This window comes from Pseudarthrobacter sp. MDT1-56 (assembly GCF_059383555.1).
Window position 1 is genome coordinate 110,980 of record NZ_JBWZCK010000001.1, and the last position, 55,989, is coordinate 166,968.

At 67.5% G+C, this 55,989-nt stretch carries 57 protein-coding genes and 2 pseudogenes (2 of these 59 cut by a window edge); 37 read left to right on the forward strand and 22 right to left on the reverse strand.

Features of this window, described 5'->3' with window-relative positions; all coding sequences use genetic code 11:
* Positions 1–110 carry the end of a DUF7059 domain-containing protein gene (locus tag AC50YC_RS00530; RefSeq protein ID WP_494951703.1) on the forward strand. It extends 1,633 nt beyond the left edge of the window, so 110 of the gene's 1,743 nt are visible here — the last part of the coding sequence; its start codon lies beyond the left edge, outside the window; the stop codon is at positions 108–110.
* Positions 111–158: 48 nt separating this feature from the next.
* Here AC50YC_RS00530 and AC50YC_RS00535 read toward each other — a convergent pair.
* A pseudogene (locus tag AC50YC_RS00535) lies at positions 159–1,427 on the reverse strand (MFS transporter); the annotation flags it as partial.
* A 79-nt stretch (positions 1,428–1,506) separates the two neighbouring features.
* Here AC50YC_RS00535 and AC50YC_RS00540 point away from each other — a divergent pair.
* The 9 genes and pseudogenes from AC50YC_RS00540 to AC50YC_RS00580 all read left to right on the forward strand — a co-directional run bounded on the left by AC50YC_RS00540 (position 1,507) and on the right by AC50YC_RS00580 (position 12,035).
* Positions 1,507–2,175, forward strand: a complete 669-nt coding sequence (locus tag AC50YC_RS00540; protein ID WP_494951704.1) for an ArsR/SmtB family transcription factor — start codon at positions 1,507–1,509, stop codon at positions 2,173–2,175.
* A 181-nt stretch (positions 2,176–2,356) separates the two neighbouring features.
* Positions 2,357–5,095: a type I DNA topoisomerase gene (topA, locus tag AC50YC_RS00545; RefSeq protein WP_494951705.1), complete on the forward strand. Its 2,739-nt coding sequence runs from the start codon at positions 2,357–2,359 to the stop codon at positions 5,093–5,095.
* A gap of 197 nt (positions 5,096–5,292) precedes the next feature.
* The gene (locus AC50YC_RS00550; protein WP_494951706.1) at positions 5,293–5,742 is read left to right on the forward strand and encodes an SseB family protein; all 450 of its coding nucleotides are present in this window, start codon (positions 5,293–5,295) and stop codon (positions 5,740–5,742) included.
* 64 nt (positions 5,743–5,806) lie between these two features.
* On the forward strand, positions 5,807–6,850 hold the full coding sequence (locus AC50YC_RS00555) for a Ppx/GppA phosphatase family protein (protein ID WP_494951707.1): 1,044 nt from the start codon (positions 5,807–5,809) through the stop codon (positions 6,848–6,850).
* A 117-nt stretch (positions 6,851–6,967) separates the two neighbouring features.
* Positions 6,968–7,309: a YciI family protein gene (locus tag AC50YC_RS00560; protein ID WP_494951708.1), complete on the forward strand. Its 342-nt coding sequence runs from the start codon at positions 6,968–6,970 to the stop codon at positions 7,307–7,309.
* Between the two features lie 11 nt (positions 7,310–7,320).
* Positions 7,321–8,677: pseudogene (locus AC50YC_RS00565) on the forward strand (RNA polymerase sigma factor).
* Positions 8,678–8,934: 257 nt separating this feature from the next.
* Entirely contained in the window at positions 8,935–9,768 is an 834-nt protein-coding gene (gene proC / locus AC50YC_RS00570) for a pyrroline-5-carboxylate reductase (RefSeq protein ID WP_494951709.1), read from the forward strand.
* 51 nt (positions 9,769–9,819) lie between these two features.
* Positions 9,820–10,404, forward strand: coding sequence for an HhH-GPD-type base excision DNA repair protein (locus AC50YC_RS00575; protein ID WP_494951710.1), 585 nt, complete (start codon positions 9,820–9,822; stop codon positions 10,402–10,404).
* Positions 10,405–10,484: 80 nt separating this feature from the next.
* Complete coding sequence (locus tag AC50YC_RS00580; protein WP_494951711.1) at positions 10,485–12,035, forward strand: FAD-dependent oxidoreductase; 1,551 nt, start codon at positions 10,485–10,487, stop codon at positions 12,033–12,035.
* A gap of 66 nt (positions 12,036–12,101) precedes the next feature.
* Here the strand turns inward: AC50YC_RS00580 and AC50YC_RS00585 are convergent, their stop codons facing one another.
* Both AC50YC_RS00585 and AC50YC_RS00590 read right to left on the reverse strand, forming a co-directional pair.
* Entirely contained in the window at positions 12,102–12,740 is a 639-nt protein-coding gene (locus tag AC50YC_RS00585; protein ID WP_494952159.1) for a potassium channel family protein, read from the reverse strand.
* Positions 12,741–12,780: 40 nt separating this feature from the next.
* Positions 12,781–14,211, reverse strand: a complete 1,431-nt coding sequence (locus AC50YC_RS00590; RefSeq protein WP_494951712.1) for a TrkH family potassium uptake protein — start codon at positions 14,209–14,211, stop codon at positions 12,781–12,783.
* Positions 14,212–14,314: 103 nt separating this feature from the next.
* Here AC50YC_RS00590 and AC50YC_RS00595 point away from each other — a divergent pair, with 103 nt between their 5' ends.
* A complete protein-coding gene (locus tag AC50YC_RS00595; RefSeq protein ID WP_494951713.1) occupies positions 14,315–15,538 on the forward strand; it encodes an acetoin utilization protein AcuC in 1,224 nt (407 codons plus the stop codon).
* A 19-nt stretch (positions 15,539–15,557) separates the two neighbouring features.
* Here the strand turns inward: AC50YC_RS00595 and AC50YC_RS00600 are convergent, their stop codons facing one another.
* Positions 15,558–16,070, reverse strand: a complete 513-nt coding sequence (locus AC50YC_RS00600; protein ID WP_494951714.1) for a hypothetical protein — start codon at positions 16,068–16,070, stop codon at positions 15,558–15,560.
* 162 nt (positions 16,071–16,232) lie between these two features.
* On the opposite strand from AC50YC_RS00600, the gene AC50YC_RS00605 reads away from it, so the two are divergent.
* Together AC50YC_RS00605 and gdhA are read left to right on the forward strand one after the other, a co-directional pair.
* Entirely contained in the window at positions 16,233–16,832 is a 600-nt protein-coding gene (locus tag AC50YC_RS00605; protein WP_494951715.1) for an ArsR/SmtB family transcription factor, read from the forward strand.
* A 147-nt stretch (positions 16,833–16,979) separates the two neighbouring features.
* On the forward strand, positions 16,980–18,317 hold the full coding sequence (gene gdhA, locus AC50YC_RS00610; RefSeq protein WP_494951716.1) for an NADP-specific glutamate dehydrogenase: 1,338 nt from the start codon (positions 16,980–16,982) through the stop codon (positions 18,315–18,317).
* An 82-nt stretch (positions 18,318–18,399) separates the two neighbouring features.
* Here the strand turns inward: gdhA and AC50YC_RS00615 are convergent, their stop codons facing one another.
* Positions 18,400–19,728, reverse strand: coding sequence for an alpha-hydroxy acid oxidase (locus AC50YC_RS00615; RefSeq protein ID WP_494951717.1), 1,329 nt, complete (start codon positions 19,726–19,728; stop codon positions 18,400–18,402).
* A 121-nt stretch (positions 19,729–19,849) separates the two neighbouring features.
* Here AC50YC_RS00615 and AC50YC_RS00620 point away from each other — a divergent pair, with 121 nt between their 5' ends.
* The 4 genes from AC50YC_RS00620 to AC50YC_RS00635 all read left to right on the forward strand — a co-directional run bounded on the left by AC50YC_RS00620 (position 19,850) and on the right by AC50YC_RS00635 (position 22,660).
* The gene (locus AC50YC_RS00620; RefSeq protein ID WP_494951718.1) at positions 19,850–20,539 is read left to right on the forward strand and encodes a FadR/GntR family transcriptional regulator; all 690 of its coding nucleotides are present in this window, start codon (positions 19,850–19,852) and stop codon (positions 20,537–20,539) included.
* Positions 20,540–20,820: 281 nt separating this feature from the next.
* Positions 20,821–21,933 carry a 3-deoxy-7-phosphoheptulonate synthase gene (locus tag AC50YC_RS00625; protein ID WP_494951719.1) on the forward strand — a complete coding sequence of 371 codons (1,113 nt, stop codon included), beginning with the start codon at positions 20,821–20,823 and terminating at the stop codon, positions 21,931–21,933.
* Between the two features lie 214 nt (positions 21,934–22,147).
* Positions 22,148–22,360 (forward strand): helix-turn-helix domain-containing protein, encoded by a 213-nt coding sequence (locus tag AC50YC_RS00630; protein ID WP_354173032.1) that lies wholly within the window; start codon positions 22,148–22,150, stop codon positions 22,358–22,360.
* A 201-nt stretch (positions 22,361–22,561) separates the two neighbouring features.
* Complete coding sequence (locus tag AC50YC_RS00635; RefSeq protein ID WP_003792170.1) at positions 22,562–22,660, forward strand: 30S ribosomal protein bS22; 99 nt, start codon at positions 22,562–22,564, stop codon at positions 22,658–22,660.
* Between the two features lie 188 nt (positions 22,661–22,848).
* Here AC50YC_RS00635 and AC50YC_RS00640 read toward each other — a convergent pair whose 3' ends face one another.
* Positions 22,849–23,667, reverse strand: coding sequence for an HAD family hydrolase (locus AC50YC_RS00640; protein ID WP_494951720.1), 819 nt, complete (start codon positions 23,665–23,667; stop codon positions 22,849–22,851).
* Between the two features lie 112 nt (positions 23,668–23,779).
* On the opposite strand from AC50YC_RS00640, the gene AC50YC_RS00645 reads away from it, so the two are divergent.
* Both AC50YC_RS00645 and AC50YC_RS00650 read left to right on the forward strand, forming a co-directional pair.
* Positions 23,780–24,040, forward strand: a complete 261-nt coding sequence (locus tag AC50YC_RS00645; RefSeq protein WP_494951721.1) for a glutaredoxin family protein — start codon at positions 23,780–23,782, stop codon at positions 24,038–24,040.
* Between the two features lie 90 nt (positions 24,041–24,130).
* Entirely contained in the window at positions 24,131–24,826 is a 696-nt protein-coding gene (locus AC50YC_RS00650; protein WP_494951722.1) for a redox-sensing transcriptional repressor Rex, read from the forward strand.
* Positions 24,827–24,879: 53 nt separating this feature from the next.
* On the opposite strand, the gene AC50YC_RS00655 is transcribed toward AC50YC_RS00650, so the two are convergent.
* The 3 genes from AC50YC_RS00655 to AC50YC_RS00665 all read right to left on the reverse strand — a co-directional run bounded on the left by AC50YC_RS00655 (position 24,880) and on the right by AC50YC_RS00665 (position 27,294).
* On the reverse strand, positions 24,880–25,641 hold the full coding sequence (locus AC50YC_RS00655) for a hypothetical protein (protein ID WP_494951723.1): 762 nt from the start codon (positions 25,639–25,641) through the stop codon (positions 24,880–24,882).
* A gap of 214 nt (positions 25,642–25,855) precedes the next feature.
* Positions 25,856–26,482, reverse strand: coding sequence for a hypothetical protein (locus AC50YC_RS00660; RefSeq protein ID WP_494951724.1), 627 nt, complete (start codon positions 26,480–26,482; stop codon positions 25,856–25,858).
* A 263-nt stretch (positions 26,483–26,745) separates the two neighbouring features.
* A complete protein-coding gene (locus AC50YC_RS00665; RefSeq protein WP_494951725.1) occupies positions 26,746–27,294 on the reverse strand; it encodes a YceI family protein in 549 nt (182 codons plus the stop codon).
* A 211-nt stretch (positions 27,295–27,505) separates the two neighbouring features.
* On the opposite strand from AC50YC_RS00665, the gene AC50YC_RS00670 reads away from it, so the two are divergent.
* The 5 genes from AC50YC_RS00670 to ccsB are packed head-to-tail and all read left to right on the forward strand — an operon-like array spanning position 27,506 to position 32,511.
* Entirely contained in the window at positions 27,506–28,171 is a 666-nt protein-coding gene (locus AC50YC_RS00670; RefSeq protein WP_494951726.1) for a histidine phosphatase family protein, read from the forward strand.
* 2 nt (positions 28,172–28,173) lie between these two features.
* On the forward strand, positions 28,174–28,794 hold the full coding sequence (locus AC50YC_RS00675; protein ID WP_494951727.1) for a TlpA family protein disulfide reductase: 621 nt from the start codon (positions 28,174–28,176) through the stop codon (positions 28,792–28,794).
* Positions 28,795–28,811: 17 nt separating this feature from the next.
* Entirely contained in the window at positions 28,812–29,567 is a 756-nt protein-coding gene (locus AC50YC_RS00680; RefSeq protein ID WP_354173023.1) for a cytochrome c biogenesis CcdA family protein, read from the forward strand.
* Positions 29,567–31,399, forward strand: a complete 1,833-nt coding sequence (gene resB / locus AC50YC_RS00685) for a cytochrome c biogenesis protein ResB (protein ID WP_494951728.1) — start codon at positions 29,567–29,569, stop codon at positions 31,397–31,399. The genes AC50YC_RS00680 and resB overlap by 1 nt, the downstream gene beginning before the upstream one ends.
* Positions 31,399–32,511, forward strand: a complete 1,113-nt coding sequence (gene ccsB, locus AC50YC_RS00690; protein WP_494951729.1) for a c-type cytochrome biogenesis protein CcsB — start codon at positions 31,399–31,401, stop codon at positions 32,509–32,511. The genes resB and ccsB overlap by 1 nt, the downstream gene beginning before the upstream one ends.
* Positions 32,512–32,926: 415 nt before the next feature.
* Here ccsB and AC50YC_RS00695 read toward each other — a convergent pair whose 3' ends face one another.
* Positions 32,927–33,907, reverse strand: coding sequence for a hypothetical protein (locus AC50YC_RS00695; protein WP_494951730.1), 981 nt, complete (start codon positions 33,905–33,907; stop codon positions 32,927–32,929).
* 111 nt (positions 33,908–34,018) lie between these two features.
* Complete coding sequence (locus AC50YC_RS00700; RefSeq protein WP_494951731.1) at positions 34,019–34,444, reverse strand: PLD nuclease N-terminal domain-containing protein; 426 nt, start codon at positions 34,442–34,444, stop codon at positions 34,019–34,021.
* Positions 34,445–34,637: 193 nt separating this feature from the next.
* Between AC50YC_RS00700 and AC50YC_RS00705 the strand changes: the two genes are divergently transcribed.
* Complete coding sequence (locus AC50YC_RS00705; RefSeq protein ID WP_494951732.1) at positions 34,638–34,946, forward strand: DUF4229 domain-containing protein; 309 nt, start codon at positions 34,638–34,640, stop codon at positions 34,944–34,946.
* 26 nt (positions 34,947–34,972) lie between these two features.
* Here the strand turns inward: AC50YC_RS00705 and AC50YC_RS00710 are convergent, their stop codons facing one another.
* The 7 genes from AC50YC_RS00710 to AC50YC_RS00740 form a co-directional block, all read right to left on the reverse strand.
* The gene (locus AC50YC_RS00710; protein WP_494951733.1) at positions 34,973–35,596 is read right to left on the reverse strand and encodes a dihydrofolate reductase family protein; all 624 of its coding nucleotides are present in this window, start codon (positions 35,594–35,596) and stop codon (positions 34,973–34,975) included.
* A gap of 99 nt (positions 35,597–35,695) precedes the next feature.
* On the reverse strand, positions 35,696–36,577 hold the full coding sequence (locus AC50YC_RS00715) for a 1,4-dihydroxy-2-naphthoate polyprenyltransferase (protein WP_494951734.1): 882 nt from the start codon (positions 36,575–36,577) through the stop codon (positions 35,696–35,698).
* 48 nt (positions 36,578–36,625) lie between these two features.
* A complete protein-coding gene (locus tag AC50YC_RS00720; RefSeq protein ID WP_494951735.1) occupies positions 36,626–37,795 on the reverse strand; it encodes an AMP-binding protein in 1,170 nt (389 codons plus the stop codon).
* 9 nt (positions 37,796–37,804) lie between these two features.
* The gene (locus AC50YC_RS00725; RefSeq protein ID WP_494951736.1) at positions 37,805–38,758 is read right to left on the reverse strand and encodes a 1,4-dihydroxy-2-naphthoyl-CoA synthase; all 954 of its coding nucleotides are present in this window, start codon (positions 38,756–38,758) and stop codon (positions 37,805–37,807) included.
* A gap of 21 nt (positions 38,759–38,779) precedes the next feature.
* A complete protein-coding gene (locus tag AC50YC_RS00730; RefSeq protein ID WP_494951737.1) occupies positions 38,780–39,220 on the reverse strand; it encodes a VOC family protein in 441 nt (146 codons plus the stop codon).
* Positions 39,221–39,266: 46 nt separating this feature from the next.
* Positions 39,267–40,529: a S1C family serine protease gene (locus AC50YC_RS00735; protein ID WP_494951738.1), complete on the reverse strand. Its 1,263-nt coding sequence runs from the start codon at positions 40,527–40,529 to the stop codon at positions 39,267–39,269.
* 120 nt (positions 40,530–40,649) lie between these two features.
* On the reverse strand, positions 40,650–41,411 hold the full coding sequence (locus AC50YC_RS00740; RefSeq protein ID WP_494951739.1) for a CPBP family intramembrane glutamic endopeptidase: 762 nt from the start codon (positions 41,409–41,411) through the stop codon (positions 40,650–40,652).
* Positions 41,412–41,463: 52 nt separating this feature from the next.
* Between AC50YC_RS00740 and AC50YC_RS00745 the strand changes: the two genes are divergently transcribed.
* From AC50YC_RS00745 to AC50YC_RS00765, 5 genes are all read left to right on the forward strand, one after another.
* Positions 41,464–42,438 (forward strand): metal ABC transporter substrate-binding protein, encoded by a 975-nt coding sequence (locus tag AC50YC_RS00745; protein ID WP_494951740.1) that lies wholly within the window; start codon positions 41,464–41,466, stop codon positions 42,436–42,438.
* Positions 42,435–43,244, forward strand: a complete 810-nt coding sequence (locus tag AC50YC_RS00750) for a metal ABC transporter ATP-binding protein (RefSeq protein WP_494951741.1) — start codon at positions 42,435–42,437, stop codon at positions 43,242–43,244. Before AC50YC_RS00745 ends, AC50YC_RS00750 begins: the two co-directional genes overlap by 4 nt.
* 3 nt (positions 43,245–43,247) lie before the next feature.
* Positions 43,248–44,123, forward strand: coding sequence for a metal ABC transporter permease (locus tag AC50YC_RS00755; protein WP_494951742.1), 876 nt, complete (start codon positions 43,248–43,250; stop codon positions 44,121–44,123).
* A gap of 119 nt (positions 44,124–44,242) precedes the next feature.
* The gene (locus AC50YC_RS00760; RefSeq protein ID WP_494951743.1) at positions 44,243–45,952 is read left to right on the forward strand and encodes an ABC-F family ATP-binding cassette domain-containing protein; all 1,710 of its coding nucleotides are present in this window, start codon (positions 44,243–44,245) and stop codon (positions 45,950–45,952) included.
* A 321-nt stretch (positions 45,953–46,273) separates the two neighbouring features.
* Entirely contained in the window at positions 46,274–47,734 is a 1,461-nt protein-coding gene (locus AC50YC_RS00765) for an amino acid permease (RefSeq protein WP_494951744.1), read from the forward strand.
* Positions 47,735–48,410: 676 nt separating this feature from the next.
* Here the strand turns inward: AC50YC_RS00765 and AC50YC_RS00770 are convergent.
* A complete protein-coding gene (locus tag AC50YC_RS00770) occupies positions 48,411–48,587 on the reverse strand; it encodes a CsbD family protein (RefSeq protein ID WP_224047463.1) in 177 nt (58 codons plus the stop codon).
* A gap of 166 nt (positions 48,588–48,753) precedes the next feature.
* Between AC50YC_RS00770 and AC50YC_RS00775 the strand changes: the two genes are divergently transcribed.
* The 5 genes from AC50YC_RS00775 (at position 48,754) to AC50YC_RS00795 (ending at position 52,979) form a co-directional block, all read left to right on the forward strand.
* On the forward strand, positions 48,754–49,212 hold the full coding sequence (locus AC50YC_RS00775; protein ID WP_354173005.1) for an SRPBCC family protein: 459 nt from the start codon (positions 48,754–48,756) through the stop codon (positions 49,210–49,212).
* Positions 49,212–49,889, forward strand: coding sequence for a pentapeptide repeat-containing protein (locus AC50YC_RS00780; protein WP_494951745.1), 678 nt, complete (start codon positions 49,212–49,214; stop codon positions 49,887–49,889). The genes AC50YC_RS00775 and AC50YC_RS00780 overlap by 1 nt, the downstream gene beginning before the upstream one ends.
* A gap of 167 nt (positions 49,890–50,056) precedes the next feature.
* Positions 50,057–51,286: a thiolase family protein gene (locus AC50YC_RS00785; RefSeq protein WP_494951746.1), complete on the forward strand. Its 1,230-nt coding sequence runs from the start codon at positions 50,057–50,059 to the stop codon at positions 51,284–51,286.
* Complete coding sequence (locus AC50YC_RS00790) at positions 51,286–52,104, forward strand: enoyl-CoA hydratase/isomerase family protein (RefSeq protein WP_494951747.1); 819 nt, start codon at positions 51,286–51,288, stop codon at positions 52,102–52,104. The genes AC50YC_RS00785 and AC50YC_RS00790 overlap by 1 nt, the downstream gene beginning before the upstream one ends.
* Before the next feature lie 2 nt (positions 52,105–52,106).
* Positions 52,107–52,979 (forward strand): 3-hydroxyacyl-CoA dehydrogenase family protein, encoded by an 873-nt coding sequence (locus tag AC50YC_RS00795; RefSeq protein WP_494951748.1) that lies wholly within the window; start codon positions 52,107–52,109, stop codon positions 52,977–52,979.
* Positions 52,980–52,990: 11 nt separating this feature from the next.
* Here the strand turns inward: AC50YC_RS00795 and AC50YC_RS00800 are convergent, their stop codons facing one another.
* A complete protein-coding gene (locus AC50YC_RS00800) occupies positions 52,991–53,224 on the reverse strand; it encodes a DUF6480 family protein (protein WP_494951749.1) in 234 nt (77 codons plus the stop codon).
* A gap of 26 nt (positions 53,225–53,250) precedes the next feature.
* Positions 53,251–53,691 carry an SRPBCC family protein gene (locus tag AC50YC_RS00805; protein ID WP_494951750.1) on the reverse strand — a complete coding sequence of 147 codons (441 nt, stop codon included), beginning with the start codon at positions 53,689–53,691 and terminating at the stop codon, positions 53,251–53,253.
* A gap of 91 nt (positions 53,692–53,782) precedes the next feature.
* On the opposite strand from AC50YC_RS00805, the gene AC50YC_RS00810 reads away from it, so the two are divergent.
* Entirely contained in the window at positions 53,783–54,406 is a 624-nt protein-coding gene (locus AC50YC_RS00810; protein ID WP_494951751.1) for a GNAT family N-acetyltransferase, read from the forward strand.
* Positions 54,407–54,451: 45 nt separating this feature from the next.
* On the opposite strand, the gene AC50YC_RS00815 is transcribed toward AC50YC_RS00810, so the two are convergent.
* Entirely contained in the window at positions 54,452–55,288 is an 837-nt protein-coding gene (locus AC50YC_RS00815; protein ID WP_494951752.1) for an SGNH/GDSL hydrolase family protein, read from the reverse strand.
* A 276-nt stretch (positions 55,289–55,564) separates the two neighbouring features.
* On the opposite strand from AC50YC_RS00815, the gene AC50YC_RS00820 reads away from it, so the two are divergent.
* On the forward strand, positions 55,565–55,989 hold the 5' portion of the coding sequence (locus AC50YC_RS00820) for a tyrosine-protein phosphatase (protein ID WP_494952160.1). 256 nt of this gene lie beyond the right edge of the window; the window shows 425 of its 681 coding nt (coding positions 1–425); it begins with the start codon at positions 55,565–55,567; its stop codon lies beyond the right edge, outside the window.

The window sequence follows — 55,989 nt, forward strand, 5'->3', positions numbered from 1 at the left end:
TTGAGGCCCTGCTGGGCGGGGGCGAGGACTGGGACGGGGAGACCTTCCGCACCGGCCTGCTCACCGAGGTGGGGAACCTGGTCCGAGACGGCTTCCTGCTGCCCGCCTGACGCGGCGGCTGCGCCTGACGCTGAGCCCAACGCGGCGGCTGCGCCTGACGCTGCGCCCTCGCTGCCGTAGCGCGGCAGGACGTACGCCGTGACGGCCAGGGCCGCCAGGACCCCGCCCACCCCGGCGACCAGGAAGCTCACCCGAATAGGGAGCAGGGCGCCGAGCAGCCCGCCCAGCGCGAGCGCTCCGATGGACACGGCCCGGGTCATGCCACCGATGATCGCCATGGCCTGGCCGCGGCCGCTTTCCGGGATCCGCATGATCGCAATCGCCCCGAAGCACGCGTTCAGCACCCCGCAGGCGGCCCCCATGGCGGTGTAGGCCACGAACAACAGTTCCATGCTCGGCACCAGGGACATGATCCCCAGGAAGGCCGAGGTCAGGGCCATCGAGAGCAGCAGCGCGCGCAGCCGGGTCGGCGGGGTCTTGATCCGGCTGGCCACCCCCGCCCCGGACGCCATCCCGAGGCCGAACGAGGCGGCCAGCAGCCCGTACTGCGTCTCGGTGGCACCGAGCTCGTCGCGGACCAGGAAGACCTCCAGGACGTTGGTGGCCTCGCCGACGGTGATGAAGAACAGCGCGCCCAGGACCAGGGCCCAGACCAGGCCGTCGCGCCGGATCAGGCGCAGCCCGTCCAGCAGGGCCGGATTCTCCTTGCCGACCCGCTCGGCGGCCGTGCCGCGGCGGGTCCGGATCAACATGGCGGCCACGCCCATCGCCAGGTAGCAGCCGCTGGCCACGGCGAACACCAGGCCGGATCCGCCCCAGCCGCTGAGCAGTCCTCCGGCTGCCGGTCCCACCATGCCGGCGATCATGATGGTCGCCTGCATGGTGCCCAGCGCGCGCGGGGTCCGTTCCTCGCCCACGATCCGGGGCAGCAGAGCCTGCCAGGTCGGTCCGGCCACCGCCTGCGCGGTGTCCAGGAGGAACGTCATGGCGAACAGCACCGGAAGGTGGTTGTCCAGGTACTGCATGCCCAGTCCCATGCCGGCGACCGCCGCGGCACTGACCACGGAGGACGCCGTCGCCAGCGTCCTGGAATCACGGGTATCGGCCAGCCGGCCCGCCCACGGCGCCAGCAGTAACAGGGGGAGTGCCGAGCAGAGCAGGTAGGCCGCCACGAGCCAGGGTCCGGCAATTGCCGTCTGGCCGGCGGCGGCGAGGTTTTGCAGGTGTAGCATGACGCTGATGATGACGGCGCCCATGCCGGCCGTGGCGATGAAGCGGGCGCTGCTGGCGAGGACGAAGTCGCGATTGCGCCAGAGGGGCTGCGCGGCCCCGGAGTCGCCCGGCTGGTTATGAAATACCCGTTTCATAATGGGCAAGCTACTCTGCAGCAGAAGTCAGTGTCAAGCATTTCTTTCATAGTTTGGCGGCGCTCGGTAGACTGATGGTGTGAATGCAGAAACCCCAATGGCGGAGTCACCGGTTCCCCCGGCCACAAAACGCCGGCATCGCCCGGAAAAGAAAGTGGAGATCACCGACCCGAAAGCGATCCGCGCGCTGGCCCATGCCGCCCGGCTGGAAGTCATCTCCGAACTGTATTCAACCCAGGTGAGCCGGACGGCCACCGAACTCGCCACACAGACCGGCCTCACCCCGAGCGCCATGAGTTACCACCTGCGCGCGCTGCAGAAGTGGGGCATCGTGGTGCCGGCGCCCACCGCCGGAGATGCCAGGGAGCGCCGCTGGAAAGCCGCGGGCACCGATTTCACCATCAACTCGGGCGGCGGGGTGGCGAGCCCCGAATTCGCTGTGCTGGACCTTGAGCTGGATGCTTACCGACGGCGCGTCAGCGCCTACGCCAGGACCCGGGACGAGCAGCGCCAGCGCGGCGAGGCCGTGGACGGGCCCTCCTCCGTGGTGCTGGCCAGCAACCTGCTCTATCTCACTCCGGGCCAGCGGGCCGAGCTGAACAACCGGCTCTTCGAGCTGCTGCGGGACTACGAACTGGAGGATCCGGACCAGGTCCCCGAAGGAGCCGAGCGCATGGCGACCCTGTGGTCGATGATCCCGGACGACCGCGGAAAGCCTCCCGCGACCCCCTCCGGCAGCCCCGCCTGACAGCACCGGGGGCCGCCTTGGCCGACCCCGGCGGGGGCTTGCTCCAGGGGGGTTCGGAACGTCCGGAAGTCATGCCCGGGAGCCCTCCGTTTCGGGCTGGATGCGCGGGAATCCGCAAAATATGGTGAACTAGGCGGGTATGGGCGCATCTGCCCGAGCAACCTTTTTCTGTAGGAGCACCGTGCCAAGCAAGGCCAAAACCGGTAAGAAACTCGTGATTGTGGAGTCTCCCGCCAAGAGCAAGACCATCGCCAAGTACCTCGGCGAGGGCTTCATCGTTGAGGCCTCCATTGGTCACATCCGCGACCTCCCGCAGCCTTCCGAACTGCCGGTGGAGCTGAAGAAGACCTCGGTGGGCAAGTTCGCCGTCGACGTTGATAACGACTTCAAGCCGTACTACGTGGTGTCCCCGGACAAGAAGAAAAAGGTCGCCGAACTTAAGGCCCAGCTCAAAGACGCTGACGCTCTTTATCTCGCAACCGATGGGGACCGCGAGGGCGAAGCCATCGCGTGGCACCTGCTGGAAGTGCTCAAGCCCAAGGTGCCGGTCTACCGGATGACCTTCGGTGAAATCACCAAGGAAGCCATCCAGCGCGCCATGGGCAACCTGCGCGACGTCGACCAGGACCTCGTGGACGCGCAGGAAACCCGCCGTGTGCTGGACCGCCTCTACGGCTACGAGATCTCCCCCGTGCTGTGGCGCAAGGTGGCCCGCGGCCTCTCCGCCGGCCGTGTGCAGTCCGTGGTGACCCGCATGGTCGTGGACCGCGAGCGTGAGCGGATGGCCTTCACGGCGGCCTCCTACTGGGACCTGACCGGCCAGTTCGGCGCCGGGTCCGGCTCGTTCAAGGCCAAGCTGGCCATGGTCGACGGCGCCAAGGTCGCCAGCGGCCGCGACTTCAACGACAACGGCGAGCTCACCTCCCGCAACGCCGTGCACCTCAATGAGGACCTCGCCACCTCCCTCGCCGCCGGCCTGCAGGACGCCGATTTCCGCGTCCGCTCCGTCGACACCAAGCCGTACACCCGCCGCCCGGCCGCGCCGTTCACCACCTCGACACTGCAGCAGGAGGCCGGCCGCAAGCTGCGCTTCTCCTCCAAAAGCACCATGCAGGTCGCCCAGCGGCTGTACGAAAACGGCTACATCACCTATATGCGTACGGACTCCTCCGCGCTGAGCAACGAGGCCGTCACGGCCGCCCGGCGCCAGGCCTCCGAGCTCTACGGCCCGGAATACGTCCCCGCATCCCCGCGCGTCTACAGCGGCAAGGCAGCGAATGCGCAGGAGGCCCACGAGGCCATCCGCCCCGCCGGTGACTCGTTCCGCACCCCGGCCCAGGTGGCCAAGCAGCTTTCCGGCGACGAATTCCGGCTCTACGAGCTGATCTGGAAGCGCACCGTCGCCTCGCAGATGGCCGACGCCAAGGGCTCCACCGCCACGATCCGCCTCGGCGCGGTCACTGTAGGTGCCCCGGGCGAACGCCGCGACGCCGAGTTCTCGGCCTCCGGCACGGTCATCACCTTCCCCGGCTTCCTTGCCGCCTACGAAGAAGGCAAGGACGAAAGCCGCGGCGACGACGAGTCCGAGGAAGCCCGCCGGCTGCCCAACGTGGCCAAGGACGACGCGCTCACCGCCTCGGAGATTGTCGCCGTCGGGCACGAGACCTCCCCGCCGCCGCGCTACACGGAAGCGTCGCTGACCGCCGAGCTGGAAAAGAAGGGCATCGGCCGCCCGTCGACTTACGCCTCCACCATCTCCACCATCCAGGACCGCGGCTACGTCCGGAAACAGGGCTCCGCGCTGGTGCCGAGCTGGATCGCGTTCTCCGTGATCCGCCTGCTCGAACAGCACTTCCACGACTACGTGGACTACGAGTTCACGGCGGACATGGAAGCGGACCTCGACAAGATCGCCAACGGCCAGGCCGAGGGACCCGCCTGGCTCAAGCACTTCTACTTCGGCGAGGATTCCAATCCCGGCCTGCTGAGCATCGTCAACAACCTCGGCGAGATCGATGCCCGCGAAATCAACTCCATTCCGATCACCGAGGGCATCACGCTGCGGGTCGGGAAGTTCGGCCCGTACCTGGAAAGCTCCGTCCCCACGGTCGATCCGAAGACCGGCGAAGTGGTGGAGGCCGCCCGCGCCAACGTCCCCGAGGACCTGGCCCCGGATGAGCTCACCGCGGCCAAAGCGGTCGAGCTGATGGAAACCGCGGCCCCCGAGGAGCGGGTGCTCGGCGCGGACCCGCACACCGGGCACACCGTCGTCGCCAAGAACGGCCGCTACGGCGCCTACGTCACCGAGGTCATCCCGGAGATGACCGAGGAACAGCTCGCCAACCAGCCGGTGGAGTACTACAAGAACGGCAAGCCCAAGCCGCCGAAGAAGCCGGTGAAGGCCAAGCCCCGCACCGGGTCGCTGTTCGCCTCGATGAGCGTGGACACCATCTCCCTGGACGAGGCCCTGCAGCTGATGAGTCTGCCCCGGGTGCTCGGACAGGACGCCGAAGGCAACCCGATCACGGTGCAGAACGGCCGCTTCGGCCCGTACCTGAAGAAGGGCACGGACTCCCGGTCAATCGGCTCGGAAGAGGAAATCTTCACGATCACGCTGGAGCAGGCCCTGGAGATCTACTCCCAGCCCAAGCAGCGCGGCGCCCGCGCCGCCGTCCCGCCGCTCGCCGAGTTCGGCCCGGATCCGGTCTCGGAGAAGAACATCGTCGTGAAGGAAGGCCGCTTCGGCCCGTACATCACCGACGGCGTCACCAACATCACCGTGCCGCGCTCCACCTCGCTGGAGGAACTCACCCGGGAACAGGCTGTCGAACTCCTGGCGGAGAAGCGCGCCAAGGGCCCGGTCAAGCGCACGACGACGGCCCGCAAGGCCCCGGCCCGCAAGGCAGCCGCCAAGAAGTAGAAGGTGCTGCCCGAACCGGTGCAATCCTCTGCGTGCTCGCTCGTTCCTCCCCGCCGCCCCCTGTCCTCGCAAGCTCGGACAGGGCACCCTGGCGGCGGGGGCCCAGCTTGGACGCACGCTGCCGGATCACTCCGGTTTGGGCAGCGGGGTAAGGGTTAGGAATTGCGGACCCGGGCGCAACGTGATCGAGTAGAGACATGACTGAAACGCCCGATCACTTGGACCTCCAGCCGCTGAACGACCTCGAAGAGCAGCTTGCCCGGGGGGAGGAGCCCGACGCCAACCCCGTTGACGTCATCCTCGCCTTCCTCAATAACGAGGTCTACATCGTCAGCTCCGACGCGCTGGAAGGGGCCGATGCCCAGGTCGAGCCGCTGGTGCTGGCCAACTCCGCCGGGAAGCCTGTCCTGGCCGTGTTCTCCCACCCGAGCCGCGTCACCGAGCAGTACCTGGCCGCCGCCCCCAACGTGCTCGGCACCCAGGGCGCCGCGATCCTGGGCAACCTCGGCGATGACCTCGGCATGGTCATCAACCCCGGCGCGGCCTTCGGCTTCGAAATCGATCCGGAAGGCGTGGCCAACATCCGCCGCGACTTCAAGCCCGCCGACGAGCCCGAAGACGTCGCCGGCCAGGACGGCCAGGCCTAAGCCGGCTGTCGGGGCGCGGCCGGTCCGTTAGGCGGGCCGCGTTCCCGGGGGCAATAATGACACTATGCGTCTTGGCGTCCTCGATATTGGATCAAACACTGTCCACCTCCTGCTCGTGGACGCCCACCCCGGTGCGCGCCCGGTGCCGTTCGCCTCGCACAAACGCCCGCTGTCCCTGGTGCAGTTCCTCGAGAGCGACGGCAGCATCAACGACGCCGGCCAGCATGAGCTGATCGAGTTCGTCCTGGAAGCGTGGGAATTCGCGGCCAAGCACAAGGCCGAAGACCTGCTGGCGTTCTGTACCTCCGCCATCCGCGAGGCCACCAACGGCCCTGCCGTGCTGGCCCGGGTCAAGCATGAGACCACCGTGACGCTGCGGGAGCTGACCGGCAGCGAGGAAGCGTCGATGACGTTCTTCGCGGTCCGCCGCTGGTACGGCTGGGGTGCCGGACCCATCCTGAACCTGGACATCGGCGGCGGCTCCTTCGAGATGGCCTACGGGGAGGATGAACTCCCGGAACTGGCCACGTCCGTTCCGCTCGGGGCGAGCAGGCTCACCCGTGACTGGCTGCAGGAGGACCCGCCCTCGGCCAAGAGCGTGAAGGAACTTCGCCGCTATATCCGGACCACACTCAAGCCGGTGGTCCGCGACTTCGCCAAGCTCGGCAAAGCGAACCACGTGGCGGGCACCTCCAAGACCTTCCGCTCGCTGGCCCGGATCGCCGGGGCCGCGCCCAGCGGCGCAGGCCCCTACGTCAAGCGGGAGCTGTTCGCCACGGACCTTGGCCTGTGGGCGCAGCGCATCTCGGCCATGGAGGTGGAGGACCGGCTGAACCTTCCCGGAGTCTCAGAAGCCCGCGCCCCCCAGCTCCTGGCAGGGGCCCTGGTGGCGGAAGCGGCCCTGGAAATGTTCGAGTTCCCAAGCATGGAGATCTGCCCCTGGGCACTCCGCGAAGGCCTGATCCTCCGCCGGCTGGACCAGCTGATCTTCGAGGGGCCGCTGGACCCCGCGCCCCACGTGACCCAGACCGACCACCCCGCCAGGCTGCAGTCACCTGATTCAGAGACACCGGACGCTTCGAAATCCCAGTCGGCCGGCGCCCGGTGACCGATCTGCTGTAGAGCCGGATTGGAGGCAGGGACGTGTCGATCCGGGGGCAGGTCATTCGTCTAGTAGGTGAGCGGCCGGTACAGGACCGGCCGAATCGTCAAGGAGGACAGCACCATGGCACAGTACCTGCTCAGCGTCTACCAGCCCGATGGCCCCGCCCCAGCCCCCGAATTCCTCGAGCCGATCATGCGGGACGTCGAGGCCCTGAACCGCGAGATGAAGGCCGCCGGCGCCTGGGTATTCGGGGCCGGGCTGCATCCCGCCGATACCGCCACCGTCGTGCGGCAGCAGGGCACCGACGTGCTCATCACTGACGGTCCCTTCGCCGAAGCCAAGGAGCACCTCGGCGGGTTCACCGTCATCGAGGCCGCGGACCTCGACGCCGCCCTCGGCTGGGCTGAAAAGCTGGCCCGAGCCACCACCCTTCCCATCGAAGTGCGACCCGTCCAGCACTAGGGCCCCCGGGAATGGTCCGCGACACAGGGTCCGCGCCGCCGCCCGGACCCGCCGGGGCACCCGGACCCGCGCCTCCGCCCGAGCCCGCCGGGGCACCGGCGGCGGAAGCGGACATCGCCGGCGTCTTCCGGAAGGACTACGGGCGTGCCGTCGCCGTCCTTACCCGTGTACTCGGGGACATCGACGCCGCCGAAGACGCCGTCCAGGAGGCTTTCCCCCTGGCTGTCCGGCACTGGCCTTCCACAGGCCTCCCGCCGAGCCCGGCGGGCTGGATCATCACCACGGCCAGGAACCGGGCGACCGACCGGCTGCGCCGGGAAGCCGGACGCGGCGACAAACAGCTCAGGGCCGCGCAACTGCTGGCGGCCCGCTCCCCGGCAGTGCCGACGCCCGAGGAGCTCGTGATCACGGAATTCTCCAGGGAGGGCACGGTGGACGACGACAGGCTGCGGCTGATGTTCACCTGCTGCCACCCGGCCCTCGCCACCAACGCCCAGGTGGCACTGACGCTGCGGCTGTTGGGGGGACTCACGACGGTGGAAATCGCCCACGCGTTCCTGGTGCCGGAAACCACCATGGCCCAGCGCCTGGTCCGGGCCAAAGCGAAAATCCGGGACGCCAGGATTCCGTACCGGGTGCCGCACGGGGCGGAACTACCGGCACGCCTGCAACCGGTGCTCGCGGTGGTCTACCTCATCTTCAACGAGGGCTACAGTGCCAGCTCGGGCGGGCCGCCGATCCGTGAGGACCTGCCGGGAAGCGGTCCGGCTGGGCCGTCTGCTGGCCACGCTGATGCCGGACGAGGCCGAGATGAAAGGCCTGCTGGCCCTGATGCTGCTGACCGAGTCACGGCGCGACGCGCGGGAAGCCGGCGGCGGTCCAGTGCTCCTGGCGGACCAGGACCGCCGCAACTGGGACCGGGCCTTGATCGCGGAGGGCCAGGAGCTGGTGCGGGAGTGCCTGCGGCGGAACCGGCCCGGACCGTACCAGCTGCAGGCCGCCATCGCCGCGGTCCACAGCGACGCGCCCTCCGCCGCCGCCACGGACTGGCACCAGATCCTCCGGCTGTACGACCAGCTCCTCGAGCTCGCGCCCGTACCTGTCGTGGCTCTCAACCGTGCGGTCGCCCTGGCTGAGCTAAAAGGCCCGGAACCTGCGCTGCGGCTCGTCGACGCGCTGGGTCTGGAGAGCTACTACCCGTTCCACGCCGTTCGGGCCGCTTTCCTGGTCCGGCTGGGCCGCAGCAGTGAGGCCGCCGCAGCATACGACGCTGCGCTGCAGCTGGCCGGAAATACCGCCGACCGGGGATTCCTCGAAACCCGCCTGCGGGCGGCCCAACTGCGTGCCGCCGGGCAGGACCTGCACTGAGGCGGGGAAACGCCGGGCGGCTCCGCGGGCGGGCGCTGAGTGGAACTGCCTTTTGACGGCGAAGGCACCGGCGGTCCGCTGCGGGAAAATGGGGGAAACCCGCTGCAGACCACCGGTGCCGGGCAGCCATCCGCATGACTGCCGCATCACTCGCACCCTCAATGAGGTAACCACCACGCTAGTTCCGGAGTTTGTGAAGATGCTGACCTGTTGGTGGGAGCTGGCTGGGAATCGGGCCGGACTGCAATGATGGGGGCATGAGTAACCGAATCGCATTCCTGGGCTGTGGATCAATGAACGAGGCCATCTTGGGCGGCTTGATCGCCGGCGGCACCGATCCGGCGGACATCGTCGCCACGGTCCGCCGCGCCGAACGCGCCGACGAACTGGCCAAACGGCATCACGGCATCACGGCCATCGCCGGCGCGGAAGAGCCGGAGAACAACAAACAGGCGGCCACCGGCTCCGGCGTCGTGATCCTGGGCGTCAAACCCGTGGGCATCGCGGACCTGGCCCGGGAGATCGGCGATTCGCTTGCACCGGACGCGATCGTCATCAGCGTCGCCGCTGCGGTGTCGCTGGAGCAGCTGGAAGCGGCGCTTCCGGCCGGCCAGCCTGTGATCCGCAGCATGCCCAACACCCCGGCGCAGCTGGGCCGTGGCGTCATCTCGGTGTCCCCGGGCACGCACTGTTCCCCGGCGCAGCTCCAGCTGGCCAAGGACCTGCTGGCCGCCGCGGGCACCGTCGTCGAGGTCCCCGAACATCAGGTCGACGCGCTGTCCGCGATCAGCGGCTCCGGCCCGGCGTACGCGTTCTATCTGGCCGAAGCGATGGCGGCCGCCGGCGTCGAGCTCGGACTGGACCCTGAACTGTCGCTGCTGATTGCCCGTGAAACCGTCGCCGGGGCAGGGTTCATGCTGGCTGAGCCGGGCGCGGATCCGACGGCGCTCCGCAAGGCCGTCACCAGCCCCAACGGCACCACCGAGCGCGCCATCGCCACCTTCGATGCGCGCGGCCTGCCGGCGATCATCGCCGAGGGAGCCCGTGCCGCCGCCGCCCGGGCAGCGGAGATCACCAAGCAGCTCGGCTAGCGGCAGGCGCAACCCATGACGCGGCCCGGAACGGGTGGCAGGATGGGACCCATGGAACTGCACATCACAGGGGATCCCGCGGCCGACAAACTACTCAGCGAGGACGCGTTTGCACTGCTCACCGGCATGCTGCTTGACCAACAGGTGACCATGGAATCGGCCTTTGCCGGTCCGGAAAAAATCCGGACCCGCATCGGTTCCATGGATCCGGCCACGATCGCCGCCCACGATCCGCAACAGTTCGTCGAGGTGTTCAAGGAGAGCCCGGCCGTCCACCGGTTTCCCGGATCCATGGCCGGCCGCGTCCAATCCCTGGCTGACACGGTGGTCAAAGACTGGAACGGCGACGCCACTGCCATCTGGACGCAGGGTGACCCCGACGGTCAGGAGGTGCTGCGCCGGCTCAAGGCATTGCCGGGATTTGGCGAGCAAAAAGCGATGATCTTCCTGGCGCTGCTGGGGAAGCGGTGCGGCCTCCAGGCCGAAGGCTGGCGGGAGGCCGCCGGCCACTACGGTCAGGAGAACGCCTTCCTTTCCGTCGCTGACATTGTGGATCCGGAGTCGCTGAGCAAGGTGCGGGCCAGCAAGCAGGCGGCCAAGGCCGCCGCGAAGGCTGCGAAGACCGCCGGGTCCTGATAATGCGGTAACTCAAGCCAGCGACGCCGGACGGAACGGGCCCGACGGCGGAGGGAACCTAGTGCGTGGAGGTCGGGACCGTGAAGGAACAGCCGGCAGGACGACTCCTTTCCCTCTGGGCTGCCACCGGCGGAGCCGTCACTTACGCGTCCCTCGACGCGTCCCTGGACGTGGACGTTGCCGTGATTGGTGGCGGCATCGCAGGACTGACTGCCGCACTGGCCCTGAAAAGGGCGGGCCAGACGGTGGCCGTGCTGGAGGCGGCGCGGGTGGGCACCGGCGTCACCGGGAACACGACGGGTAAAGTCACCTCCCTGCACCGGCTTGCCTACTCCGAACTCGCGGCCGGCCACGGGATCGGCACCGCCGCCACCTACGGGCAGGCCAACGAAGCAGCAATTGAACACATCGCGGGCGTCGTAGCGGCGGAGGGAATCGACTGCGGCTTCCGGCGGGTGGCCAATTACACCTACGCCGAATCCAAGCCTGCGCTTGCGCTGGTCCGGGAGGAAGCGGCGCTGGCCGGACGGCTGGGGCTGCCGGCATCCTTCACGAGAGACGTACCGCTGCCCTTCGCCGTCATGGGCGCCGTCCGTTTCGGCGGCCAGGCTCAGATCCATGCGCTCAGGTACGTGCAGGGCCTGGCCCGGGCCGTGGACGGGGATGGCAGCTTCGTCTTTGAGGAGTCGCCCGCCATGGGTTTCCGCGACGGCTCTCCGGCCGTGGTGGATACGGAGCAGGGATCAGTCCGGGCGAAGAACATCATTGTCGCGACAAACCTGCCGATCGGGGACAACGGACTCTTCGCCGAGCGATGCTACCCGCACCGCTCGTATATCGTCGCCGGACGCAGCGCAGTTCCTCCGCTGGACGCAACCTTTGTCAGCGTTGAGGAGCCGATGCGCTCCATCCTGACCGTCGACGTCGACGACACCAGCTACGTGCTGGCCGGCGGCGAAGGACACCCGGCCACCGAAAGCGTTGATACTGCCGCACGGTACCAGCGGCTCACGGCATTTGTCCGCGACCGCCTGGGCGCCGGCGAGGTCGGCTTCCGCTGGTCCACCCAGGACGCCATGCCTACCGACGGGCTGCCCTACGTAGGCCTCATGGCTCCGGAGTCCCCGCATGTCCACGTGATCACCGGCCTGCGAAAATGGGGCCTCACCAACGGCACCGCCGCTGCCTTGATCCTCCGGGACAAGCTGTGCGGCAGCGAAAACCCGTGGGCCGCAGTGTTCGACAGCACCAGAAGCGCCCGTGCAACGCAGGCGGGAGCGGCGCGCCCGCCGGAGGGGGTGCCGGGTGACGACGGTGCCGCTGCACCCGCTGCGGCTCCGGGGGGCGTGGCCGCGGAAGACGTAGCGCCGGGAGAGGGGAGGGTTGTGGACGTCAATGGGGCGCAAACTGCCGTGTACGTCAGTTCCGCGGGGGACGTCCAGGCGGTCTCAGCCATCTGCACGCACCTTGGCTGCACCGTGGAGTTCAATCCGGCGGACATCACGTGGGACTGCCCCTGCCACGGCTCCCGTTTCAACCCTGACGGCACCGTTATCCAGGGGCCGGCCACGAGGAACCTGGCCGCCAGCCCGGCCCCGGACGCCACCGCCTCCCCCCACGGCGGCGCCTAGGTGTAGTTCCCACGGACGTTGTGAATAGTGTGGGCGTGATGCAAAGGGCGAGGGCATCCGGTGCCGCTACGGCCGCGCGGCGAACCTCTCCAGCAGGTCCACGTGCCCGGAGACAATGAGCATGTCCCGTGAGGAAACCTTGGTCTCCGGCCGGGCGTAGGTGAAGTCCTCGCCCGGGGACTTCACCCCGACGATCGTGACCCCGTACTTGGAACGGACCTTGGACTCGTCCAGGGTGAAGCCCACGGTTTCGCGCGGCGGATACATTTTCACGATCGCGAAGTCGTCGTCGAACTCGATGAAGTCCAGCATGCGGCCGGAGACCAGGTGCGCGGCGCGGACACCGGCGTCGGCCTCCGGGTAGATCACGTGGTTGGCGCCGATCCGGGTCAGGATCTTGCCGTGCGAGGGCGTGATCGCCTTGACCCAGAGGTGCTCGATGCCGAGGTCCACGAGGTTCACGGTGATCAGCACCGAGGACTCGATCGAGGTGCCCACTCCTACGACGGCGGAGCTGAACTCCTGCGCGCCAAGCTGGCGGAGCGCATCGATGTTGGTGGCGTCGGCCTCGACGACGTGGGTCAGGGTGCCGGACCACTTCTGCACGAGGTTACGGTCGCGTTCGATCGCCAGCACCTCGCGGCCCTGCTTGACCAGCTGTTCTGCGGTGGAGGCACCGAAACGGCCCAGCCCGATCACCAGCACGGGCGCATTGTGGGCGGGACGGTTGACGGCGCCTGAGGAACTAGCCAATGATCGGTCTCTCTTCCGGGTAGTGGTAAAGCTGGCTGCGCTGGCGCAGGGCCAGGGCAGCGGCAAGGGTGACGGTCCCGACGCGCCCGGCGAACATCAGGGCGGTGAGGACGTAGACGCCCGACGGCGGCAGCTCGGCACTGAGGTTCGTGCTGAGACCCACCGTGGCGAAAGCGGAAATGGTTTCGAAGAGCACCCGGTCCAGGGACGCGCCGCTGATGTGAAGCAGCAGCATGGCCGACACGGCGACGAGGGTGGCGCCGGCGACGATGACCGAGATTGCCACCCGCATGGTGCCCTCCGGGATGGTGCGGCCGTACACCTTCACGTCGGAGTCGCCGCGGGCCTCGGCCATGATGGCCAGGAACATCACGGCGATGGTGGTCACCTTGATGCCGCCGGCGGTCGACGCCGAACCGCCGCCGGCGAACATGAGGGCATCGGTGAGCAACATGGTGGTGGAATCCATCTGGTTCTGGTCCACCAGGTTGAACCCTCCGGAACGCGTCATCACGGAGGCGAAGAGGGAATGAATGACCTTGTCCGCGTCGTTCATGCCGCCGATGGTCCTCACGTTTTCCCATTCCATCAGCCCCCACAGCACGGTCCCTGCCCCTAGCAGGATCAGCGAGACCTGGATGGTCAGCTTGGTGTGCAGGTTCCATTTCTTCCAGTTCAGGCCGTTCTGCTGCAGCACCATCACCACAGGAAAGCCCAGGCTGCCGAGGAAGACTCCGAGCATCAGCGGGACGAGGATCCACAGGTCGGTCTCGTACGGGACGATGCCGTCCGAGTGCGGGGTGAACCCGGCGTTGTTGAACGAGGAAATCGCGTAGAACACCCCGTGCCAGACCGACTGGCCGAAGCTCTCGCCCAGCATCAGGAAGCGGGGGATCAGCGCCAACGCAAGGGCGGCCTCGATCACCACCGAGGTCACGATAACGATCCGCAGCAGGGTACCCACTTCTCCGAGGCGGCCGGTGTTCATGGCCTCCTGGGCGATGAGCTTGCCGCGGACACCCAGCTTCTTGCTCACCAGGAGGGCCAGCAGCGAGGCCAGGGTGAGGGTGCCGAGGCCGCCCACGAAGATGCCGACCAGGATGACGAGCTGGCCGAAGAAGGACCAGTGCACCGCCGTGGACACCACGGTCAGCCCCGTCACGCAGACGGCGGACACGGCAGTGAACATGGCCTGGTGCAGCGGGGTGAAATCCCCGGTCGCGGAGGAAACCGGAAGGGACAACAAAGCAGTGAAGACAAGGACCACCATGCCGAACGCGGTGAGTGCGAGGCGGGCCGGGGTGGTGTTGGCAATGTTGTCGATGAAGTCGCGGAGGCGGGTGAAGACCCACAGGCCTTCCCGCTCCGGAGTTCCGGGCTGCCAGTTGGCCGGGCTCTTGGACCTCGACTGGCTCTGCGTCATGTGTGGCTTTTCCTCGCTTGAAACTGCTTCCTTCAGTAGTAAACCACTAAACCCCTTGCAATGACTGGGGAAAGGCGCCCCACGCTCAGGTAGCCTGTGATTGATGACATACCTGCCGGGGCTCGCCAAGACCGCACTGCCAACGACGGTGGTGTGGGACCCTTCCATGACCGCTTACAACTTCGGCCACAGCCACCCGATGGCCCCGGAGCGGATGGAACTCACGGCCAGGCTGGCCGGAAGCCTCGGTCTGCTCGACCTTGAGCATGTCACGGTTGCGGCCCCGGACGTCGCCAGCGACGCGGAGCTGTCCACCGTCCACAGCCCCGACTTCGTCGCCGCGGTGCGGCGCGTGAGCGCGGATCCCGGGTCCCCGGACCTGGAACGCGGCCTTGGTACCGAGGATGACCCGGCCTTCGCCGGCATGCACGAGGCCAGTGCCCGGCTGGCAGGGGGATCCCTCCTCGCCGCCTCCGCCATCCTGGACGGCAGCGCCGTCCGGGCGGTGAACTTCGGCGGAGGCATGCACCACGCGGCCCGTGAGCGCGCGAGCGGTTTCTGCATCTACAACGACGCGGCCCTCGCCATCCAGCGGCTCCTCGACGGCGGTATGCAGCGCGTGGTGTACATCGACATCGACGCCCACCACGGCGACGGAACCCAGAGCATTTTCTGGGACGATCCGCGCGTGCTGACGATCTCCCTGCATGAGACGGGGCTGACCTTGTTCCCGGGCACCGGCTACGCCAACGAGATCGGCGGCCCCAACGCGCAGGGCAGCGCAGTGAACGTGGCCCTGCCGGCCGGTACCGGGGACGGCGGCTGGCTCCGCGCCTTCCACGCCGTGGTGCCGCAGCTCGTGGGCGCCTTTGCGCCCGAGGTCATTGTGAGCCAGCACGGTTGCGACTCCCACCGGCTGGACCCGCTCACCCACCTCAACATCAGCGTCGACGGCCAGCGGGAGGCCGCCACCGCGATCGGCAACCTCGCGGCCCGCTACTGCGAGAACCGCTGGATCTCCACCGGCGGAGGGGGCTACAACGTCATCACCGTCGTGCCGCGGGCCTGGAGCCACCTGATCGCGATCGCGGCCGGGCGCCCCGTCCCGCTGCGCACCCCCGTGCCGGAGGACTGGCGCAGCTACGTGAAAGAAAAGTACGGGGCCAAATACGGGGTTGACGCGCCGGAAATGATGGGCGACGACGTCGATCTCTGGTGGCGCTCCTGGGAAGTCGGCTTCGATCCCAATGACGAAGTGGACCGGACGGTCATGGCCACCCGCAAGGAAGTTTTCCCGCTCTACGGACTGGACCCCTGGTTCGACTAGGTAGCTGGTCCGGCACCGGCTATCCGGCTGCGGACGGCTGAGGGCTGGGCTTCTCGGTCTGGAACACCACCCCGGCGGCGCCGATGATCCAGCCCAGCAGCGAAAGTGAGAACGCCCCGACCAGGTCGGTGGAGGCGGTGCCTTTCACCAGCCACACGCCGAGCACCAGCAGGCCGACCACGAGGTACACCATCAGCGCCGCGATGATCCTGCCGGACAGCTTCGTGGTGATCCCGCCGGCCTCGAAAACGCCGGCCCTGGCCTGACCGGCGGCCTCCTCGCCGCCGCTTTGCTCCTCCCGGCGGACCTCGGCAATGGTGAAGCCCAGGGCGGAGGCGGTCAGCGAACTCAGCGAAGTGGACAGCACCCCGGCGGCGCAGACGACGGCGCCGTTCAGCCTGGGCGGGGTGCCCGGAACTTCCGGGACGAATACCCAGATCTGGAGCAGCACGTTGCCCCAGACGATCACGAACAAGGCCAGGAACACGGCAGCGATGATGTTGAACAGCTGTTTCCGGAAGAAATCCCCCATGATCGTCCACTCCTCTGCGTCGGTAGGCTGCGGCCTCACCTGCCGGGAAGGCGGTGCGTCCGTTTTAGCACCGCGCCCGGTACAGGGCAATGCCCGGCGGCTACAGCCGCGGCCTGCAATTGGTGGATGCCATCCGGCGTATATGTCGCTAGTGTGGAGGGCATGGTGACAGACGACGTATTTGCCGTCATTGCTGAGGCAACCCGGCGTGACATTCTGGTATCCCTCCGCAAGGGGGACAAGGCGGTGGGGGAGCTGGTCCAGGAGCTCGAGGCCAGCCAGCCCACCATCTCCAAGCATCTGAAAGTGCTCCGCGAAGCGGACCTGGTGAGCATGCGCGCCCAGGGCCAGAAGCGCTACTACACTCTCAACCCCAAGCCGCTGGCCGGGATCGCCAACTGGCTGGAGACCTTCGACGTCGGCGCTGCCGCCGCACCGGTGCCGTCGCCAGCGCTGGCGCGGACAGCGGACACATCTGCGGCGCGGACCGCGGAACCCCGGGTCCAGCCCGTCCCGGACACCCTCGCCGAGGCCGCCACGGCCACAGTCGCCCACGAAGCGCACGCCGCCCCGGCGTCGCAGCCAGCCGCGGCACTCGCCGGACGGCCCGCCGGAAGCCCGCTGAGCCCCGCCGTCGTCATCCCGGTCGGCACGGCAGGAGAAGACAAAATGCCGCAGCAGATCGGCCGGACCGTCGGCAGGGCCGCCACCAGGGCCGCCGATCTCCTGGCCAGCCTGCCGAAGTTCGGCCGCAAGAAGTAGCCCCGCCCGTTTGTGTCCCGCGCCACCGTGTTTTTGTCACACGGGGCGCACTGGGGGCCCGAATAGAAATCCCCTCCTGCCCGGTGCAACCATGGAAAGGCTTGCTTGTTGCGCCCAATGAGGGGCGCCAGGGTTTAGGGAGTTGGAATGGACGCACGGCTTGAAGCCATCCGGGACACAGTACTGGCACGGAATCCCGGCGAAGAGGAATTCCACCAGGCGGTCACCGAGGTCTTCGAAAGCCTCGGCCCGGTCCACGACCGCCACCCCGAGTTTCTCGAAGGCGCCGTCCTCGAGCGGCTCTGCGAGCCCGAACGGCAGATCATCTTCCGGGTCCCCTGGGTCGATGACGCCGGCCGCTTCCAGATCAACCGCGGCTTCCGGGTGGAGTTCAACTCGGCGCTGGGCCCCTTCAAAGGCGGCCTGCGCTTCCACCCCTCGGTGAACCTGGGCATCGTGAAGTTCCTCGGCTTCGAACAGATCTTCAAGAATGCCCTGACCGGCATGCCCATCGGCGGCGGCAAGGGCGGCTCCGATTTCGACCCCCGCGGACGCTCGGACGCCGAGGTCATGCGCTTCTGCCAGTCCTTCATGACCGAGCTGTACCGCCACATCGGCGAGTACACGGACGTCCCGGCCGGGGACATCGGCGTCGGCGGCCGCGAAATCGGCTACCTCTTCGGGCAGTACAAGCGGATCACCAACCGGTACGAATCCGGCGTCCTCACCGGCAAGGGTATTTCCTGGGGCGGTTCGCTGGTCCGGCCCGAGGCCACCGGCTACGGCACCGTGATCTTCGCCGAGGAGATGCTGAAGACCCGCGGCCATTCCTTCGATGGCCAGCGCGTGGTGGTCTCGGGCTCCGGCAACGTCGCCATCAATGCGATCGCCAAGGCCCAGGCGCTCGGCGCCACCGTGGTGGCCTGCTCGGATTCCTCCGGCTATGTCGTGGACGAGGCAGGAATCGACGTCGCGCTGCTGCGCCAGATCAAGGAGGTCGAGCGCGGACGGCTCAAGGACTACGAGGCCCGGCGTTCCGCTGTCGACTACGTGGAGGGCGGCTCGGTCTGGGACCTCGACGCTACCGTCGCGCTGCCGTGCGCCACGCAGAACGAGCTCGACGGCGACGCTGCCGCCCGGCTGATCCGGAACGGGCTGCTCGCGGTGGGGGAGGGCGCCAACATGCCCTCGACCCGTGAAGCCGTCGCGGTCTTCCAGGAAGCCGGCATCCTGTTCGGCCCGGGCAAGGCCGCTAACGCCGGAGGCGTGGCCACGTCCGCGCTGGAAATGCAGCAGAACGCCAGCCGCGATTCCTGGTCCTTCGCGCACACCGAGGAACGGCTGACCGAGATCATGGTCGGAATCCACGACCGCTGCGCGGCCACTGCGGACGAGTACGGTGACCCCGGGAACTACGTGCTGGGCGCGAACATCGGCGGCTTCGTGAAGGTGGCCGACGCGATGCTCGCCCAGGGGCTCATCTAGGCCTCGCCTTCTGAACAGTGGCGGCCGTGTTCTTCAAGAACACGGCCGCCACTGTTATGTCGTCAGGGATTGCCCGCGCAGGCTACTTGGAGAGCAGCCGCACGTGGTCCGGGGTCAGCTCCGAGATCCGGCTGACGCCCAGCAGGGCCATGGTGCGGAGCATGTCCTTTTCCAGGATCTCGATGGCACGGTCCACGCCGGCCCGGCCGCCGGCCATCAGCCCGTAGAGGTAGGCGCGGCCAATCAGCGTGAAGTCGGCGCCCAGGGCCAGCGCGGCGATGATGTCCGCACCGCTCATGATGCCCGTGTCCAGGATGATCGCCGCGTCGGAGTTGTCCTTGTCGAAGGCCTCCTTGACGCCGGGCAGCAGGTGGAACGGGATCGGGGCGCGGTCCAACTGGCGTCCGCCGTGGTTGGAGAGCACGACGCCGTCGGCCCCGTGGTCCACCACCCGGCGGGCGTCCTCGATGGTCTGGATCCCCTTGACCACGAGCTTGCCCTTCCAGGTTTCGCGGAGCCAGTCGAGGTCGTCGAACGTCAGGGTGGGATCGAACATCGAGTTGATCAGGTCCGCGACGGTTCCGGTGTAACGGGACAGCGAGGCGAAAGTCAGCGGCTCGTGGGTGAGGAAGTTGAACCACCACGCCGGCCGGTAGGAGGCATCCAGCACGGTCTTGATTGTCAGCGCCGGCGGGATGGTCATGCCGTTCCGGACGTCGCGCAGCCGGGCCCCGGCGACGGCGGTGTCCACCGTGACCATCAGGGTGTCATTGCCGGCCTTGGCGGCACGCTCGATCAGTTCCAGCGAACGGTCGCGGTCCGTCCACAGGTAGAGCTGGAACCAGTTCCGGCCGTCCGGAGCGGCGGCGGCCACGTCCTCGATGGAGGCAGTGCCCATGGTGGAGAGCGTGTACGGGATACCGGCTGCCGCGGCGGCCTGGGAACCGGCGTATTCACCCTCGGACTGCATCATCCGGGTGAATCCGGTGGGTGCGATGCCGACCGGCAGCCGGGACGTCTTGCCCAGGATGTCGGTGGTCAGGTCTACCTTGGAGACGTTACGGAGGATGCCGGGCCGGAACTCGATGTCCAGGAATGCCTCGCGGGCCCGGCGCAGGGTGATCTCCGCTTCGGCCGCGCCGTCGGTGTAGTCGAACGGGGCCTGCGGCGTGCGGCGCTTGGCCTGGTCGCGGAGGTCCCAGATGGTGCTGGCACGCCGCAGCCTGGCGGCGCGGCTGAACTCGGGCTTCTTGAACTGCATCAGCGGGGCGAGGTCCGAGTACTTGGGGACGCGGCGTTTGAGGGCCGCCGGAATGATCCCCGGGGTGGCTGCGGCGGAGTGAGTGCCCGCGCCGGTGTCTTCGGGCTGGGTGGGCGCCTCGGGGTTGCCGGGCTCGATGGTCTGCGTCATTGCTGCCTCCGGGCAGGTCTCGTGTTTCTGAATGTCGGGCTCCCCCGAATAACACCGCGGGCGAGTGTGGTCCAACCACAGTCTAGGCCTATGGTCCAACCACATCAAGTAGGATGGGCCCATGCGTACCCACCAGCTTGTCCTGCAGTGGATTGAGGGCCAGCTTTCCAGCGGTCAGCTGGCCCTGGGCGGACGGCTTCCGGCCGAGCGTGCCCTCGCCGAGCAGCTCCAGGTTTCCCGCACCTCCGTCCGGGAGGCCATCCGCGTCCTCGAGGCCATGGGTGTGCTCCGGGCCGGGGTGGGGTCGGGCCCGGATGCGGGGACCGTCGTCATCGCCGACCCGACGGCGGCGCTGGGCTCAGCGCTTCGGCTGCACGTGGCCACCTCGCACCTGCCCGTCAAGGACATCGTGGAAACCCGTGTGCTGCTGGAATCGTGGGCCGCGTCCCGGGCGCGCCCGGATTCGCCCGCGCTGGCCGAGGCAGCCCGGCTGCTGGAGCAAATGGACGGCTGTGCCGACACGGAGGCGTTCCTTGCCCTGGATGTCCGTTTCCACCTGGCCCTGGCGGATGCGGCGGGTAACGCCGTCGTCAGTGCCATGATGGGTTCCCTCCGCGAAGCCATCCAGGACTATGCCGGACGGCTGACCGGAAACCTCCCGGACTGGGCCTCCACCGCGGCGCGGCTCCGCGCGGAACACCGGGGCATCCTGGCGGCCATCGCCAGCCACGACGGCAGCCGCGCGTCGCAGCTGGTGGCGGACCATATCGAGGGCTACTACACGGAAGCCGGGCTGGGGTCCGGGGCCTGATTCGCGGCTGATCGGCGGCTGATCCGCCCGGTGGTCTCCCGGCCGGGCCGCAATGTTACGTCCCGGATTTTGCCGGGAAGTCAGTCACCGGGCTATCGTCAAATCATGATGAACCGTTGGTATGCGTATTTTTCGTTGGCTCTGGAGGGGCCCGCGTCTAGCTGACACGCATCCAACCTTCCTTCAGAGCCAACAGGGCAGAGATCATTCTCTGCCCTTCGCCATTTCCCGGCGGGTTCTGATCAGGGCCCGCTCCGCACTCCCGGAACAGGACCCGCACCATGAGCATCGAAGCAGCCCCCGAATCCCAGCAGTCCACGTCCAACCTGCGCGTCAGCGAATTCACCCCGCTCCCGACCCCGCAGGAGATCGTCGCGGATCTGCCGCTGGACACCCGCCTGGCCGACGTCGTGGCGCGGGGCCGGGACGAGGTCCGCGCCATCATGGATGGCGTCGATGACCGCCTGCTTGTGATTGTGGGCCCCTGCTCCATCCACGACCCCAAGGCCGGCCTCGAATACGCCCGCCGGCTGGTCAGCCAGGCTGAGAAGCACAAGGAAGACCTGCTGATCGTGATGCGGGCCTACTTCGAAAAGCCCCGCACCACGGTGGGCTGGAAGGGCCTGATCAACGACCCCCGGCTCGACGGCAGCCACGATATCGCCGCCGGGCTGCGCGCCGCGCGCAGCTTCCTGCAGCAGGTCACCGCGCTCGGCCTGCCGGCCGGCACCGAATTCCTGGAACCCATCAGCCCGCAGTACATGGCGGACCTCGTCTCCTGGGGCGCCATCGGTGCCCGCACCACCGAAAGCCAGATCCACCGCCAGCTGGCGTCTGGACTGTCCATGCCGGTCGGGTTCAAGAACGGGACCGACGGCGACCTGCAGGTCGCGCTCGACGCGTGCAGCGCCGCCGGGGCAGCCCAGGCGTTCCTCGGAATTGACGGCGAGGGCCGTGCCGCGCTGGTCTCCACCGCCGGCAACCCGGACACGCACATCATCCTCCGCGGCGGACGCAAGGGACCCAACTACTCCGCCCCGGACGTGGCGGCCACCACCGCCAAGCTGGCGTCCAAGCAGCTCAACCCGCGCCTGATCGTTGACGCGAGCCACGCCAACAGCGGCAAGAACCACCACCGGCAGGCCGAGGTCGGCCTGGAAATCGGCGCGCAGCTGGAGAGCGGCGGTACCTCGGCGGGTGCCATCGCCGGCGTCATGCTGGAGAGCTTCCTTGTCGGCGGGGCCCAGAACCTCGACGTCGCCGAGCACGCCGCCGGAACGGACGATCTTGTCTACGGCCAGAGTGTGACGGACGCCTGCATGGACTGGGATGTCACGGCCTCGGTCCTGGCCCAGCTCGCGGCTTCCGCGCGCATCCGCCGGACCAGAGTCTAGGCGGAACGGCGGTCAGAAGGGGCAGGCAGGCGGGCGGCAGAAAGGCGGGGCGTCCGGGATTCCTTGCCGGGGCCCGGAGATTCCCGCAGCTCTTTCACATTGGCACCATCAGCCCCTAGAGTATCTAACACATGGTTGTTTGATGGCTCAGCATCGGCACACCGCCATGTCATTCAGATGGGGCTGCCGTTCGCTTGAGCAAAGGAATAGTGAAATGTCTTCGGAGGCCAACTTTTCCAACGCGCGCTTCTTGACCGTGGCTGAAGTTGCGGAGGTGATGCGCGTGTCCAAAATGACCGTGTACCGGCTTGTTCATTCCGGCGAGATGCCGGCTGTCCGTTTCGGGCGTTCCTACCGGGTGCCGGAAACCGCCGTCGAGCAGTACCTCAAGGGTGCCGTGGTTGACGGGAAGACGGAAACAGCCTGAGCATCCGGCGTCTTCTGTGGCCGGAATGAGGATGCGTGGGCGCTGAATGGTGCCTGCGGTCGTGGTGTGCCCCCGAGAGGCGGTACCCTGTTAAGGAACGTTTTACGTCATTGTAAGAACCTGTCAGTTGTACAGTCTGCTGCTTAGCCCGCGGACCCTTTCCAACAGGCAGGTACTGCATCTAGCCGGTAAGGAACTTTCGTGGGTTCAGTTATTAAGAAGCGTCGCAAGCGTATGGCCAAGAAGAAGCACCGCAAGCTGCTTCGCAAGACGCGCCACCAGCGTCGTAATAAGAAGTAGAGATACTTCGCATCATGTGAATGCCCGTTGCCTTTCCGGCAGCGGGCATTTTCTTTGCCGTTTTCGCCCCTGGTTCGGACGGGCGCTACGAGATCGGACGGGCGACGCGGGGATCCGGGCAGCGCCCGTCCGAAAGCGTAGCGCTGGGCAGGAATCGCAGCGGAAAGTGGCGGAGAAGTGGTGCCGCGTTAGACCGTGGGGCCGCGGAAGCGGGAGAACCCCCGCCAGAGGCCGTAGATAGCCCCTCCGGCAGTGGCCGCCTTGAGCCCCAGGGTGGCCGCGCGCCGCCCGGAGCGGAAGTCATAAACCGGCCAGTTGTTGTCGCGGGCATGGCGGCGGAGCCCGGAATCGGGGTTGATGGCCACGGGGTGCCCCACCATGCTCAGCAGCGGGATGTCATTGCGCGAATCGCTGTACGCCCAGCACCGGGCCAGGTCCAGTCCCTCGGCCGCGGCCATCGCTTTGACGGCCACCGCCTTGGCCGGGCCATGGAGGATCTCGCCGACCAGCCGGCCGGTGTAGGAACCGTCGAGGATTTCGCCCACCGTGCCGAGCGCGCCGGTGAGGCCCAGCCTGCTGGAGATCACCGTGGCCACCTCAATCGGCGTCGCCGTGACGAGCCAGACCCTGCGGCCCACGCGGAGGTGCTGCTCGGCCAGTGCCTTGGCCCCCGGCCAGATCCGGGATTCGATCATTTCGTCATAAACCTCTTCGCCGAGGACCTCAATGTCCTCAACGGTGAAGCCGGCGGCCAGGCCCAGGGCGGTGTCGCGGACGGCGTGGACGTCATCCAACTTCTCGCCGCGCAGCACGAACATGAGCTGCTTCCAGCCAATCCCGAGCGCCTGGGGAATCGTGAAGGCCCCGCGCTGGTGCATCTTGCGGGCGACGTGGAACAGGCTGGCGCCCCGCATGAGGGTGTTGTCGACGTCGAAGAACGCGGCTTCGCCGTGCTGCGGTGCTGCAACAGGCTCGGTGACCACAGCGGCGTACTTCTCTTCGGGCATGCCACGAGTCTAGTCAACGCCGGGGCCGGTTCCCGTCGCATGGGCCGCGGCGGCGGCACCGGACGTGTCGGGCGCGTCGACGCGGGCGCGGCAGCCGGGCTACCGTGGAACCATGCCAAGCCCCGACGTCGTCCTCATCACCAAAGCTGACTGCCATCTGTGCTCAGCGGCACGCACCGCCGTCGACCGCGTCACCCAGAGCCTGGGGATCGGCTGGCGCGAGCAGTCCGTAGACGACGACCTCGAACTGCGGGAGCGCTTTGCGGAGGAGATTCCCGTGGTCCTGGTGGACGGCGTCCAACGCGACTTCTGGAAGATCGACGAAGCCCGGCTGGAGCGGACGCTGCGGCGGGTGTTGGGCCGGCAGGCCTGAGGCGCGGGAGCCGTTGGGGACGGCTGCTTTGTTCGCTGAACTGCGGGGGCTCTAGAGTGGAACTCACAACGCGACTCAATGGAGCAGATAGTGACTTCGCTGGATTCATCCCCTGACGCGATGCCCGGGGGAGCAGGGGCTGCAGCAAAGCAGATTCCGCCCGCGGCCGTGGCCCGGCTGACCATTTATCTGCGCGCCCTCACCACCTTGCTTGCCGAAGGAATTGACCGGGTCTCGTCCGAATCCCTGGCCGAGGCCTCAGGGGTCAGCTCGTCCACCCTCCGCAAAGACCTTTCCTATGTCGGCTCATACGGGACGCGTGGCGTCGGCTACGAAGTGCAGTACCTCAACCGGCATATTGCCGCGGCGCTGGGCCTGACGCACGACTGGAAGGTCGCCATCGTCGGTGCCGGCAACCTGGGCAAGGCGCTGGCCCGGTACGGAGGATTCGAATCCCGGGGCTTCGATATTGTTGCGATCTTCGATGCGGACCAGATGGTGGTGGGCAGCGAGGTGGGCTGGCTGCGTGTCAGCGATGCCGCCGACCTCGAGCCGGTGCTGCAGCGGACCGGTGCCAACATGGTGGTGCTGGCCCTGCCGGCCGCCGTGGCGCAGGACGTCTGCGACCGGGTGATTGCCGCCGGTGTGCGGAGCATCCTCAGCTTCGCCCCGGTGATGCTGCAGGTGGCGCCCGGGGTCAACTTGCGCAAGGTGGACATGGCCACCGAACTCCAGATCCTCGCCTATCACGCACAAAGGGCGCAGGACCCGGAGGATGCCGACTAGCTTCAGTCGGCCTGTCCGGCGCTCCCGCGCCCGCTGCGCTGGTGCCTGGCGGCTTAGTAAGGCCCGCCAGGCTGCCCGTACGGGTTGGCGAACGGCTGGCGCTTGGTGAAGTACGGCGACGCGGCCGGCAGGTACAGCATCACAATGCCTGCGACGCCCAGGAGGACTGCCAGCGTGCCGAGGCTCAGCGGGAGGATGCCGAGGATGGACAGGGCCGCGAAGACCGTCCCCAGGATCCGTGCCCAGTTCTTGCCCCTGCGCACATTGAAGGCCACGAGCGCGTAGAGGACGGCGCCGATCACGGCGATGGCCACGAAGCTACCGACCAGGAATCCCCTGAGGTCTTCGAACCTGATGTCCGCTCCGGCGGCGGCCATCTGGTTCTCGAACTCGGCCCGCACCTCGGGGGAGTCGACCATGCCGATCGCCAGCAGGGCGGACAGGACCCACACCACGCCGGACGCGACGATGAGCCAGAATGCCGTGTTGACGAGCTTGGGCATCCCGGCCGTGGCCTGCGGCTGCTCGGAGGGGAACTGGGCGTAAGGAGACTGGCCATACCCGGGCTGTCCGTACTGCGGAGCCTGCTGGTTGTACTGCGGCGGGTTCTGTCCGTACTGCGGAGCCTGCGGGGCGTTCTGTCCGTACTGCGGAGCCTGCTGCCCGTACTGCGGTGCCGACGGGGCCTGGCCATACTGGGGCGCGGAGGGTGCCTGCTGGCCGTACTGGGGTGCGTTCTCTCCGTAGCGCGGAGCCGGCTGTTCGCCCGGCTCGGGGGAGTCCGGGTTCGACGGCGGGACTGGCGGGATGCTCATGGGCGTTCCTTTGCGTGGCGGTCTGGTTCAGATACCGGAAACAGCTTCCTGCCCTGCCCCCAGCATGGTTTACTCCCACCGTACCGCGGGCCGGCGCCCCCGCGGATCATTCCGGAGAGGTATTCTCGCCGCGTGCCCGGGCATCCGATCGGGGGCCGGTTCTGCAACGAACGAAAGGTGCCCGGAAGCTCCTGACGTGCAGCCCAGGCGCAGCTCAGGCGCGGCTCCGCAGCGAGGCGAACCATGCCTGGGAGTTGGGCAGCCACATCAGCACGGCGGCCACCAGACTGATGGTGAAGCTCGGCCAGCTGCCTGCCCCACGGCCCTCGGCCGCGCTGGTGTTGAGGATGGCCAGCAGCAGGGAAATACCGGCGACGATGGTGAGAGCGAAGCGGGCCCACTCGCGGCCCTCCTTCATCTTCATGGCCAGGATGACCTGAGCCCCCGCGAGGGCCAGGGCCACCAGTACCAGCAGAAGGACCAGGAATCCCAGACCCGGAACGACGGCCAGCAGCACAAACGCCCCGAAGAGGCCCACCACCCCGCCCAGCAGGCCCAGCAGTCCGCCGACGAGCCAAATCCAGTAGGCGACTTTGAGCTCGGTGGGGAGCCATGTGACCGTGAACATGTCGGAGACTCCGCCCCGGGGCATCATGTCGTTGAAGTCCCGTGGCCGGTCCGCGGGCATCTCAAAGCGGAACCTGCCCGACGGCGGCCCCGACGGTCCGCCCGGAACTTGGTGGCCCGGCGCCTCGCCGGGCGGCCGGTTGCCCGGTGTCTGGTTCCGCGGGGGCCGGGCGCCCGGCTGCTGCGGCTGAGGTACCTCATTGGGGTTGCTCATGGCTCTCACTGTAGACCGCGGATGTGCCGGTATCGAGGGAACTTCGGCATGTTGCGGAGCATGTCGGGGCGCCGTCAGCCGCGGCCCGTTCGCGATGCGCCGGAGGTGCCTTCCGAAGTGCCATCCGGAGGCGGCGCCGCAACCGGACAACCCCGGATTACGCGGAACACCCCGCCTCGTCACACGGACGAAGCGGGGTGCCGGCGGCTGGAAGCCGCGGGTCCGGCCTGGTCCTGGGGACCGGCCGGTCAAGCGTGGAGTGGCTAGGCTGCGGGAGCGATGAAGGCCAGTTCGAGGTTGACGGCAACCTTGTCGCTGACCAGCACGCCGCCGGCTTCGAGGACTGCGTTCCAGGTCAGGCCGAAGTCCTTACGGCTGATCGTGGTCTCGGCGGACAGGCCGGCGCGGGTCATGCCGAACGGGTCGACGGCAACGCCGTTGAACTCGGTCTCGAGGGCCACCGGGCGGGTAACACCCTTGATGGTCAGGTCGCCCTGGAGCTCGTAGCTGTCACCCTTGGGGACGATGCTGTGGGAGACGAAGGAGATTTCCGGGAACTTCTCGACGTCGAAGAAATCTTCGCCGCGGACGTGGCCGTCGCGGTTGGCGTCGCCCGAGTCGAAGCTCGCGGTCTGGATCGTGGCGTTGACCTTGGACTCGGCCACGTTCTCGGCGAGGTCCAAGGTGGCCTCTGCATCCTTGAACTGACCGCGGACCTTGCTGATGCCCGCGTGGCGGACGGTGAAGGCGATCTCGCTGTGCGAGTTGTCGAGGGTCCAGGTGCCGGTGGTGACGTTAGCGGGAAGTGCCATGGTGTTGCTCCTTGAGTCGGGTGGATCGTTCGGTGGGTCTGATCGTCAGTTGAAGCTCCGTTTGTTGAAGTCTCAACTAACTGCTTCACCCAGTATAAACATGCATTTGCATCTTTTATTCCAACTCCGGGGAACATTTCTGAAAACTCTTCAGTTCTACTTCTTGTAGAAGATTTCGTCATTGCCCCTGCCCTTTGAGAAACTGGTACACATGCCCCAAGCCACTGTTCATTTGCTCCGCCACGGCGAGGTCTACAATCCCGATGGCGTCCTGTACGGCAGGCTGCCCGAATTCCATCTCTCCGAGCTCGGCCAGGAGATGGCCCGGATGCTGGCGGCGCACTTCAGCGCACGGTCCGCGCAGGGGGCGAACATCGTCCACCTCGTCGCCTCGCCGCTGACCCGCGCGCAGGAGACGGCGCAGCCCATCTCCGAGGCGCTCAACCTCGCGATCACCACCGAGGACCGGATCGTCGAGGCCGCCAACTACTTCGAGGGCATCCACGTCAACAAGGCCGAGATCTTCAAACCGAAGCACTGGCCCATGCTGCGCAACCCGTTCCGGCCGTCCTGGGGCGAGCCCTACAAGGACCAGGCCGCCCGTGTTATTGCCGCTGTGCAGGACGCCCGGCTGCGCGCCATCGAGCTCGGCGGCGAGGGGGCCGAGGCCATCCTCGTCAGCCACCAGCTGCCCATCTGGGCCACCCGGCTCAGCGCCGAGGGCAAGCCGCTGTGGCATGATCCGCGCAAACGCGAATGCACCCTCACTTCGGTCACCTCCCTGGTGTTCGACGACGCCGGGAACCTCCTGCGGGTCGACTACAGCGAGCCTGCTGCCGCCCTTCTCCCCGGTGCCTCCAGCACCCCCGGAGCCTGAGCATGACCGGTAACAACGCCAACGCCTCACCGTTGTCCCGCCGCAGCGTCCTGACGGCGGGCGGTGCTGCCCTCGCCGTCGTGCTGGGTCTTTCCGGCTGCGCCCAGGAGGATGCGCTGGCCAAACAGGCCAAGGCCGGTGACAACAAGAACTACGTGGCCGGCGACGGTTCGGTGACGGAATTCGCCGCCGCGGACCGCAAGAGCGCCATCGCGATCGAGGGCACCCTCTTTGACGGCACCCAGGTGACGGCCGAGGCCTTCCAGGGCCAGGTGACCGTGCTCAACTTCTGGTTCGCGGCCTGCGCGCCTTGCCGGGTGGAGGCGCCCTCGCTGGAGGCCCTGCACCAGGAGTTCAAGAGCCAGGGTGTGCAGTTCTTCGGGGTCAACCTCCGCGACGAGAAGGCCACGGCGGAAGCGTTCGACAAGACCTTCAACCTGACCTACCCGAGCTTCAATGACAAGGACGGCGCGGTGCTGCTGGCCGTCTCCGGACTGGTTCCCCCGGGAGCCGTGCCCACCACGCTCGTGCTCGACAAGCAGGGACGCGTGGCCTCCCGCGTCCTCGGCGAGATCCAAAAGGGCACCCTCAAGTCCCTCATCGCCGCTGCCGTGGCCGAGTAGCGGACGGGCCAGCCACCGTGAACAGCCCCTTCGCCGAAGCCATCCTGAGCGGTTCGCTGCTGCTTGCCATTCCCGTGGCGCTGCTCGCCGGGTTCGTTTCCTTCCTGTCGCCCTGCGTGCTGCCCCTCGTGCCGGGGTACCTGGGTTACGTCACGGGACTGACCGGCGTCGACCTCCAGAAGCAGAAGCGCGGCCGCATGCTGGCCGGCATCGGGCTCTTTGTCCTTGGCTTCTCGGTGATTTTTGTGCTGCTCGGCGGGGCGTTCGGGCAGCTGGGGACACTGATCACCGGCTCGCAGAACGCCTGGATCACCCAGGTGCTGGGCATCCTAGTGATCATCATGGGTGTGGTGTTCATGGGCGGCTTCGGCTGGCTGCAGCGCGACGCCAAGATCCAGTCGAAGCCGCCGGCCGGGCTGTGGGGCGCGCCGCTGCTGGGCATCACCTTCGGCCTCGGCTGGGCGCCCTGCATCGGCCCGACCTATTCCGCGGTCCAGCTGCTGAGCCTCTCCGGCGGGTCCTCCGCCGCCAAGGGCGCGTTCCTGGCGTTCGTCTACAGCCTGGGCCTGGGCATCCCCTTCCTGCTGATCGCCCTGGCCGTGCGCCGCGGCATCGGCGTGATGTCCTTCTTCCGCAAGCACCGGCTCGCCATCCAGCGCATCGGCGGCGGCATCCTGGTGGGGCTGGGCCTGCTGATGGCCAGCGGCGTCTGGGGAACCTGGGTTTCCGAGTTGCAGTACTGGTTCCAAACCGATGTGAAATTGCCGATCTGATGAGCGAGCGAGTGAACGTAGAGAAGAATCTCCCAGCCAACGGCACGAAGCGCCCCGGCACCAAGCCCGGCACCAAGCCCGGCGGCAGCCCTGTGGCCGCCGCCAAGGCTGAAGCCGTCCTCCCCACGCTTGGGCCGATGGGCATGCTCCGCTGGGCCTGGACCCAGCTGACCAGCATGCGCACCGCGCTGTTCCTGCTGCTGATGCTGGCTGTGGCCGCGGTTCCCGGGTCGCTGTTCCCGCAGCGGCCCGCCAACCCCTCGATCGTCACGCAGTACATCAAGGACAACCCGGACTACGGCAAGATCCTCGACGCGCTCCAGCTCTACGACGTTTACTCCTCGGCCTGGTTCTCGGCGATCTACATCCTGCTGTTCATCTCGCTGATCGGCTGCGTGGTCCCGCGCGCCATCGCGCACTACAAGGCGATGCGCTCCCAGCCGCCGCGGACACCTGCACGGCTGTCCCGGCTGCCCGAATACGGCACCCTCGTGATTCCCGCCGACGCCGGGATCCCGGCGTCGCGCGCCATTGCCGACGCCGCCGGGCTGCTGAAGAAGCGCGGCTACCGCGTCGACGTCCGCGACCGCGACGGCGCCCGGCCGTCAGTGGGGGCGGAGCGCGGTTTCCTGCGCGAAGTCGGCAACCTGGTCTTCCACACCTCGCTGATCGGGGTGCTCGTCTCGGTCGCGATCGGCGGGCTGTTCGGCTACAGCGGGCAGCGGATCCTCGTGGAGGGTGACACCTTCGTGAACACTCTCGTTGGCTACGACCAGTTCACCCCGGGCACCAACTTCCAAAGCAGCCAGCTGGAGCCGTACTCGGTGCAGCTGGACAAGTTCCAGATCACGTTCGACCGGGAGTCCCAGGGCAAGATCGGCCAGCCCATCGACTTCCAGGCCGACGTCACCACCAAGGACTCCCCGGAGGCGCCCGCCCAAAAAGAGGTGCTGAAGGTCAACGAGCCGCTCACCCTCGGCGGCACCAGCATGTACCTCACCGGAAACGGATACGCCCCGGTCGTCACCATCCGCGACGGCGCCGGAAACATCGCCATGCAGGGGCCGGTGGTGGCCAAGCTGCAGGGCGACAACTACTACTCCTCCGCGGTCATCAAGGTCCCGGACGCCAAGCCGGAGCAGCTCGCCTTCGCCGGCTTCTTCCTGCCCACTGCCTTTGTCACCGAGGAAGGCGTGTCTTTCAGCGGTGACCCGGAGCTGTTCAACCCGCAGCTGACCCTGAACTCCTACTACGGCGACCTTGGCCTGGACGACGGCGCCCCGCAGAACGTCTTCGAACTCGACGTCAAGAAGCTCACACCGCTCAACGCCCGCAACCTCGACGCCGGCGGCATCACCCTCTCGCCGGGCGCCAGCTATACCCTCCCGGACGGCAAGGGCACCATCAGCTTCGACGGCGTGAAGCGCTACATCGGCGTCGACATCCACCACAACCCGGGCCAGCTCTACGCCCTGATCTTTGCGCTCCTGGCGGTGGCCGGCCTGGTCATCTCGCTGTACGTAAACCGCCGCCGCGTCTGGGTCCGCACCGGAACCCACGAGGACGGCCGCACCATGGTCGAATACGGACTCCTGGCCCGCGGCGAGGACCACCGGCTTGCCGGTGAGGCCACCGCGATCCGCAAGCTGCTCGCCGGCGCCTGGGATCTCGACCACGGCGGCTCCCAGTCGGCTCCCAGCGGGGGAGCGGATAATGACCGGGCGGAGACCACGCTGCCCGGTGCCGGCGCTGAGCAGGTCTCCCCGGACCACCCCGCAGCAGACTTCATCCAGTCAACAGCAGGCTCTTCCGAGTCAAAGAAGGAACAGTAATGCTCCCCATCAACGAAACCATGGGCCAGTACAGCGAGTTGTTCATGCTCCTCGCGGCAGGCACCTACACGGTGGCGTTCATCGCCTTTGCGTGGGACCTGGCCAAGAGCAGCAAGACGCTGCGCGCGGTGGACCTCAAGGCCGCCGAGCTCTCCGGTGCCGCGGCCGCCCGCGTTCCGGTGGCTGCCGGCGTCGGGGTCTCCTCCTCCGGTGCTGTTGACCGGGCCGACGATGACGTGGCCGGCCCCGTTGGCCGGGCCGAGCGTCCGACGTCGTCCGTGGCTCGTGGTTCCGCCGGGAACACCGCCGGGATCGGCCAGACCGCCGATGGCTCCATGCGCTACTCCGCCGAGCGCCGTGCCCCCGCCCGGGTCGCCGTCGCCCTGACGGTGCTGGGTGCCGCCATCCACGCGGCCGGTGTCATCACCAGGGCCATCGGCGCGGGCCGCGTGCCGTGGGGCAACATGTACGAGTTCCTCACCACCGGCGCGTTCGTGGCCGTGGCTGTCTTCCTGCTGGTCCTGATCCGGCGCGACCTGCGCTTCCTGGGCACCTTCGTGGTGGGCCTGTCGATCATCATGCTCGTGGCTGCCTCCGTCGCGTACTGGACGCCGGTGGGGCACCTCGTTCCCGCGCTGCAGAGCTACTGGCTGATCATCCACGTCTCGATCGCCGTGCTGTCCTCCGCGCTGTTCACCCTGACCTTCGCGATGTCGGCGCTGCAGCTGGTCCAGACGCACCGGCAGAAGACCATCGCTGCAGGGGGCGCCGACAAGCTGGGCTTCATGCGCCTCGTGCCGTCCGCACTGAGCCTCGAGAACCTCTCCTACCGGATCAACGCGATCGCCTTTGTCGGCTGGACCTTCACCCTCATGTTCGGCGCCATCTGGGCCGAGAAAGCCTGGGGCCGGTTCTGGGGCTGGGACACCAAGGAAGTCTGGACCTTCGTGATCTGGGTGGTCTACGCCGGCTACCTGCACGCCCGCGCCACCCGTGGCTGGACCGGAACCCGCGCGGCCTGGCTCTCGATCGTCGGCTATCTCTGCGTGGTCTTCAACTTCACCATCGTGAACCAGTTCTTCAACGGTCTGCACTCCTACTCTGGGCTGTAGCCCGCGGCCCCAAGCCTCCGCGATTCACGGACCCATCTGTCACGAATGGCCGCTAAGCCACCCCGCTTAGCGGCCATTCGTGTCAGATGGGTGGCCCCGCACAGCGCATAGCGGCCATTCGCGCCAGATGGGTGGCGGCACCTCCGGTAGCGGCCATTCGTGTCAGATGGAGGCAGCGCGGTGTCGGAACTGGCCTGGATTCCACCGATTCACCAAGAGTGGCCGCTATTCCGGCCCGTATAGCGGCCATTCGTGTCAGATGGGTGACCCCGCACAGCGCATAGCGGCCCTTCGCGTCAGGTGGGTGGCCCCGCACAGCGCATAGCGGCCATTCGCGCCAGATGGGTGGTTGGGCGGTGTCGGAATTGGCCTGGATTCCATCGATTCGCCACGAGTGGCCGCTGTTCCGACCCGTTTAGCGGCCATTCGTGTCAGATTGGTGCCGGGCGGGGGCGGTCCGCCTCGGACTCCGGCCCGGTTGTGGAGTCCAGCCGCGGTCCGTCAGCGCGGCGCGCACACGGGTCACGGCGGTTGGATCCATGCCGGGTGCCAACGGGTCCAGGTCCGTCTGCGTCAGGACGACGACGCGCCATCCGGCATCCCTCGCGTTCTCATCGCGAAAGATGTCGCTGCGACGCTGCCCCGGATTGGCGTGATGCCCGCCGTCGTACTGGATCGCGATCTTTTCCCGCTCATAGGACAGGTCCGGGTCCTGGATCCATCCGCCGGTCTCGTCGAAAATCGGGACGTTGATCCCGGGTTCCGGCAGACCATGGCGAGTCAGGAGCAGCCGGAGTTCGGTCTCTTTGGGGGAGTCCGTGTTGGCGCGCATCAGTGCCCGCGCAAGCGTGGCACGACGGTAGCCGGTCCTGCCCCGTTTGCCGGCGAGGAATGCGTCCAGGGCGTCGACGGTGGTCAGCGGGTTTCTCCGGCGCAGCAGGAAGTCGCCGGCAATCACAAGGTCGTCGAGGCCCAGTAGGCAGGCGAGGTCGAACCACGTCCGGAGTGGGGAGGTGCAGCTCACCCAAGCCCCGGCCACGATCTCGTCCGGTGTGAGTGACTGCTGATGGCCCACGACATCCTTGTACCGCACGGCCCGCCTGGCCGGATCGCTCGTCAGATGGACGACGGTCAGGTTCGCCAGTGCGATCGGCAGGGGAAAGCCCCAAAGCACTGCTGCCGACAGGTGACTCACGACAGCGCCGGTCACGGCAGTCAGGGCGCGCAATCGTGCCAGCAAGCTGTCCTGGGTGGCGGCCGGGGCGCGCACTCCGTGGCAGGGGTTGACGAGATCCCGAGCCCGGGTCCGACGTCGGCTCAGTCCGGCGGCGCGGGCCTCGGCCACGGTGAAGGGCTGGTTTCGGAGCTGCCGCGGAAGCTCGCTGGGTGGGCGCATACGAGCATTCTGCGCCGGTCAGGAAGGGGCCCGGAGGTTATCCACAGTGTGGAGGAGGAGTGGGCCCTGTGAGCGGCAAGGAATAGTCGACCGAGGCGCCGCAGACCGGTACTACTTGACCTCGTCGGTGCCCTGCGCGTCGCCGCTGCCGCGGGCGTCGCCGGACTCGGTGTCGTGGGTGCCCGGGTTGTCCTTGTCTTCGGCGGCCTTGCGCTCCTTGGCGTCCAGCTCGTCCTTGAGCTTCTTGAGCCGGTCGGCTTCGGCCTGCTTGCGGCGGCGGAGTTCGAGGTTGCGCAGGAAGTCCGGGTCGTCGTCGGGTGCGATGGGGTGGCTGTAATTGGTGCGCACCGGGCCGGTTCCGCGCGGACGGCCAATGAGGAACCACAGGATGGCGCCGATCACCGGAAGGACGATCTGCACCACAATCCAGGCCGGCTTCGAAATGCCTTTGGTCTGGCGCGGGTCAGTGCGGATCACGTCGACGAGTCCGTAGACGAACACGACGAGAACGGCGACAACAACCACTACACGGAGCATGTAATCAGTCTAGCCTCCGGGGGAGTGTCCGGCTTCTACTGATCGCTGGTCCGGGCGGGAACTCTGCACCAACCCGATGAACGGTGCCGCAGCACTGCGGCACCGCGGAATCGCACACCCCCAGGTCGCTCGGTGGAGGGGCCGGCACGGGCCTCGGTGGGCCGGGGCTGCCGCCGGCGGCTAAACTTGGAGAGTGGCATTCCTGAAATACTCCCTGATCCGCCTGGCGCTCTTCGTGCCGTTGTTCGCGCTGTTCGTCTACCTCGAGCTCGGATGGCTGCTGGCCGTCCTCTGCGCGGGAATGATGGCCTTCGCGATCAGCTTCCTCTTCTTCCAGAAGCAGCGCGACGCTGCCGCCGCCTCGCTCCACCAGCGGTTCTCCGGCAAGGCCAAGCCGCTGCGCAGCGCCGGGGAAGTGGACGACGCCGATGCTGAGGACCGCCTGGTCGACGCGCACCCGGACATCACCGTCCACGAGGACAACCGCCCGAAAGACGCTTAGCTGTATTAGCCGTGCTGGTCGCCGGCTTAGCCCTGTTGGTCTTCGGCTGACATGTCGCCGACGCCAGGCGTGCCATCGGCGAGGGCGTAGCGTTGCAGCACCGCACCCTTCGGTGAGGCGACGACCGGCTCGATGAGCGTGAGGTTCGTCGGGACCACACCGTCGGCGAAGACCTTCTTTCCGTCGCCGAGGAGGATGGGATACACCCAGAGGTTGAGCCGGTCGAACAGCCGTTCCGCGAACAGGGTCTGCACGAAGTTGAGGCTGCCGATGACGTGGATGTTCTCGTGCCGGTCGCGCAGTTCCCGCACGGCAGCGACGACATCGGGGCCGAGCAGGGTGGAGTTGGCCCATTCGAGGTCTGGCGCCTGGCGCGAGGCCACTAATTTGGGGAGGCGGTTGAACAGCCGCGCGATATCCCCGTGGGCGTGTGGCCAGTACCCCGCGAAAATGTCGTAGGTCCGGCGCCCAAGCAGCAGCGCGTCCATCCCCGCCATCCCGGAGTCGATCTGCGCGCCGACGACCTCGTCCAGGAGCGGCGCCTGCCAGCCGCCAAACGCGAAACCGCTCTCAGTATCCTCGTTCGGCCCGCCGGGCGCCTGCGCGACGCCGTCGAGCGTGGTGAACAGGTCGATATGGATGAGTCCCATGCCGTGCTCTTTCCTCTGCCGCCCGTCGTCGTCCCGGCGAAGGGATCACTTTGAGGCTGTCACACGGTCCCCCTGCGAGGCAACGGGTATTTGCGCCCCTCAGAACCCGTGGCTCAGCACCAGGCCCAGGGAGAACAGCACCGCGTAGCCGAGGTTGATCAGCCCCGTCTGCTTGAGCACCGGGATCAGGCTCTTGCGGCGCCGTCCGGCGATCATCAGCCAGGACGGCATCAGGCTGGCCGGGATCAGCAGCAGCACGATCAGCATCCACGGCCGGCTCGGAGCCAGCACAATCGGCAGCAGGATCGCGACGGCGAGCATCAGCACGTAGCTTTCCCGGGCATGCTTGTCGCCGAGCCGCACGGCCAGGGTCTTCTTGCCGGCCTTCCGGTCGGTGGGGATGTCGCGGACGTTGTTGGCCATAAGCAGCGCGCAGGCGATGAGGCCGGTGCCGATGGCGCCGATGATGGCGGGGAGGCTGATCTGGCCGGCCTGCGTGTAGGTCGTTCCGAGGGTGGCGACCAGGCCGAAGAACACAAAGACGAACAAGTCGCCCAGACCCATGTAGCCGTAGGGGTTTTTCCCGCCGGTGTAGCCCCAGGCCGCGAGGACGCAGCCCAGGCCGACCAGGATCAGCCACCACGTCTGCGAGAGGATCACCAGGGCCAGGCCAAACACCATTGCCAGACCGAACGCGGCGAATGCGGCGTACTTGACGTGCTCGGGCTTCGCGGCGCCGGAGCCGACCAGCCGGAGCGGGCCCACCCGGTCCTCGTCGGTGCCGCGGATGCCGTCCGAGTAGTCGTTGGCGTAGTTCACGCCGACCTGCAGCAGCAGGGCCACGAGCGCGGCCAGCACGGCATGGAGCGGCAGGAATGCGTCCATCTCGTACGCGGCCGCGGTGCCGATCAGGACAGGCGCGATCGCGGCCGGCAGGGTGCGCAGTCGGGCGCCTTGGATCCATTGAGCGGCTGTTGCCACGTTCAGTACCTCGTGTTGGTTCGGCTAAACCGGGAATGCCCGGCTTATCTATTTTCCCTGATGCAGCTCGGTGAGCCGAACCGTCATCGCCAGGCGGTCCGGTTTCCCGTTCGGCAGCATCAGCAGTCCTCCGGCGGCCAGCACCGTTTTCGGGGCCAGTGTGCCCAACGCCGGTGCCCGGGCAGCGCCCGCGGTGAAGTGCCGGATGCCTTCGTCTGAGCTGTCGGCCAGGGCCACGTAGGCGGCGAGGGCCTGGCCCCACTCGGCGGAAGGGACCCCGGCGACAAAGGCGGCCAGCACGCCGTCGAGCTTCTCCAGCTCCGCCTGCACGTGCGCGGCGGAGACCTTCACGCCGCCGGTGATGACGACGTCGTCGGCCCGGCCCAGGACGGTCAGTTTCCCGGTGGCGTCGATGGAGCCGAGGTCGCTGGTGCGGTACCAGCGGACGCCGTCCTCCTCGAAGAAGGCGTCGGCGGTGAGCGCGGGGTCGCCGAGGTAGCCGGCGGCCAGTGTGGCGCCGCCCAGCAGGATCCTGCCGTCCCCGTCCACCCGGGCGAGCACGTCCTCGAGCGGGAAGCCGTCGTAGACGCAGCCGCCGCAGGTTTCCGCGGAGCCGTAGGTGGTGATCACGCGGGCGCCGGCGTCGCGGGCGGCGGCGAGCAGTTCGGGCGAGGCCGGGCCGCCGCCGAGCAGGATGCCGTTGAAGCGCCGCAGCACGGCCAGGGTTTCGGCCGACGGCGAGTCCAGCAGCCGCTGCAGCTGGGTGGGCACCAGCGAAGTGAAACGGATCTTGTCCGTGAGCTCCAGGGCGGCGGCGGTGAACGCCTCCGGGGTGAAGCCGCCGCTGAGGTCCATGGCCCAGGGCCGGGTGCCGGCGAACAGCGAGCGCACCAGGACCTGCACACCGGCGACATACTGCACGGGCAGCGCGAGCAGCCACTGGCCCTCGCCCTTGAGCGCGAAGGCGGTTGCCACGGAGGAGGCGGCCAGGGCGTCCACGGTGAGGACCGTCGCCTTGGGCGTGCCGGTGGAGCCGGAGGTCCGCACGACGACGGCGGCGTCCTCATAGCCCGGCGTCTCCACGGCGGAGACGACAACGCTCCCGTCGGTGCCGGCGGACAGTTCGACGGCGGGGCCCTCACCGTGCAGGGCGTCCGCCAGTGCCTTGAGCGCGGGCTCGATGTTCGGGGGTTGGGAAGTCACAGCTCCGGACGTCATCGGGCCGCCTTAGAAGTAGTACGGGAAGCTGGACCAGTCCGGATCGCGCTTTTCCAGGAAGGCTTCCTTGCCTTCCACGGCCTCGTCCGTCATGTACGCCAGCCGGGTGGCCTCGCCGGCGAAGACCTGCTGTCCGGCCAGGCCGTCGTCGGCCAGGTTGAAGGCGAACTTGAGCATTCGGAGGGCCTGCGGGGACTGCCGGGCGATGTCGGCGGCGTATTCCAGCGCTACGTCCTCGAGCCGCTCATGGTCCACGGCCTCGTTGACGGCCCCCATGCGGACCATGTCCTCGGCCGAGTATTCGCGGGCCAGGAAGAAGATCTCGCGGGCGGCCTTCTGGCCGATCTGCCGGGCCAGCAGCGCGGAGCCGTAGCCGGCGTCGAAGCTGCCTACTGTGGCGTCGGTCTGCTTGAACTTGCCGTGCTGGCGGGAGGCTATGGTCAGGTCGGAGACGACGTGCAGCGAGTGCCCGCCGCCGGCGGCCCAGCCGTTCACGACGGCGATGACCACCTTGGGCATGGTGCGCATGAGCCGCTGGACTTCCAGGATGTGGAGCCGGCCGGCGCGGGCGGGGTCGATCGTCTCGGTCGTTTCACCGTCGGCATAGCGGTAACCGTCGCGGCCGCGGATCCGCTGGTCGCCGCCGGAGCAGAAGGAGTGGCCGCCGTCCTTGGCGGAGGGGCCGTTGCCGGTGAGCAGCACGGTGGCCACGTCCGGGGTCATCCGGGCGTGGTCCATAGCGCGGTACAGCTCGTCCACGGTGCCGGGGCGGAAGGCGTTGCGCACCTCGGGCCGGTTGAAGGCGATGCGGACGGTCGGGAGGTCCCGGACCACGGTGCCGTCCTCGGCACGCTGCACCTGCCGGTGGTAGGTCATGTCCTGGAAGTCGTCGAAGCCGGACACAGTGCGCCAGCGGGTGGGGTCAAAGACGTCGGACACCTTGGCGGGGATTTCGTTGCTCACAGTCCGAGTCTAGTAATCGGCTCAGCTGATGCAGAACTCGTTGCCTTCCGGGTCCGCCATGGTGTGCCAGGAATGTGGCCCCTGGCTGGCGGTCCAGAGGAACGTGGCGCCGCGGGCCTCGAGCGCGGCGCGCGCCTCGTCCTTGTCCGCGCCGGCCAAGTTGACGTCCCAGTGGATCCGGTTCTTGATGGTCTTTTCCTCCGGGACCGTCTGGAACAGAATGCGGCGGGCGGGCGGTTTCGCGTCGAGTTCCTCGGGCGGGCGGATGGCGGCCCCGGCACCCCACACGAGCTTGCCGTGGTGCCGCGTGGTTTCCGCCTCCGTGGCGAAGCCCTGCGCGATCATCGAGCGGATGAAGTCCTCGTCCTGCGGCTCCACGGCCCACTCGAGGGTTTCGGCCCACCAGTCGGCGAGCGCATGCGGGTCCCGGCAGTCGACGGCGATCTGGATGTTCAGTGTCATGGAAAGAAACTACGACGTCGGCGCGCGCGGCGGTAGGGGGAGCGTCTCAGCACGCCGACGGCGGACCCTGCGGGGTGTAGGAATCCGCGATACGCCAGATCGGGTCGTCCCACTGCATGACATAGTCCAGGGCCCAATCCGAGCACGTCTGGCCGGCGGGCCCGTCCTCAGGGTCCTGGACAGTCCGTAGCCGGACGGACGCGATCAACTCCGTTCCGGACATCCTCACCTCGGCGATGTCGAGGCTCCGCCAGAAGGAGGAGCCCAGACCTGAGCGCCAGGTTTCCAGCCCGCCCATCCGTTCCTGCAGTTCAGGGCTCAGGATGGCAAACGCGAGGTCGTAGGCGCCAAGATTGATCGACTGGCCGTGGAATACCAGACTCCGCGCGATGTTGACAGCTTCGGGATGCTCGGAGCTGACGGTGACGGCGACGGAGCTGCCCTCGTCTGCTGGAGGCACGCCACAACTGGCTGGAGCCACAGCCGCGGTTTGGTTACTCCAGGTCTCGACTGCGAGGACAGCCTTTCGGGCGTCGACTGCGTAGGCCGTGCCTTCGGCACTGAAATCGTCAGGGCGGTTGGTACCGAATACCCAGGCTCGTTTGGAGCTGACGACACCAGCCACTTCACCCTCCAGCGTCAGCAGGGGACCGCCGCTGTTCCCGGGGTTGATGGCGGCGTCCGTCTGGACCAGGTTAGTCACGGTTCGTGTGCCGATTGTCTGTTGCCGGTTGAGCCCGCTGACGCGGCCGGCGGTGAAGGTGAGGTCGGCATCCAAGGGGAATCCGAGTGCCGCTACTTCTTCACCGAGTTCTGGCGGAACATCGACGAAGGCGAAGACGTGGCCGTCAACGGGGCGGGAGGTGCGCAGGAGTGCGAGGTCAGCTGGTTCGTCGACCCCCAGCACCTCGGCGCCCACGATTTCCGTTCCGATGCTCACACTGATGTCAGCCTGGTCCTTAACGACGTGAGCCGCCGTCACGATCAAGTCATCCTTGACGAGAAAACCCGTACCGACTCCGCCTCCGTCACAGAGCGTGACGTTGATCTTCGCAACACCGGAGCGAACGGCCGCCACGGTGTCGGACCAGCCTGCCGGCGGTTGGGCCGGGGGCGGGGTCGTCGGCGGGGTGGAATTGGACGGCGGAGGCGCGGGCGGCTCGGACGTGGCCGCCGCCGTCGTTGGGTCAGCCGGGGGAGGCGGGCTGGGCAGGGTGACACAGCCCGACAGCGTCAGGAGCAGGGTTACGAGAGCCGCCGGCGCAGCGAGCGCCTTGGGTGCGGAGGTTCGGCGGACTTGGGCGTTCATGGCGGTCCTTTCCCACAACAAAGGTTGCCGCTTTAGCCCGCCCAAACTATCGCGAAGTGCCCCCAAGATAGCCCATATGCCGCCGAACGACTAGGTGCCGAGTCTGTCCATTCTGCTTAGTCAGCCCTGCATCTGCTGGAGCTGCTCCATCAGTTCGGGCGGGATGGCGTAGATGAAAATGACCGCCAGCAGGTTCTTCGAGGCGTGGACGAAGTAGGCGAACATGACGTTCCTGCCGGTCCAGACATAGACGAACACCAGCACGACGCCCATGGCGAGGTAGGGCATCAGCACCGTCAGGCTCAGTTCCTCCTGGCCGACGATGTGCAGGGCCGCGAACAGCACCACGGACAGGGCACAGCACACCCAGATGTTGACCCGCCGGCTGAGTTTGCCGATCAGCAGGTGGCGGAAGATGTATTCCTCCACGAAGGGCCCCACGATCACCAGCAGCGGCACCATCAGCCAGGCCGGCACCTGCTGCATGAGCGCCTGCAGGCCGGCCTGGTTCGCGGACGTTTGCGGCGGCCCGGTGAGGGAGACCAGGACCGCGGTGAGGATCATCATGGCCACCACAGCCAGCGGGACCATGAGCGCGGTGAACCAGGGCCTGGTGGCGAGCACCCGAAGGTCGCGGGCGGCGACGTGCCGGACGGCGGCCACGGCCAGGATGCCGATGCCGCCGTAGAAGACCAGGTTGACGGTGTAGGACGCCACCGCCGGATTCGGCGACAGCTCGAGCAGCAGCGGGACCAGCAGTCCGCCGGCCACGGCGAAGAACGCGGCCACTGCCACGTACAGGAACGCCGTGATGAAATCGAGCCGCGAGAACCGGTACAGTTCCGGCCGCGGTGCCGGTGGAGTGCGGAGAACAGTGCCCATGCCACCAGCCTAGCGCCGCGGCCGGACGGCAGGGTCCCGTATAATATTCGGTATGCCTAATAATTTGTTTCGGTCCGCCAAAGTTGTCGGCCGAACACGTCGCCGCCGCACTGCCGGAGCCGCCGCCGTCGGCGTTCTGCTCGGACTGTCTCTGGCCGCCTGCGGGGCTGCCGTCCCAGGCCAGGGTCCGGGTTCCGCGAACGAGAAGCCCGTCGTGCTGACCACGTTCACCGTGCTGGCCGACGTCGCGCAGAACGTGGCCGGGGACAATCTGCAGGTCGAATCCATCACCAAGGCCGGCGCCGAAATCCACGGCTACGAGCCCACGCCCGGGGACATCCGCAAGGCGGCCAAGGCAGACCTGATCCTGGACAACGGGCTGAACCTTGAAGCCTGGTTTGCGCAGTTCGTCGAGGACCTGGACGTTCCGCACGCCGTGGTGAGCGAAGGCGTGGAAGTGCTGTCCATCGGCGAGGACTCCTACGAGGGCAAACCGAACCCGCACGCGTGGATGTCACCGGTCAACGTCCAGCTCTACGTGGACAACATGGTGAAGGCGTTCGCGCAGCTGGATCCGGAGAACGCGGCGGCCTTCGAGGCGAACGGCGCGGCGTACAAGGCCAAGCTGCAGTCCGTGCAGGACGAAATGGTCCAGAAGCTCGCCACCGTCCCCGAGGCGCAGCGGGCGCTGGTGACGTGTGAGGGTGCCTTCTCGTATCTTGCCCGCGACGCCGGCCTCCGCGAGGTCTACATCTGGGCCGTCAACGCCGAACAGCAAGCCACCCCGCAGCAGATCACCAAGGCCATCGAATTCGTTAAGGCCAACAAGGTCCCGGCCGTCTTCTGCGAGTCCACGGTCTCGGACGCCCCGATGCGCCAGGTGGTGGGAGCGACCGGCTCTACCTTCGGCGGGGTGCTGTACGTGGACTCGCTCTCCGAGGCGGACGGGCCTGTTCCCACGTACCTGGACCTCATCCGGCACGATTCCAAGCTCATCACCGAGGGACTGACGGGAGCGGCATCATGAGCAATCCAGCCATTCTGGTGGAAAACGTCACCGTCCATTACGGGGAGGTCCTGGCGCTCGACGCCGCCTCGCTCACCGTCGAGGCGGCCCGGATCTGCGGGCTGGTGGGCATGAACGGCTCCGGCAAGTCCACGCTGTTCAAAGCGATCATGGGCATGGTCAAGCCGGACGCCGGCCGCGTCCTCATCAACGGTGAATCACCGGCGAAGGCGCGCAAGAAGGGCGGCATCGGCTACGTCCCGCAAAGCGAGGACGTGGACTGGCAGTTCCCGCTGTCCGTCCGCGACGTGGTGATGATGGGCCGCTACGGGCACCAGGGCTTCACCCGCCGCCCGTCCAGGGCAGACCGCGACGCCGTCGACCTCGCCCTGGACCGGGTGGAACTCTCCGAGTTCGCGAACCGGCAGATCGGCCAGCTCTCCGGCGGCCAGAAGAAGCGCGCCTTCGTGGCCCGCGGCATCGCCCAGGGCGCCACCATGATGCTCCTGGATGAGCCCTTCGCCGGGGTGGACAAGCGCTCCGAAGCAACGATCACCCGACTGCTGAAGGAACTCGCCTCGGACGGCTGCACCATCCTCGTCTCAACCCATGACCTGCACGCCCTGCCCCAGCTCTGCGACGAGGCGGTGCTCCTGATGCGCAAGGTCCTGATGCACGGCCCGCCCGAGGTGGTGCTGCAGCCGGAGCACCTGGCCATGGCCTTTGGCCTGGACGTCCTCAACCGCGACCTTCCCGAGCCGCCCGACGGTCCAGGCGTTCCCGACGTTGCTGCCCCCGGCGTTTCGAACCAGCCGGGCAGGAGCTGAGCCATGGATCTCTTCGACCTCCTGCTGGAACCGCTGAGCTATGACTTCATGGTCCGCGCCATCGCCACCACGGCGCTCGCGGCCATCGTCTGCGCGGTGCTGAGCTGCTGGCTGGTGCTGATCGGCTGGTCACTGATGGGGGACGCCGTCTCCCACGCCGTGCTGCCCGGGGTGGTGCTGGCCTACATCGTCGGGGCTCCCTTCGCACTGGGGGCGCTGGTGTTCGCACTGATCGCGGTGGCCCTGATCGGGGTGGTCCGCAACACCAGCCGGGTGAAGGAGGACGCGGCGATCGGGATCGTGTTCACCTCGCTGTTCGCCCTGGGCCTGGTGCTCATCTCCGTCACGCCGAGCCAGACGGACCTCAACCACATCATCTTCGGCAACCTGCTCGGCGTCAGCGTTCCCGACCTCATCCAGGTTCTGGTGCTCGGTTTCGTCGCCTTTGCCATCCTCATCCTCAAACGCCGGGACCTCACGCTGTACGCCTTCGACCCCACGCACGCCCATGCGATCGGGCTGTCCCCGAAACGCCTCGGCGCGCTGCTGCTGGGGCTGCTGGCGCTCACGTCCGTGGTGGCGCTGCAGACCGTGGGCGTGGTCCTGGTGGTGGCCATGCTGATCATTCCCGGGGCCACGGCCTACCTGCTGACGGACCGGTTCTCCCGCATGTTGGTGATCGCCCCGGTCATTTCCGCGCTGTGCTCCATCGCCGGCATCTACCTCAGCTACTACCTCGACACCGCCTCCGGCGCCATGGTGGTCCTGACGCAGGCGGCCGCGTTCGCCGTCGTCTATCTGTTCAGCCCCCGGCAGGGGCTGATCGGCACCCGGATGGCGATGGCCCGGCGCCGGAAAGCGGCCGCGCTCGCCGCCTGATGTTGCCCGCCCGGGCCCCTGCCCGACGGCGGCAGGCGCGTCAGGTGTGGGCCTGCGGTGTCATACTTGACGACGCAGGCCCGCCGCCGGGCAGGCTCGCCACCTATTGCGAGGACTCCTTGAGCGAACATCTCCGCCTTTCGGGCGTATCCCATGGCTACGGGGACCGCCAGCTGTTTGCCGACGTCGACCTTGCCATCACAGCCGGCGAACATGTCGCGATCGTGGGCGAAAACGGCGCGGGCAAATCCACGCTGCTCCGGATTCTGGCCGGGCTCGAGACCCCGGACGAGGGCACCGCCGTCCACCGCGGCCGCGTGGGCTATCTTGCCCAGACCCTCGGCCTGCCGGATCAGTTCACCGTGAGCAACGCGATCGACGCCGCACTGGCATCCCTGCGCGAAATGGAAGCCGAACTGGACCGTCTCGAGGACGGGCTCGCCGACGCGGAAGCGGACGAACTGGAGCGCTACGGCGACCTGCAGACGCAATACCAGCTCAGGGAAGGCTACGCCGCGGAATCCCGGGTGGAGGCGGCGCTGGACCGGCTGGGCCTGGGCGGGCTGGACCGGATGAGGATATTGGGCTCGCTCTCCGGCGGGGAACAGGAACGCGTGGCGCTCGCCTGCGTGATGGCAGATCCCGCGGACATCCTCCTGCTGGACGAACCCACCAACCACCTTGACACCAGCGGGACGGCCTGGCTGGAGGCGCGGCTGGCGGCGCACCGCGGAACCGTTGTGGTGGTCTCCCATGACCGGGTCCTGCTGCGCAAAGTTGCCTCAACCGTGATCGAAGTGGACGCCGAACGCCGGACGGTCAACCGCTACGGCAACGGCTACGAAGGCTACCTGCGGGAGAAAGCCGCAGAACGCCAGCGCTGGGCGCAGCAGTACCGCGGGTGGCTGGACGCGATGGAGGCCGAGCGGCTCCAGGCGGACACGGTCGCCGGGAAGATGGGTTACGCCCGCCAGCGCGACAACGACAAAATGGGGTTCGACTTCAAGGCCGGCACCTGGCAGAAGGCAGCCTCCAGCAAGGTCCGCAATGCCCAGGAGCGCCTCCGCAGGCTGGAGGAAAACCCCATCGACCGTCCGCCGGTGCCGCTGAAGCTGGCGGCGGACCTGCGGGCGGATGTTGCCACGGGACCCGCTCTTGAAGCCCGGGGAGTGGCGGCGCCCGGACGCCTGGAACCGACCAGCCTCACGGTGGAGGCGGGCCAGAAGATCCTCATCACCGGCCCCAATGGTGCCGGCAAGTCCACATTGCTCTCGGTCCTCGCGGGCACGCTGGAGCCGGCCCAGGGCACCGTGGTCAGGCACGGCCGGATCGGCTACCTGCAGCAGGAACTGGAGCTCCCACAGCGTCCGGGCCTGCGTCTCCTGCCGGCATTTGCCGCGGGCCTGGGAGGCAACATCGATGAGCACGCCGAAGCGCTGCTGCGCCTGGGGCTCTTCCGGACCAGCGAATTCCACGTCCCGGTGGGAAGCCTGTCCGCAGGACAACAACGCAGGCTGACGCTTGCCCGGCTCTTGCTGGGCGGATTCGGCACGATGCTCGTCGATGAGCCAACCAACCACCTGGCGCCCGTCCTGGTGGAACAGCTCGAATCGGCTCTTTCGGAGTTCGCAGGGACGCTGGTCATGGTCAGCCACGACCGCGCGCTGGGGGAATGGTTCGACACCTGCGCCCGCGAAAACAGCACCGGGATCCGCGCCGGGGGCGGCGCCAAGACCGCCGCTGGGTCCGGCGCCCAGACCCGCGCCGGGTCCGCCACTCAGGCCGGGAACTGGCTCCGGTATGCCATGCAGGACGGCGCCCTGGCCTAGCAGGCGGCCCGCTGCCGGCCCAGCTGATCGCGTTACTGACGGCCCAACTGACCGATGCGTCAGGACCTGGCGGACTGGAATCGAATATTATTCGGTAAGTCCGCCAGAATGACATCACTAATTAGGAAGATACACCGCATGGTGTTGCCCGCGTCACCAAAGACCCCCAAAAGCTAGTACGATGGATGAGCCGCGCGAGCTTCGACACTTGTGAGGTTCGGTACATGCTTTGGCCCCCACAAGGGGCTCTGGCCCGAATTTTGTGTACTTGAACCCACGGTCACTTCACGGCCATACCCCGCGACCTACAAGGAAACACCTGTGCCATCACCTACGCCCACAGAACTTAAGAGCGCACCGGCGCAACCCGCCGTCGTCGACTCGACCCTCAGCGCCGAGGGCTACGCGAAATCCCTGAGCGGCCGCCAGGTCACCATGATCGCTATGGGCGGCGCCATCGGCGTCGGCCTCTTCATGGGTGCCGGCGGGCGCCTGGCCTCCACCGGCCCCGCGCTGATCTTCTCCTACGCCATTGCCGGCGTCATCGCTTACCTGCTGATGCGCGCCCTGGGCGAACTCATCATGTACCGCCAGACGTCGGGCTCGTTCGTCAGCTACGCCGGCGAAATGTTCGGCAAAAAGGGCGCCTATGTGTCCGGCTGGATGTACTTCATCAACTGGGCCATGACCGGCATCGCCGAGCTCATCGCGATCGGACTTTACTTCCAGTTCTTCTTCCCCAACGTGCCGGTCGAGCTGTCCGCGATCGCGGCGCTGCTGCTGCTCGTGGGCGTGAACCTCATGAGCGTCAAGGCGTTCGGCGAATTCGAATTCTGGGCCTCCTGCCTCAAGGTCGGAGCCATCCTCATCTTCCTGGCCGTGGGTACCTTCATGGTCATCACCAACGCCCAGGTGGGCGACGGCAACGCCTCGGTCAACAACCTGTTCGCCGCCGAAGGGGGAATGTTCCCCAAGGGTGCGCTGGTCATGATCCTGGTCCTGAACGCCGTGATCTTCGCCTACAACGGCATTGAGCTCGTTGGCATCACCGCCGGCGAAATGCAGGACCCGGCCAAGGAAGTTCCCAAGGCCATCCGCGCCGTCGTCTTCCGCATCGTCGTGTTCTACGTCGGCTCCGTCACCCTCCTGGCGATGCTGCTGCCCTCGGACCAGTACGTCGCCGGCACCTCGCCGTTCGTCACCGTGTTCGGACAGATGGGCCTCGGCTGGATGGGCGATGTGATGAACATGATCGTCATCACCGCCGCGCTGTCCTCCTGCAACTCGGGCCTGTACTCGATCGGCCGGATCTTCCGCACCATGGCCAACAATGGACATGCTCCCGAGTGGCTGACCAAGATGTCCAAGAGCCACGTGCCGTACGCGGCCATCCTGGCCATCGGCGGGGTCTACCTCGTCGGCATCCTCCTCAACATCTGGCTCGGCGGCTCGCACGCCTTCGACCTGGCGCTCAACTCCGCGTCGATCGGCGTGATCTTCACCTGGGGCGCCATCTTCGCCAGCCAGATCGCGCTGCGCAAGACCAAGGGCAAGGTCTCGTCCTTGCCCGCGCCCGGCGGAACCTGGACCAGCTGGGCCGGCCTGATTGCCTTGCTGCTCATTACGGTGCTGATCGGTTTCGACACCATGACCAGCAAGACCGGCGAGGTATTCCACCTCGGCCTCTGGACCCTGGCGACCATCCCGTTCTTCGCGCTCCTGCTGTGGCTCGGCTGGCACAAGGTCAAGAACAACGAACCGAAGAACGCTCTCTTCAACTAACCGCTACAGGCAACATCCCAAGCGGTCGACGACGGCGGGCCTCCAGTGCGGAGGCCCGCCGTTGTTGGGTTAACCAGGCCTCGCGTTCGCCTTCGCGTCCGCGTGACGCCGGCGCCGCACCCGGGGTAGCCGTGGCCGCAGGCTCGCCCATCTGCTTAGGGCAGCCGTGCCACCGACCGCGCCCATCTGACGGGAATGGCCGCTAAACGTGCTGGTTTAGCGGCCAATTGTGGTGAATCGGCGAGGCAGGGCTGCTGTCCAGCGTGGGTTAGCGGCCATTCGTGGTGAATGGGCGAGGCCGGGCTGCTGTCCAGCGTGGGTTAGCGGCCATTCGTGGTGAATGGGCGAGGCCGGGCTGCTGTCCAGCGTGGTTTAGCGGCCATTTGTGGTGAATGGGCGAGGCAGGGCTGCGGTCCAGCGTGGGTTAGCGGCCATTTGTGGTGAATGGGCGGCCTTGGACGCGCCGCAGCGCCTTGGCCTCGCCAAGGAAGCACCGATCTGACGAGTACGGCCGCTATCCGGGGCGGTTTAGCGGCCATATGTGGCGAATCGGTGGGCCCGGCCACGATCGTGAGCTGGTTTAGCGGCCATATGTGGCGAATCGACGGATCCCGGGCACACGAAAGCGGCGGCGGACATCCCCCAAAGGAAAGCCCGCCGCCGCTTTCTGTGAAGACTAATCCTTCTTGAAGGCGTCCTTGGTGTTCTCGCCGACCTTCTTGGCGTCTGCGACGACCTGGTCCTTCTGGCCCTCGGCGCGCAACTGGTCGTTGTTCGTGGCGTTGCCAGTAGCTTCCTTGGCCTTGCCGCCGAGGTGCTCTGCTTCGTTCTGAATCTTGTCTCCGATACCCATGGTGCAAACACCTTTCGTTTCCGGTTGAAATTCAACGTTTATTCACCATAACACAAAGCATGCTTACTAAATCAAGAGGGCATCAAGAGGGCATCAAGAGGGCATCGAGGGGGCATCCGTGCCGGCGGGATGAAATCTGCGGCAGCGCCGGGCTAGGCTCGATGCCATGGACCACAAAATCAGCCTGACCCAGCATGTCAACGCCCCGGCGGACAAGGTCTGGGCGGTCATTTCCGACATTCCCGGTTCAGCCGCAACCCTCTCCGGCATCGATGCGATCCAACTGCTCAGCGACGGACCCTACGGCGAGGGAACGCGCTGGAAGGAAACCCGCACCATGATGGGCAAGTCAGAAACCGTGGAAATGTGGGTCTCCCAGGCCGACCCGCCCCGGAGCACCACGGTGAAGGCGCTGCAGGGCGGGGCGGACTACACCTCACGCTTCACGCTGGCCGATCGCGACGGCGGCACGGATCTGACGCTGACCTTCGGCGCTGAGCTCCAGAATCCCTCCCGGATGACCAGGCTGGCGATGGCACTCTTCGGAAAACTGGGCATGCGCATCACCCGCAAGGCCCTCGCCAAGGACCTGGCAGAAATCGCGGCCAAAGCCGAGTCGCTCTAGTGGCGCGGGGCACCGCAGCGTCCAAGGCCCCGAAGGTCACCGCGCCTCGGCTCAGCCCGGTCCGGCTGGCGGAGCTTCGGGACGATCCGTCCCCTGAGTTCCAGTCAGGGGAGAGGTACGACGGCTTTCGGTACAGCAGGGCATCGGCCGACGGGCTGGAACTTGCCGGCACCGACTTCGCCGAGTGCGACTTCCAGGGCGTGTCCTTCAACGAGACCCAGCTGCGCGGTGCCACGTTCCGGGACTGCATCCTGGCCGAGGTGTACGCCCCCGTGTTCATGGCCGCCCGGAGCACCCTGCGCGACGTCGAGATCGGCAACCCCCGCTGGGGTTCCGCGGAACTCTACGAAAGCGGATGGCAGTCCGTCAGGATCGACGGCGGGAAGCTCGACTACGTAAACCTCCGCGGTTCCAAGCTCACGGACGTGCAGATCAGCGACTGCATCATCAGCGAACTGGACCTGGGTTCCTGCGCGGCGACCCGGGTGGCGCTGAAGAACTGCACCATCGGCACCCTCGACGTCGCCGGCGCCAGGCTCAAGGACTTTGACATCCGGGGCACCGACTTCCGCGCCATCAGCGGTCTGGAAAGTCTCGCCGGCCTGGTGATCGACGACTACCAGCTCGGCCTGCTGGCCCCGCTCATGGCGAGCCATCTCGGCGTCGTTGTCGCGTAATCCGGCGGGGATTTGATTGACCCCCTTGCCGCGCCGTGTAATCTTTATAGAACGAACGGTCGGTAAATTGGCGCACCAGCGGGTCGAACGTGGATGCCGCGGCCGATGAGAGTTCTTTCGATGACAGATTCGATGACAGAGACGTTTATCGCGTGAAGGGTGTACCCATGGCATCACCAGCAGCAGGACCACAGGCATTTCTCGTAGGCGGAGCCCGCACCGCGGTGGGCCGCTACGGCGGGGCACTCTCCGCGGTCCGACCCGATGACCTGGCCGCCCTGGTGGTCCGCGAGGCCGTGGCCCGGGCCGGGCTGGACCCCAACAGCATCGACGAGGTCATCCTCGGCAACGCCAACGGCGCCGGCGAGGAAAACCGCAACGTCGCCCGGATGGCCACCGTCCTGGCCGGTCTCCCGCTGCACATCCCCGGCATCACCGTGAACCGGCTCTGCTCCTCCGGCCTGAGCGCCATCATTATGGCCAGCCAGATGATCAAGTCCGGAGCCGCGGACATCGTGATCGCCGGCGGCGTGGAATCCATGAGCCGCGCCCCCTGGGTCCAGGAGAAGCCCCGGACCGCCTTCGCCAAGCCGGGCGAAATCTTCGACACCTCCATCGGCTGGCGCTTCGTGAACCCGCTGTTCCAGAAGGGCGAGCTCTCCCGGGGCGGGAAGATGACCTACTCGATGCCGGAAACGGCCGAGGAAGTCGCCCGCGTGGACGGCATCACCCGCGAGGACGCCGACGCCTTCGCCGTCCGCTCCCACGAACGCTCCCTCGCGGCGATCGCCGCCGGCCGCTTCGCCGATGAGATCGTCCCGGTCACCGTCAAGACCCGCAAGGGCGAAACCGTCGTCGACACCGATGAGGGCCCGCGCGCCGGCACCACCATGGACGTCCTCGCAGCGCTCCGCCCCGTCGTCGGCGGCGGCTCGGTGGTCACGGCCGGAAACTCCTCCACCCTCAACGACGGTGCCTCCGCCATCATCGTCGCCTCCGAAGCGGCCATCGAGCGGCTCGGCCTCACGCCGCGCGCCCGGATCGTCGACGGCGCCTCCGCCGGCTGTGAACCCGAAATCATGGGCATCGGCCCGGTCCCGGCCACCCAGAAGGTGCTCGCGCGGACCGGTCTCAGCGTTGGCGACATCGGCGCCGTCGAACTCAACGAAGCCTTCGCCACCCAGTCGCTCGCCACGATGCGCCGGCTCGGCCTGGACCCCGAGATCGTCAACCGCGACGGCGGCGCGATCTCCCTGGGGCACCCGCTGGGTTCGTCCGGCTCACGGCTCGCGATCACCCTGCTGGGCCGGATGGAGCGCGAGGACGCCCGGATTGGCCTCGCCACCATGTGCATCGGCGTCGGCCAGGGCACCGCGATGCTGCTGGAGCGCGTGTAGTGGCGGCCGCCGCGACGGGGTTGGACCCGCAGGATTTCCGCACTCTGCTGCTCGAGGAGCGCGAGGACCGGCTGGTCGTGCTCCTCAACCGGCCTGAGGTCCGCAACGCGATCGACCAGCAGATGGTCGACGAGCTGCACGCCGTCTGCGCCGCGCTGGAGCAGACGCCGAAGGTGCTCATCATCGCCGGCACGGAGGGCGTCTTCGCCTCCGGGGCAGACATCGGACAGCTGCGCGAACGCCGCCGCAACGACGCCCTCCAGGGCATTAACTCCACCATCTTCGTGCGCATCGCCAAGCTGCCGATGCCGGTCATCGCGGCCTTGGACGGCTTCTGCCTGGGCGGCGGCGCCGAACTGGCGTACGCCGCGGACTTCCGGATCGGCACGCCGTCGGTACGGATCGGCAACCCGGAGACCGGCCTCGGCATCCTCGCCGCAGCCGGTGCGAGCTGGCGGCTGAAGGAGCTCGTGGGGGAGCCGGTGGCCAAGGAAATCCTGCTGGCCGGGACCGTCCTGCGCGCCGACCGGGCCCTCGCCGTCAACCTCATTACCGAGATCCACGAGGCACCCGAACTGATGGCGGCCGCGCACGCCCTCGCCGACAGGATCGCCAGCCAGGATCCCCTCGCGGTCCGGATCACCAAGTCGGTGTTCCACGCGCCCGCCGAGGCGCACCCGCTGATCGACCAGCTGGCCCAGGGGATCCTCTTTGAATCCCAGGCCAAGTTCGACCGCATGCAGGCTTTCCTCGATCGGAAGTCTGAAAAGAAGTCAGCCAAGAAGTCCGAGCAGGATTCAGACCGGAAGAAGAACTGAAGATGAGCAACTCCGTACTTCCCGCGAACCTTCCCGCCACCGTCGGCGTCCTGGGCGGCGGCCGGATGGGCGCCGGCATCGCGCACGCCTTCCTGATCAACGGCGCCAACGTCCTCGTCGTCGAACGCGACGAGGAGTCGGCCGAGGCGGCCCGGGAGCGGGTGGAATCCGCGGCGGCCAAGAGCATCGAGCGCGGCGCCACGGACGGCAACCTGGACGAGATGGTTTCGCGGCTCGCGGTTACGGTGGATTACGACGACTTCAAGGACCGCCAGCTGGTTATCGAGGCCGTCCCGGAAGACTGGGACCTGAAGGTCGCCTCGCTGCGGGGGATCGAGGAACGCCTCGCCGACGACGCCTACCTCGCCTCCAACACCTCCTCCATCTCGGTCAACGCGCTGGCCCGCGAGCTGCAGCGCCCGCAGAACTTCCTGGGCCTGCACTTCTTCAACCCGGTGCCGGCATCCACCCTGATCGAGGTCGTCCTCGGCGAGCACACCTCGGAGCAGCTGGCCCAGGCGGCCCGCGGCTGGGTCGCAGCGCTGGGCAAGACCGCCGTCGTCGTCAATGACGCCCCCGGGTTCGCGTCCTCACGGCTGGGCGTCGCGATTGCCCTCGAGGCGATGCGCATGGTGGAGGAGGGCGTGGCGTCCGCGGAGGACATCGACAACGCCATGGTCCTGGGCTACAAGCACCCCACCGGACCTTTGCGCACCACGGATATCGTGGGCCTGGACGTCCGCCTCGGCATCGCCGAATACCTCGCCTCCACCCTGGGCGAGCGCTTCGCCCCGCCGCGGATCCTGCGCGACAAGGTGGCCCGCGGCGAACTCGGGCGCAAGTCCGGCAAGGGGTTCTTCGACTGGACTGACTGAGGCAAGCGAGCCTAGTCGAGGATCCCGACGATGTAGCCGACAAAGAAGAGCGCCACTAGAAGCACCACCAGGGCGATCATGATAATCCATAGGTACTGGACCCAGCCGCGGTCCTCGCGGATCCGCGGTCCCTGCGGCCCCACCGAGCTCCCCTCCGCCGGTGGTGTTTCACCGGGCGGCACGCCGCCGCCCGGCTCGAGGCCGGTGAGGTTGTTCTCAAGGGGATCCGGATTTTGGGATGTCATGGTGTGCTCCTGTTCCGACAGCGCTGCTACAGCGATGTCTGGGAGTCGAGGGTCTTTTTCATTCCGTCCATGGCGGGGCCGGCCAGGGAGCGGAACGCCGGCCGGACAAAGGGTTCGGCGATCTTGAGCCATCCCTTGAGCTGGAACTCTGCCGTGTACTTCACCTCGGAGCCCGTCCCTGCCGGCGAGACGTCGATGGTGTCCACGGAGATCACCGATTTGTTCTCGCCGCGCAGCGTGATCCGGCTTGCGGTCAGTTCAATCACCTCGTAGGTCAGCGCCTGGCGTTTGCCCCGGAACTCGGCTTCGGCGTGGTACCGGTGCCCGACGGCGACCGGTCCTTCGGAGAGCTTGTTCACCACGGGGGTCCCGGGGTCCCACTCCGGGGTGTGCTCGAACGCTGACAGGTAGTCGAAGGCCCTGGCGGGCTCGAGGGCGGAGTGGACGGTGCCGGTAACTGTGATCATGGACCCAGCCTAACCAGCCCGCCGTGGCACCGGAACCGTGCCCGGGAAAACGGCACAGCCGCCCGCCATCGCGCCCGCCTAGGATGGTCGTGTGACTTCCCTGGACCGGCCCGCGATCGCCCCTATCACCCTGACCGGCAAATACGTCGTCCTCGAGCCGCTGAGCCCGGACCACCACGACGGCCTCGTCGAGGCGGCCCGCGACGGGGAACTGTGGCACCTCTGGTACACCAGCGTGCCCGCCCCGGAGCAGATGGCCGCCGAGATTGAGCGCCGGCTGGCCCTGCAGGACAGCGGATCCATGCTGCCCTTCACGACGCGGCTGATTGACCCCGCCACCGGCGGACCGGGACGCGTGATCGGCATGACCACCTACATGAACATCGACGCCGCCACGCCGCGGGTGGAGATCGGCTCCACCTGGAACGCGGCGTCCGTGCAGGGCAGCGGCAGCAACCCGGACTCCAAGTTGCTGCTGCTGCGGCACGCCTTCGAAACGCTGGGCTGCCCCGCCGTCGAGTTCCGGACCCACTGGCTGAACCACCAGTCCCGCGAGGCGATCGCGCGGCTGGGCGCCAAACAGGACGGTGTGCTCCGCAGCCACACCCGCAGCAGCGACGGCGCGCTGCGGGACACCGTGGTGTATTCCATCCTGGAACACGAGTGGCCGATGGTCCGGAACGCGCTGGAATCCAGGCTGGCCAAGCGACGCTAAGCGTCGGCGGGCTGGCCAGCCTGGACTAAGCGGCGCTAGGCCTGGCTAGGGAGCCGAATATGCCCCGGCCGCGCTCATCGACGTGTAGTACGCCTCGTAACCCTCAGCGTTCGGGTGGAAGTTGTCGGGACTGCCCAGGTCGGCCAGGTTGAGATTGATCCACGGGTCCGCCGAGTTGATGCCGTGGCCGGCGAACGCGGCCCGGACGTCGACGTACTCCGCTCCGGTGGCCCCGGCAGCGGCGGCAATGGAGCCGTTCAGCCCGTCAGCCAGCAAAGTGGCCTTGTAGATGAACACGGACATCGGATCGGTCTGGCCTGCGGCGACCGGATCGTAGAGGTACGGGTAGCCGGTCACCACGATCTCGGCGTTCGGCGCAGCAGCCTTCACACTCTGAATCATCGCCATCACGTCACCGGCCAGTCTTTGGCTGGTGATCTCGCCCGCGGCGAAGGCGCTGGCAGCATCGCACGCCGGGGCGGCGGTCGGATCGACTATGGCCGCGCCGCAGGCCGTGATGATAGCCCCAAACCCGAGGTTATTGCCGCCGGCCGTGATGGTCACCAGCTCCGTGCTCTTGTTCAGCCGCTCCAGCTGGGTGCTGACGACTTCCTGGGTGGTCTTGCCGCTGCAGGCCGCGTTGGTGACCAGCTTGATGGCCTTGGTGTCAGCCGCGAGTTCTGAATAGGTGTTCTCGCTGCGGTAGCAATTATCCAGGTACGGTCCCGCTCCCTGCCCGGCGGCAAAGGAGTCCCCGAGCGCGATGTACTTGGTCTTGTCCACGGCCTGCGCCGGGACCGCCGCGAGACCGGCCGCCATGGCCAGGGTGGCGAGACCGGCAGCCAAAGCCGTTCGCCGGCGTCGAAGTTTCAGAGTTCCCATGGTGTTTCCCCTCAGTAGCACACTGGTTCAGCGCCCCGTGCCGTGCTGAAGTGTCAGTCCCGGCGGCGGGAGAGCCGAAAAAAGAGCCCGGCGGCTACCGGGTTCACCGTCACCCTACTCGGCAGCCTCAACCCCAGACCATGCCAATGGTCCCGTTGTGGGGAACTTTCGGAAATCCGGCCCGTGGATTGGCGCCGGGCCGTGTGCTTAGCTGTCAGAATGACGATCCCCGCTGGACCCGGTGGCCCAGCCACAGCCAGGACGCTGCCCGGAGCCATGGGCTGGGACGGGGCGGTCAACGCCTGGCACGTCGCCGGCAGTGTGTTCCGGATGGGACGCCGCGAGTGGCTCACCGACGCCGGCTGGCAGCAGGCGTACGACGGCGGCATCCGGACGGTGATTGACCTCCGCAACCCGGACGAGATCCGCCGCCGGGATACCGATCCGCGGGTGAGCACCGAGATCCTGGCGGCGTTCGACGTCGTGCACGCCCCCACCGAGGACCCCGGCAACAGCGAATTCCGTGAGCTCTGCGTTCCCTACCTGAACGATCCGGCGTCGTACGCGGACAATGCGCGGATCTTTCCGGAGAAGCTCGCCGGGGTCTTCAAGGCCGTGGCCGAGGCGCGCGGCGGCGTTGTGATCCATTGCTCGGCCGGCCGGGACCGCAGCGGGATGATCGCGGCCATGCTCCAGGACCT

Coding starts and splice junctions, on each gene's coding strand:
- AC50YC_RS00575 (WP_494951710.1), top strand. CDS start 9,820: ATGGAACTGCACATCACAGGGGATCCCGCGGCCGACAAACTACTCAGC.
- gdhA (WP_494951716.1), top strand. CDS start 16,980: ATGGACGCACGGCTTGAAGCCATCCGGGACACAGTACTGGCACGGAAT.
- AC50YC_RS00800 (WP_494951749.1), bottom strand. CDS start 53,224: ATGACATCCCAAAATCCGGATCCCCTTGAGAACAACCTCACCGGCCTC.
- AC50YC_RS00645 (WP_494951721.1), top strand. CDS start 23,780: ATGCCAAGCCCCGACGTCGTCCTCATCACCAAAGCTGACTGCCATCTG.
- AC50YC_RS00795 (WP_494951748.1), top strand. CDS start 52,107: ATGAGCAACTCCGTACTTCCCGCGAACCTTCCCGCCACCGTCGGCGTC.
- AC50YC_RS00735 (WP_494951738.1), bottom strand. CDS start 40,529: ATGAACGCCCAAGTCCGCCGAACCTCCGCACCCAAGGCGCTCGCTGCG.
- AC50YC_RS00720 (WP_494951735.1), bottom strand. CDS start 37,795: ATGACGTCCGGAGCTGTGACTTCCCAACCCCCGAACATCGAGCCCGCG.
- AC50YC_RS00640 (WP_494951720.1), bottom strand. CDS start 23,667: ATGCCCGAAGAGAAGTACGCCGCTGTGGTCACCGAGCCTGTTGCAGCA.
- AC50YC_RS00700 (WP_494951731.1), bottom strand. CDS start 34,444: ATGCTCCGTGTAGTGGTTGTTGTCGCCGTTCTCGTCGTGTTCGTCTAC.
- AC50YC_RS00775 (WP_354173005.1), top strand. CDS start 48,754: ATGGACCACAAAATCAGCCTGACCCAGCATGTCAACGCCCCGGCGGAC.
- AC50YC_RS00600 (WP_494951714.1), bottom strand. CDS start 16,070: ATGGGGGATTTCTTCCGGAAACAGCTGTTCAACATCATCGCTGCCGTG.
- AC50YC_RS00750 (WP_494951741.1), top strand. CDS start 42,435: ATGAGCAATCCAGCCATTCTGGTGGAAAACGTCACCGTCCATTACGGG.
- AC50YC_RS00815 (WP_494951752.1), bottom strand. CDS start 55,288: ATGGGAACTCTGAAACTTCGACGCCGGCGAACGGCTTTGGCTGCCGGT.
- AC50YC_RS00550 (WP_494951706.1), top strand. CDS start 5,293: ATGACTGAAACGCCCGATCACTTGGACCTCCAGCCGCTGAACGACCTC.
- AC50YC_RS00605 (WP_494951715.1), top strand. CDS start 16,233: ATGGTGACAGACGACGTATTTGCCGTCATTGCTGAGGCAACCCGGCGT.
- AC50YC_RS00625 (WP_494951719.1), top strand. CDS start 20,821: ATGAGCATCGAAGCAGCCCCCGAATCCCAGCAGTCCACGTCCAACCTG.
- AC50YC_RS00710 (WP_494951733.1), bottom strand. CDS start 35,596: ATGGGACTCATCCATATCGACCTGTTCACCACGCTCGACGGCGTCGCG.
- AC50YC_RS00630 (WP_354173032.1), top strand. CDS start 22,148: ATGTCTTCGGAGGCCAACTTTTCCAACGCGCGCTTCTTGACCGTGGCT.
- AC50YC_RS00745 (WP_494951740.1), top strand. CDS start 41,464: ATGCCTAATAATTTGTTTCGGTCCGCCAAAGTTGTCGGCCGAACACGT.
- AC50YC_RS00620 (WP_494951718.1), top strand. CDS start 19,850: ATGCGTACCCACCAGCTTGTCCTGCAGTGGATTGAGGGCCAGCTTTCC.
- ccsB (WP_494951729.1), top strand. CDS start 31,399: ATGCTCCCCATCAACGAAACCATGGGCCAGTACAGCGAGTTGTTCATG.
- AC50YC_RS00590 (WP_494951712.1), bottom strand. CDS start 14,211: ATGACGCAGAGCCAGTCGAGGTCCAAGAGCCCGGCCAACTGGCAGCCC.
- AC50YC_RS00675 (WP_494951727.1), top strand. CDS start 28,174: ATGACCGGTAACAACGCCAACGCCTCACCGTTGTCCCGCCGCAGCGTC.
- AC50YC_RS00805 (WP_494951750.1), bottom strand. CDS start 53,691: ATGATCACAGTTACCGGCACCGTCCACTCCGCCCTCGAGCCCGCCAGG.
- AC50YC_RS00655 (WP_494951723.1), bottom strand. CDS start 25,641: ATGAGCATCCCGCCAGTCCCGCCGTCGAACCCGGACTCCCCCGAGCCG.
- AC50YC_RS00665 (WP_494951725.1), bottom strand. CDS start 27,294: ATGGCACTTCCCGCTAACGTCACCACCGGCACCTGGACCCTCGACAAC.
- AC50YC_RS00615 (WP_494951717.1), bottom strand. CDS start 19,728: ATGACGCAGACCATCGAGCCCGGCAACCCCGAGGCGCCCACCCAGCCC.
- AC50YC_RS00595 (WP_494951713.1), top strand. CDS start 14,315: ATGACATACCTGCCGGGGCTCGCCAAGACCGCACTGCCAACGACGGTG.
- AC50YC_RS00560 (WP_494951708.1), top strand. CDS start 6,968: ATGGCACAGTACCTGCTCAGCGTCTACCAGCCCGATGGCCCCGCCCCA.
- AC50YC_RS00670 (WP_494951726.1), top strand. CDS start 27,506: ATGCCCCAAGCCACTGTTCATTTGCTCCGCCACGGCGAGGTCTACAAT.
- AC50YC_RS00730 (WP_494951737.1), bottom strand. CDS start 39,220: ATGACACTGAACATCCAGATCGCCGTCGACTGCCGGGACCCGCATGCG.
- AC50YC_RS00740 (WP_494951739.1), bottom strand. CDS start 41,411: ATGGGCACTGTTCTCCGCACTCCACCGGCACCGCGGCCGGAACTGTAC.
- AC50YC_RS00555 (WP_494951707.1), top strand. CDS start 5,807: ATGCGTCTTGGCGTCCTCGATATTGGATCAAACACTGTCCACCTCCTG.
- AC50YC_RS00770 (WP_224047463.1), bottom strand. CDS start 48,587: ATGGGTATCGGAGACAAGATTCAGAACGAAGCAGAGCACCTCGGCGGC.
- AC50YC_RS00785 (WP_494951746.1), top strand. CDS start 50,057: ATGGCATCACCAGCAGCAGGACCACAGGCATTTCTCGTAGGCGGAGCC.
- AC50YC_RS00660 (WP_494951724.1), bottom strand. CDS start 26,482: ATGAGCAACCCCAATGAGGTACCTCAGCCGCAGCAGCCGGGCGCCCGG.
- AC50YC_RS00755 (WP_494951742.1), top strand. CDS start 43,248: ATGGATCTCTTCGACCTCCTGCTGGAACCGCTGAGCTATGACTTCATG.
- resB (WP_494951728.1), top strand. CDS start 29,567: ATGAGCGAGCGAGTGAACGTAGAGAAGAATCTCCCAGCCAACGGCACG.
- proC (WP_494951709.1), top strand. CDS start 8,935: ATGAGTAACCGAATCGCATTCCTGGGCTGTGGATCAATGAACGAGGCC.
- AC50YC_RS00695 (WP_494951730.1), bottom strand. CDS start 33,907: ATGCGCCCACCCAGCGAGCTTCCGCGGCAGCTCCGAAACCAGCCCTTC.